The following is a 57,671-nucleotide window of genomic DNA, read 5'->3' on the forward strand; positions in this document are numbered from 1 at the left end:
AGGACTATGTACATTACGGAGTCGGCGGCAGCCTGCACAACTTTTTCTCCAAACAGGTTGACGGAATAACACTAGGAGACATTAAGCTCAACAAAACCAAGTTAGATTTTGGCGTCGTCGGTCCTCAAGGTCAAATCAACGGACTTCTCGGTCTAGACATTCTTATGAGGTTGAAAGCTGTGATTGATCTAAAGGAATTGGAGATATCACTGGAGGTGTAATATTCCTTGAGACTTGTATTACTCTCTCTCATTTCCTTCAAGCTCTTTATATGTACAAAAATCATCATTAATTTTTATAATTGCAATAATAAACAACCTTAAAAATATCAAGTAATTTTGATTGTGGATCCTTTCATCATCCCCACTATTTGGTTGAGTATGACTGTATTTATTTCTTAAGTCTAGTCCATTATTGAAATGTGACTTGTTAAGTGTATAGTTTATGTAATCTTGTTCCGGTCTCGAAAAAAGAGAACTTTCAATTTCAACCACATTTCTTTTTTCTAAATCATCAATAATTGTTCTACTAAATTCCGAACATTTCCAGTAGCTTATCACATCGTTCATATATAGATTCTTAAGTATAAAAATCAGTTGCTTGTTGTTAAAAACAATGTATTCTTCTTTATCAACTGCCAGATACTTAAGATCTATTAGCCAGTTAACGTTCGAAATATTATAGTTTGCGATTTCATTTAATTTTATTTTTTCATTAGACAGTAATTCAAAAAAATTGTTATATTTTTCTTCAAATTCTTCATGATATCCCAAACCGCTTTGATCTGAAAAAAGTAAAAAGGTTACTGAGTTAAACTCACTACCTGAACCATAGACATATTTTTTGTCAACAATTGATGGAATGTTCTTGTATATTAGATGTTCAGATCTTATCTCAAGGAGTTCGAAGTCAATATGCCCCTCCTCAACATATAAAGTAAATTGTTTCAATACTGATTCCAATGCTGGCATAATATTGGTACACTTTTCGAGAAAAGTTGAGTTAGCTGAAGGCATAGTTACTTTGAAGTCATGTTCATCAAATTCATTAGCAAGGTAATTTTCAAAAAACCATTCAATAACTTCCTCCAACCTTATACCAATACTAAAGAGATGGCTATAATAACCTGCCATTTGTAGTAATGAGAACGCATCCTTTTGTTCAAATGCAAATCCTTTATTATAAGCATTTTGGGAAGACATAAATAATTGTTCAAATATCCCCATCTCACTCGATTTATTAGTAAGGGTACACCTCATTTGTGTATCTACAAATTCAAACAGAAATATAAAATTATTTAGTAATGTAGCATAATCGGTATTCCTCTCAATCCACTTGGTGCTGTAGCTAGCAGATATTGATCGACCTTCAAAGTTTAGTAAAACTTCTTCATCTTGTGATTTGGAAAAAATGACAGTGGTTTCAAATTTCATACCAGAGTTATCTTTAAAAAATTGTTTTTCTAGCTCTTCAACTTTTCTTTTTGACTTCAATATAGTTTTCGGCGAAATTTCGAGCTTATCTTTACTACTTTGAATATTGGTAATTAGTCTTAGATAATTCAAATTAGGGTCTTCACTGTCAATATAATTACAGATAATAGTTTCTTTGTCTGAATTATTTAATTCTCTCGGAATAAATATTGGATCCTTTTCTCGATTATGCTTTAGTTCATATTTATCCAGAAGTATTTGGGCAGATGAGGGATTATTAAGCATATATTCTCTAATTATTTTACCAAAATGATCTGTTATATTCTTACATCTCATTATTTCGTATAGCGATCTTTTCGTTATATTTAATAGTTCTCGAAATTTTTCGTGTGAAATATTTTCATAGACCTTTAATTTTTCAAAGAGCTCCCAAAAATCATTTTTGTAGTAAATATCAACGACATTATAGATGCTAATGATAGTATCATCATTAATTGATGATTTAAAATTTCTAGCTGCAATACCAAAACACTTTTTAACTATTATCTTGAATCGTTCAATAAAATCAGGAGTCCATTCTTCAAAATAAACTTCATTATCAAAATACTTTTTAACATTATATATTTCAATTATGTCGTTAATATCTTCTACTACTTTTTTACCGGTATCATAATCATTTATTAGATCCTGACATTTTTTTAGATTATATCCATAAGTCAAATCGTTTATTGAGTAAAATTTTACTCTTTTCATTTCTTCTCCTCATTTTTTAGAATTTTAGGGGCTTTCTCATAAATCTTGTGGCTTTACTCCCTCCAAAATCTACAGATCTTCTGGAGTTATAAATGCCGTAGGAAAAAGGAAAGCTTCACCGTCAATACTAATAGTGTCAAAAGGAACCTTTAATTTCTGTGAAGTAATATATCTGTCACCTGGATAATATCTATTCATACGATCCCTCCTAAAATAAATTCACAAAGATTATATAAAGGTTTTCTAAATCATTGAATAGATCATTAATTACAGTTTGATATATCGGCTTTTTTTCGTGGAGTATATCACATAATGTTCCTGTATTAACGATGTCCCACCGATTTAAGGTTGTGCCAGCAGCCGGCCGCGATGCGGTTAGTCGCGGATGCGCTTCCCTGCTGCTGGAATTGCCTCCCCGAATTCACTTCTAACCCCGACCGGACTGAGGGACGAATGGCCCGAGTTTAATATGTTGTTATACGCTATTACTGCCATCTTTGAAATACTTACTTTATTCTATTATGTTTTACTCGAGGTACAGCCGAAACACCACTCTGAAGACTTTCTCCACCCATAATAAAATTGTTTTCCCCATATTCAGGCCAGTTTTCGTCAAATATTTTTGTAAAATCTATTGGGATCTCAACAAAGTCCTCTATTGACCTAGAGCAGTATTTCGACATTTCATTTAAACCAGAATATTCCTCAGCATCCGTAATTAAAAATGCAATTGGAAAATATCTTAGGGTACTGAACATTGAAAACTTAGATTTAAAATCACCTCTTATTGAAGGCATTCCTATATCACGTATTATTTTGATACTGTTATATGGATACACCCAATAAAAAACTTTATAATACGCGGGAACAACCTTGCTATCATCTAAAAAGTAATCTCTAAAATGATGATCAATTAAATTATTTTCTAAGTCCCCTTTAGCTGCTAATAAATGACCAATTATACATTTAATAATCATTGCTGGTTGAGTCTTAAATTTTACCACTTGAGGTATTTGTAATGAAGTCTTCAAGAATAAACTCAGTTCATTTGCGAAAGCATTTAACACCACATCATACTTTGCCCCTAAAAGACCGTTGTTACATGTGCTGCAAATAGTTCTATACTTTACTCCGTTCTGAGACAACACGTAATTGTTATTTTTAGAATCAGTTAAATGTTGCAGGATATTTTTTTGTTCTACTTCAGATAGTTTAATGCCACCTTTTGGTGGAATGTGGTCCCATGTGAGTTTCGATTGAGCAAGACAAATATTGCATGTCCCCGTTTTCTCTCTTTTATACTTGAAATAATGAGTCATCAAATTCCCAACCTTTGCTCTGCAATAATTGCACATAAGGTTCCCATATTCACGAAGTCCCACCGACTTAAGGCTTCGTCTGGAGCCGGCCACGATGGGTTATTCGGTGCGGATGTGTCCGCTGAATCTGCTTCCTGCCAATTGTCTCTCGCAGACGGAGGAGCCACAACGCTCCGAAGCATGAATATAAATGTTATAAGAAGTTCCCTCCTTCTGATTCCACTATAATTTATCCGGTTATATGAATTTTAAAGTTCTGAAGCTTTTCTCCAATCTCTATTACTTCATTCCACTTTGCTGTACCAGGCGGCTGTATTGGAAGAAACATTAAATATGAACTATAACCCAATTCAAATAATGGTTTATCTGAATCTAAGAAATACGGAAATGATATGCTAGCAATGATTCCAAGTATTTGATCTGTTCTTCTTCCAAAATAGCCCTCCAAAAAGTCTTCTCTTATTATGTTTTGAATAATTTCATTTGCCCTTCGTATTGAAGACTCAGGATTAGTTAAACGAACTATTGGGTTGGCTTCTTTAAAAATTTTATCAAGTGATAAAGCAATGAACCCATAATTATCAAATTGTTTGATCTGCTTTTCTGCTTTCTCTATATTGGCCTGTATGTTATTTTTGCTATTCAATCTCTTCGCCGCAACAGAGTATTCTCTGCCTCTGTATTCAAATACATAATCAGGTTCTTGCAATTTCACTTTTAAACCAGATTGTTCAAATAATGAACTCAAATGATATTGGAATTGATAATCCCAAGGTCTCGAATCTTTACCCTCTAAAACACCTCCACTAAAAATATTCTTTATTTCATCTTTAATGCCTTTGTCAGTTACAAAGAGGATATTTGTAGATTGAGAAATAGTTAGCATTTCCCAATAATCTTTATAACCATAAAGAAGTTCATGTTTAATCGAATCTTCAACTGAATACTGCTTATTTAATATTGACTTTATATAATGACTATCAAATTTATTTTTGAATAATTCAAATCTGGAGAATTTATCAATTTTATAACCATACATTCTCAATAGATTTAAAGAAATATTTATATTGATTGGTACATCAAACACACTCTGGCTTTTACCATAAATTCTCAAAATTAAGCTCCCCCTCTTTTTCGATCTTGCGGGGATTTCGACTAACGTTCTTGTATCTACGAACTCTCACTGTCTTAAAGTAGGCGGACAACCCATATGTCTTCAAGTTCTCCTGCACTGTCCGCGAGCTAAGCCCGTTTCCGTTTAGTGTTATGAACAGGATCGATTCCTCCGAATAGTTTCCTCTGGCCTTCATGTACTTCGTAAGCACTTTCCGAACCCCTTCGCAAAATGGGATATCGCGGGGCTAAGCCTACTAAGAGTATCAGTCCTATGGCCCTAATAGCCGGATTATTCCGCTTCAAAATTGCCTTCGGAGGCCCGGTCGAGCAACGCGTATGCCAGTTGTGCGCCGTCTTTTAATCCTTGTATGTACAGAACCTACTGCTTTTACCGCCAATGCTAAAGTTTGCTTCTCCTCCCAGTCCAAAAAGTTCGATTTCTGCCGTTCGTTCATATCAAGCTCTAGCTTACGAAAAGCAGCTTGCTTCTCGTCCCGTAGCTTTTGAATGTTGGGATGCCGCTCAATCTTCGCTAAAATGTAGTCCAATCGCCCCTGGATTGCATCTTGAAACCATGCCGGAAATTCCATCGACTTTTGCTCACCTTCCTTTCGACTCATCTCACGCGTGTGCTCTAGCTTAACTCTGTCGGAAGGAGGTGGCAAGAACGGTTACTATGCTCATTACGAAGTATCGTTTCAGCAAAATGTTCTTACAAACATAAATTCATTACAAATGATCTAACATTCACCCCTTTCTTTGATAAATTTGTAGCCTGATCTTTCAATGTATCCTGGGTAACCTGTAGTCCACATGATGGAATTGCAGATTTACGATTATCAGTTGAATCCCACCTAGAACTCTCAAACCAACCAATCAAGTATAGGCCGTACTTACATTTGCCCTCTTTTAAATATCTGTTGACTAATTGAGTTTCCATGGCTTGAAAAAGCTCGCGATGCCAATTTCCTTTAACCTCGATAATAACTGTAATGACTTCAAAGGTTCCCTTTGATCTTCCTGGTAATAGTGCATTAACATGAATATCTGTACGCTCACCAGGTAATGACCCAGTGCTTCTCCGTATTTCCACCTCTCGGTTAACAACGATTCCATTCCCTAAAAGATCTTCTTCCAAATGTTGCTTTACATAATCGGAGAATTCATTTTCAGATCTTGGTCGGTATTCCTTCTGATCGATTTCATTCCATAGCCACACTACTGCTGGTGTAATTCCATGTAGTTTCTGCTCCAGCCTGTTAAGTGATTCAATTAACACTTCCAATAACTGATTTTCACTTTGAACCAACCTACGGTGCCTATTTCCCAATAGCTGGACGACTTCTATAGGAGTTGGTGGGGACCAGGTACTACGGCGTGTGACACTTTGTGCTTCAAGTAGTGTCCACTTTAACCACGAAAGTTCTGGCAACTCCGAGACTATCCGTGCAATCTGATTACAAGATTCTAATGTCCCTTTGTTTGACAAGTAGCGTAAAATTCCGTCCCTGAAATCAGCTATCTCTTCACGAGGCCCTACCCAATGTGCCATTTCGTCATCATCATGATTCGGATCTTCTTTATGTGGAAATCTTTTTACCAACCAGATATAAAAATCAGCAAGTGCTGTCTCTGATAAAGATTGAAGTAATTTGTGTCCTTCAAATCTACTTGAAAAAGAAAGAAAAACATCTTGAACAAAATCGGGATAGGTATCTTTAAGTAACCATACTGTATCCCAACCGACATTCCGAGAGTTGTTTAATAATACGACAGCAGCAATTATTGCTAGCTTACGAGAGTCTTCAGCAACTAATAATTCGGGCTTGATTAAAGACTTAGCATACTCCTCTGCTCCATCTATTTGACGTCGTAACAACTCATCAAGTAAGCACTTTATAGATTCGGGCATTAAACTCTGCGTCTTTAACTTATTTAAAACCCCTTCACCTAATCGAGCATCCCAACATTCCTTCATTGATCTAATAATAAACACATTAGAATGCTGTTGATTCTCTTTATCTATAAGTTGCATTAAATCTGAAATTACCCTATCAGGAGCATTAAGGTAAGCTAACTTGACTAACTGATCATGTATCATCCTTTCGTCACGTTCTGGCGTTACCCACTGCGTAAAGATAACTGGAGACCAGTTTTCCCAATGAGACGACGTCAATGATAGTAAAAATTCATAATCTTGCTCATAAACCAACCTTAAAGCCTTATATCCTGCCATGGCTGGCCTATACCAAGTATCCGTTCCAAACCAATTGGCGGCTTCCGAATTTTTCTCAAGCAAATACTTCCTTGCAGCGGACACGATACGCTCTTCATCATAAGCGTTGACCTTATTCCAGCTTGGTAATGCTTTTATATTAGGCTCATATTCCTCCACACGCCTATTCTCTTCTTTAATTCCTAAATCCCAATTTAATCGCCACCAAGCATCTAAATGCCCTGCTTCGAACTCGTCTAAACGTAAGCTGACTCTTTCATCAACAGATGGATGAAGTGGTGGATAATTATCTCTCGACTTCTGCCATTTTGCTATCCTCATGTAACTTTCTTTTAACTCATGAGCTTGTTCAGAATCTAATGGGATACTTTGAAAAAAAACTTGGCAGTGTTCAGCTAACATTTTGTTGTTTTGAATAGCACGATTAAGCAACTCCACTTGCTCGGGACTAGACGTATTAAATGTCCTTTTTATCAAGATAACCCATTTTTGTTGTAACTCCGGGACGATATCATTCTGCAGCTGTTCAAGCATCCACGGGAAATCCTCTGACTTACTGAGCCAAGAAAATGCAGATGAAAGAATAACTTCCTGTTCAGATTCTTTGTTCAACAATGAAAGAATGAGTGTTCGGCGTATATTCGGATTTTGTAATAAATCTTTAATATAACTTAAATTATCGAAATGTACCAATCGTGCACGTACGACATCAGTAAAAGCTATACGAACATCATGCAAATCCAAATACTGACCTGCTTTGTTCAGGATCCCATACACTAAATCATCAATTTGAGAATCAAATCGATCATCAACAGCATACTTTAGAACCCATCTTAATGCAGCAGGTAAATCCTTAACTTGAAGCTTCTCAAGAATTTCATAGTTCAAAAATATTCTGTATATTCCTGTAAAATTTCTGCGTTTAGGAATAGAAAGTAAAGAAAATAATTCTTCCCCGGATAAATGCTGGGGCCACAGTGCGCGAAGTGCCGCACCTTTCAACTCATCGCCAGAATCCTCCCCTGCCTCAGATTTGGCCAATGGGAGAAGCTTCCTTTTAGTCTCTTCATCTGCAAACTCAGATAGTGCATAACCTGCTTGAGTTCGAATTTGATAATCCTCATCCTGATTTAACGCAACTTTCAGTAAATCATCCTGTAATATGCTTAGTTGACACGCTCTTGCTATTCGAATGGCAGCGCGCCGTACCACATAACTACACTGTTGGTCTAGCACATACGGTTTAATTTGTTGTTCAAGAGCAGGGTTATTCAATTTATAGAAATAGTTATCAAAATCCCAATCTCTAATTTTTTCTGCATCATATAGTTCTAGAAGACCATCGACCAAAGATTTTTTATCTTCCGTGTCCGCACTTGTCACATCACTTCGAAGAAGAACCTGTGGATCACGTTTTATGATTTGACGAAACACGTCTACATTCATAGTTGCTATCCAAGCTGAGACCTCATGGAGTTGCGGAATTAGCTTTCGTTCTGAATCAAGAGGATGTTCAATCAAACTCATAATTTGTACAGGCGACAGTTCACTTTGAGAGACGTATAAAGCTGCCAAAAACTCCGCATACGTTTGATGAGCCCAACCAAAACGATTCAACCCTCTTGAAGAAAATAAACCTGTAGAGAGAGTTTCCTCAATTTCTGATTCAGGAATTATTAATGAAGCATCTCTTTGCTGCGGATGCTCGCCCGAAATATCACTTATGGTGATATCTTCCTCAGGAACATCGCCCAAATTAATGCCACGCCACACAGCATATTTATTAGAGAACATCATCAAGGCTGCAATCCGCGAGGCTACTTTCAAACGATCCTTAGCTCTCATACTCCCTGTATTCCGAGATGCAACTCTGCTTTCATTTGTTTCTTCACAGAGAAGCTCACAGCCTTGCAAATACAATTCTTTTTGTGTGGATGGAAAGTTACCATGCCTTATATAAAGATTTAAAAGAAACTTTAGCGTGATCGGTTTAATTGCAAGTGGAATTACTTCTTTCTCCCATATTTCATTCATGAACCTATCAGCATCTATACCTAAGTCAACTGCTGCATTATAAACGTCCACTCTTCGTAATGGTGCCAACTCCATGATCTGGATGTTATCATTTCCCCATAAGTCCGCTAACTCTCTTTCAAGTAGACTCGGCCAGTCGGCTGTTCGACAGGCGATTCTTAGAAAAAGATTCTTTAGGTTTGGGTTGGTTTTATATTTTTTAAACTCTTCTGCCAACAAAACCGCTACATAGTCTATCCGCAGTAAGCATTCATCCAAACTATCCAAAAAAAGATGTAGATGATGCTCTCCTTTCAGGCATGCCTCAAACAAAGGGTTCTCAAAGATATTCGGGACTAAGCGGTCTTCCGTTCCATACGAACGAAGATCAATTTTGAGAGTATGATTTTCTTCCGAATTCTCAATATTTCTTAATGCCTCTGTTTTACCGATGCCTGGTTCCCCTAATAAAATTAAGCATGGAACCTCTGATAATTTATCGAAAGGAACAACATGCTCATTAAATATATGCCCATACTCAGATTCAGGATTGTAGAGGTAACCGCCATCAGATAAATTGATTGTATCTGTTCGAGGATACCAGAATCTTTTCCAAGAAAAGATTTTATTGTTCAAGAGAACACCTCCGTTATTCAATACCAGTCCATACTCTACAAAATTAAATACCTAAATAATCATGAAAAACCATGTAGTTATCTAAATCTAGATAGTCGTTGGCAAAACTCCGAAATCCAGGTCCTAAATGTGTAGTTACTCCTCCTATACGCTGGTTAAACAATTCACGATATCTAATGTAATTTCCAAAATGACTGAGTTCATCACCTGATACTGAAAAAACTGAACCAAATAACTCCAGTCGATTATCAAGGAACTCAATAAAAAATTCAATATTAAAATTGTGCTTGCATTTAAGGAGTATTTGCTCCAAAGAAAATATATCAATTGACCAAGGTTCCTTTAGTACACCTTCTTTTTTTAGCATCAAATGAATATCCGTACCGAGATTTAGATAAGGAGTAAGAGTGACAGCTATGCTTCTAACGGCAGTAATATTGATTGTTGCTAAATCTAATATTTGTTTTCTTTTTTCCTTATTTTTTGAATTGAAGAATTTCGCCGTACCTTTTTTCATATGTATAGCAATTCTTTCAGACTGTGAATAAGCTTTTTGTAATGAAGGCTTAAAGTTTCTCTGTAATCTTGTTTTCGATTTTTCATTATTGATTAAAATTTCTTTTAATTTAGTTGCTTTGCATTCAATGGATAGAAGATAACCATTATATAAGACAATTATATCTTGGTCATCTCCATTCTCATCATATAAATTTTTATAAACATTCTCTTTCCCAAAAAAATTGCAAATAATCTCGTAAGCTCTATTTTCTAGGTAATCTCCTTTTCTTTTATCAATATACAACTCACTGTCCTCAATAATATTAAACAAGCGATCCAAAATATAATGATTTCTTGGTAGCAAGATAGATTCGTTATGTTTTATTCCGATATAGCTTCTATATTTCTTGTAAATATTGGTAGGATACTCAAAGGAAATTACATCTTGTTGCTGCACTTTAAAAAACATAGCATTGATAAATAGGTCTGCCGGAATATTGAATTTGTTTAGTAACATTCGAATGCAATCTGTAGAAAAATATGTTCGGACCTTTTGGTTAATTGCAGAATCAAATCGTACAGCAACAAAACAATCTCTGTCACTTATTTCTTGCCACTTTTTTTGCATCCTCAGTATTAAAAACTTTTTACATGCCCGTTCGTAATTTAGCACTAATAGGAGACCCCTGATAATCTGATCCCCGGATAACTCAACCACCCTAAAATGGTGTTCTAGTATATCACTGTGTTTGTAGAAAAAATCCAAGTATTGTCTTATAGATATGTCAGGGAAGTTAAAATGAAAATTCATATACATATTTGAAGCTATGTCTTCATGCAAATAATTTGTATCTGCTCCTGTTATTGCATCATTGTAGTGACAGTAATAAAGGTCTTCTAGCAGATCTACTATATGGTTAAAGGAAGAGTCATAATCACAAATCCTTTTAACTCCATTGTATGCGTTTTCGGCATACATGAAAGGTAAGTTGATCATTAATTTAGGTGGAATCTTATATCCAGTAGAAGTAGTTGCTTCATGGTTTAATCGTATATAGGAATAACCAATTAGTCTGAATACATCCTCTACTTTAAACTGCCTAAGATAGTGAAGTAGGTCAACACTGCATTTTTCGATAGTATAATTTTCTGGATGCAATAATGGTTCCATTGACAAGATAAATTCCCTCCCTGAGCATTGCTCGGAATAATGTATTTCAATCATGAAATCCCCTTTTCGCTCGACGAAACAACGTTCTTTAATAAACTTAGCGATTTATTGTATTTTCTATTAAATCAAATATTTAGAAAAAATTATCGACAAATAGCATCCATGTAGCCTTTTTAGTTTAACAATCCGAGCCTTTACACCTCATATCCCCTTACTTTTCCAAAATCAATGACTTTAAACACTTCACACCACTTGACTCCTCCCATACTTCGAGCTATCCACAACTCAACAGCCGCACATAACTCTGCTGCATCATAACAAAAAGATGCACTGAGCAAATCGGCTAGAATCAAAAGAGTTAGGCGAAGCAAGTCCGAGAAAAGCGAAGTGGTAGTGTCGCAAAAAGCCTTATAGGACGCGGGTTCAAAGCCCCATAGTTCGTATAACTTTGACCTCGTCTAATACTGTGTTATAGGAAGTTAGCGACACCATGTAAACACATACAAACATTAAACTCATTTACTTCATCCGATATTTTGATTTATTACTTGTTCTTTGAGAAATATTCTTCGAACTTTCTTTGCACACTTTTATTATCAGGAAACCATAAATTATCAATCAAAATTCTCCCCCTTTTTTGATCTTCTTTTGACCAATTTTTATTCCATTCTTCCTGCGTTTCAGATACACTTCTTCCACCTAATATCATTCTAATGTGCTCGTCTGCTTCAATCATTGCCTTTTTGCTTTGAATTACTCCTGGTTGCAAACAACTAATACTATCGGTAACTCTTCGCAGAACAACATTAATTTGATTAGGTCTAAATAATGTATACGGATATAAGGTTTCAAATTCAGTGTTGAATTGCTCAATTTTGTACGAAAGTATACTTTTCTTCCATAAAATAACTAAAAACATAGCAGACCCAAATCGTATTGTTACTACTTGGTCCGCTCGGTGGAATTTCATCTTATCCCGATCAATCGATATTTTACGTTTTCTAGTAAACAGAACTCCGTTGATTAGTATTGCAGGGGAATGGTAAATATAGAGTGGTTGATAAGAACTCAGCGGACTAAGTAGTAAAGCCTTATCTTCCCCAAAAGCCGTCATATCGACATGAATACCCCCAAAAATCGAAACTGGTGGTAAATTCTCTTGGATATCATGTGTAATATATTGAAGTTGATCATTGAACCAGTTACTTTCAAGTTCAGAACTCCGAATTGAATTATAGATTATCTTTAATAACCATCGTTGAAGTAGGTGGTAGTCGTAGTTGATTCTTATGCTTGAGTCTTCCGTATATTTAGTAGAAAAGTATTCCCGAATTAAATCTACTCCATAAGTATCCAATTTCCCTAGTAAATTGTTATTGCAATTAGCGCAAACATCTTTGATAGAGTGCCCTTGATTGTCTTTATAGATACGATTTTTTAAACTTGTTGAATTAAAAGTAACATCTTGATCCGGATACATTTCTAATAAGCCAAAGGGAATAATATGCTCCTTAGTAAGACTCTCAAGTTGTGTACCGCAATAAGCACATTTTTTCATAAGAAAAATTCTCCATTCAATTAATGTATTCACTTGTCTTTTGTTTACAAGAAATAAATTTCGGGTAATTGGCATTTATTTTTATTTCCGCTAATTTCCTATAACTTAGCTCGTTGAATGTATCGTATAAAAATCCTCGTAGCGATCCAGGCAAATATTGCAGTAGGAATCCGGTGTTATCTGCTGTTCCTCACATCTTTCTCTAAAACGTCAAAATATCCTTCATTAACCAATCATTATAATTCCCATCTTTTGAAACAAACCAAACATTCTTGTAAATACTTGGTCGATATATCCTTTCTTTATCTCTTAATAGGTCACTCATACCAAAAATTGGGGAACCATTTCTAATCACTAGTGATGTTGGATATGTACTTTCATACTTTAATACTTTTGTTTCTTTTTGTTTTAGTAAACTATTTAAAACATTTAGAAGATCGCTAAATTCTTCTATTCCGTGCATCTTATTATTAGATCTACCTAGTAACATTTTGGCTTCTTCAGGATCGCAAAATAAGTGCGCAACTTCAATTCCAAGTAATTCACCATTCTGGCTTTTCAAAACGAAATCTGGACTTTCCCGTCTTTCAACTAATTCATACTGATCTTGGTGATGAATATTGAGAAGGTTCAAAAATATGTCTATAGCAGCATTCTCCAAAGCAAATTTCTCATCGTTATGGTTTTTCATCTTGCTTCCTTCTTTTTTAGTGTTTTTGAGGAATTGCAGTTAACATTCCTGTGTTCACGACGTCCCACCGACATAAGCGACCAACGTGAGCAGTCGTGTCACCTGAATCTACTACCCAGACTAATCTACTGGCGACCGAGGCGGCTTATCCGCCGATGCGTGAACACTTTGTTATAAGATACCCCGCCTTCGGAGCGTTCCTATAACTACTATGTTTTCAATAAAACCCTCGTTTGATAAGATAAAGGATGTCCGGAGCCATTAAAGATGCTCGCTCCGGCAATATCTTAACTCATACATCGCCGATTATAGTCGAATACACGAACTCTTTTAGATTAGTCTAAATTGCCTCTAGTCATATTTTACTATAAGATGGAATAATATGACGATTAAATGATTATTTGCTCGAAAACAAAAAACTCCCGCTAATAGAGTAGCGAAAGCCCTTTCGAAAATCGATTTACACCAAAATTAATTACCTTATTCCAGTCTACCAACCAACGTTCACTTCCCAAGCCCCCCAATCCCCTCCCCCCAAAACACCTTCAACATCACCAAAGCCCCCATCCTAAACCCCTGGACAAAAGCCTCACTCGCAACCATAGAACTAGATTCCCCATTCAAATCCAAAATCTCCTCAAGGGTTTTGAAGTCGTCCTCCGAGAATCTTTGTTTGGCTTCTTCCATCAATGCAGAGATCTTTCTAGTCAACGGACGATACTCGGGATTCGAGGGGACTATATGCTCTTCGGGATGCAGATTACCGTAATATAATTCTTCTATAATATTCTTCATTAGCTCGCCCTCTTAATGAACTTATCAAAGTAAGGAGTTAAAAAACTTGGCGCAGCTCCCCCGAAACAAGTTTACCGTATACGATCGGAGCGATTTGAATTTTATGCAATATTCGCATAATACTCTCTAAGTAAACAAAATCGGATAGGCGATCCGGCGATATCCTGCCCCCGCATCCCCTCAAGCACACTCCTTAATCGTGGCCATTTACAACAAAAGAACGTGCACGGGCCGTTCAAGGCTTCCCATGCACGTCTCCTATTTGTCATTACAGCACGATTAACAAGGATTACTTTTTATTTACTCTATTGTAGTCCTCCAAAGCTTTGTTGGAGGCGGCGGCCATATCTTTAATGGCTTGGTCGATATCTTTTTTGCCTGTAACATAGGCCAGGGTTTCATCCTTTGTCGCGCGGTTGAATTCACCGGAGACCGGGTTCATGGGTTCCTGAGTTTCCGGAGACGACGCGTGCAGTTGCTCGATTGCGGTTTTAAATAAAGGATTTTCCTCCAGATGCTGCTTCATTTCAGGCAAATCATAGGTTTTTTTGTTGACCGGAAAATAACCGGTGCCTGTATGCCATGTAAATTGTGTTTTGGGAGAAGTGCTGTATTTCATATATTCCCATGCGGCATCGATGTTCGATGGTTCGCCTCTGTCCACCAGGTACAGCGCCGAACCGCCGACTGCTACTCCGCCTTTGTCACTTTCATGGACCTTAGGCAAGAACGCGGTGCCTACTTCAAATTTATCGCCCACCGCGGTTAACGTTCCTTTTACTCCTGCTGTAGAATTAAGGAACATGCCCAGCTTTCCTGCAGCAAAAACCTCGTTCGTTTTTACTTCCGGGCCCGTTTGAATGCCGCCGTATTCCACAGCCTTTTTCCAAGTGGTCAGGAATTCTTTCATCGTCCCTGTCGAATCAAATTCTACTTGGGTCATGGTGTCTTCACGACCGTTTTTGTTATTGCCGATATAGCCTCCCTGCATCCCGATCCAGCTCGATAAGTGGTATTGGTCCGGCGTTACGGAAAGCCCCCATTGCGTCACTTGATCTCCGTTCCTCTTCGTCATCTTGGAGGCGTATTGGCCCATTTCATCAATGGTTTGAGGAGGTTTATTCGGGTCCAACCCCGCTTCTTTAAACATGTTTTTATTGTAGTACAACAAAACTGTAGAGTTGGCAAACGGAACGCCCGCCAATTTACCTTTGAAGCTGAAGGAAGAAACGGTATTGGGCTCTAAATCCGCTATATTGAAAGAAGGGTCTTTATCGATCATCGATTGCGCCCAGATAATACTAGGCACGTCCTTGATATATGCCGTGTCCGATGCGGGAACTTGTACGATATCCGGCAAGTTTTTGGTATCCTTCGCCTGGACGGCCGCTTTTACTTTTTTCAGCAAGTCCTGGTAACTGCCTTGAAATACCGGCGTAACTTCAATCCCCTTTTCCTTGCCTATCGTATCGTTGAAATTTTGGACGACTTCTTTAACCACACCTTCATTCGTGCCCCCCATGGCATGCCAAAATGTTAAATTAACAGATCCGGAATGGCTGACTTCAGCCACCGCGCTGCTGCTGGCGTCCTTGGTAGATGTGGCTGTGTCGGTTTTCGTCCCGCACCCGGTAAGTAGTATGATCGATGCGGCTAGTACTGCAATGGTTTTCCTCATTCCCAAATCCTCCTAATGGTTATGTGTGTTTTTTATATTAACTACCTATCAGTGCGCTGGGTCTGCGACTGAATGGGCAGGTTAATCTGCTTGCATTTCCATATGGGCCACGATCGGATAATGATCCGACGTGTACCCCTCTTCAACCTTGTCTCTCACAATCGCACTGGATTTAAAGTCAATCCCTTGACTGCTCATAATGTAATCGATAGGGCTGCCTTCCGTGCCCCCCTGATAGCCATGAAACGTTCTGCTATGTTTCTTCTCCTCCTCGGACATAAGGTCGAAGCAGCTTGTCATAGGCTCGAATTCATGGATCACATCGAGCAATCCGCTCTCCGGAGTATCATTGAAATCGCCGGTTAGTATGACCGGTAAGGGGATGTCCAGATTCTGTTCCCGCATGTTTTTCAAAATCAGTCTCAACCCTTCTGTTCTAGCCACCTTGCCTATATGATCCAAATGAGTATTAAAAAACCTTATCGCGGGCTTGGTCTCGCCATGAATAGCAAGCTCTACCCATGAACAAATTCTTTCGCATTGGGCATCCCAGCCAAAACTGCCGATCACATCCGGAGTTTCCGACAACATAAACGAACCGCTTCGCAAGATGGAAAAGCTGTCCTTTTTAACAAAAATAGCGCTGAATTCCCCCGCCTCTTCCGCACGGGTTCGGTTAACCCCATATACGTCATAGGTTCCGTGGAATCGGTCTTTTAGCCAATCCAGCATAGGAACAGTCGCTTCTTGCGTACCGATCAAATCCGGCTTGCGGTCCTCGATGATTTTGGCTACCCAATGCTTTCTTTTTTCCCATACATAAGGGTCTGTAGCTACTGCTGTACGCAAATTGAATGTCATCACTGTAAACGCTCTGCTCACTTCAACACCTCCTATCCTTTAATTGCGGAAAATGTAACCCCTTGTACTAACTGCCTCTGGAATACGAGGAAAATAAATACCGATGGAATCAGAATGACCGTAACCCCCGCCATTACCGGGCCGTACACCATACTTTCTTCAAATTGGAGCATAGTAATTCCAACCTGCACGGTTCTCATATGCTCGGTGTTGGTAACCAATAAAGGCCATAAGTATGCATTCCACAGCCCGATAAAAGAAGCGATAAATATGGACGACAATACGGATTTAGACATCGGCAGCAGGATATTCAGAAAAAAACGCAGATCCCCGCAGCCATCGACAAACGCAGCATCCCTGAAATCCCTCGGCATCGTTTTGAAATGCTGCCGCAGCATAAACATAAACGTGGCCGAGGCGATCATGACAATCATAACGCCTGCGTAGGTGTTGATTAATTTCATATTCGCTACGGTGATGTAATTGGTAATAATGAGCATATCGCCCGGAATCATCATCGTCCCAAGAATAATCAAAAACCAAAAATGTTTGCCCTTAAAATCGAAGAAAGCAAAGGAATATGCCGCTAAGCTGCTTGTAATCAATCTTCCGATCGTTCCGATCGACGCGATCAAAAAGGAGTTCCACATAAATAGGAGAATAGGCGTGGACGTAAACACCGTCTTGTAATTCTCCCAATATAAGGTGCTTGGAAATAACTTGGGAGGATAGGAGCTTAGGTCAGACGCGCTCATCAAGCTTACTCCCACGCAATAAATAACCGGAAAGGAGACAATCAATCCAACAAGAAGACAAAGAATGCTCATGAACAGCTTGTGTACATACCTGGATCTCATCATGTGTAATGAACTCCTTTTTTCTCATAGACAAAGCTCAGCAAAGTAACCAGCATAACAATGACGAAGATTAAGACCGCTACGGCGGATCCGTATCCGTATTTCGCATTCTCAAACGCCTCGATATACATCCAGTACATCAACGTTTCCGTAGATCCCATAGGGCCCCCTTTCGTGATAATCCATACGGGACCGAACACCATCAATGAACCGATCAAATCCGTACAAATCAAGAAAAAAATCGTCGGAGAGATTAAGGGCATTTTTATGCTTACCAGCTTCTGAAAATAGTTGCAGCCTTCCATATCCGCCGCTTCCAGCAACTCTGACGGGACATTGCGGAGCGCCGCAAGCAAAAACAAAAAGCTGAATCCGAGTCCCATCCACACGCTAAGAATCGAAATGCCCACCATCGCATATTTTTCATCGCCAAACCAGTCGATGCCTAAGCCTGTCAAATAGTTAAACATACCGATTGTCGGATTCATAAGCAGTTGGAATATCATGACTGCCGAAGACATGGATACCGCCATGGGCAGTGCGAACATAATTTGATAGATGTGATTTCCTTTTCTCTTCTTTTCCGCCAAAAGCGCCAAAGCCAAACTGATAAAAAATGTAGCGGGAATCGTTATCGCCGTATATTCCAACGTATTTAACAAGGTATTGATTAACATCTTATCTTTGAAAAGATTAATAAAGTTTTCGAACCCAACAAACTCAACCGGGTTTCCATTCAGATCAACCAAAGTAAATCCCAAGTAGACCGTCTTGGCGAACGGATAATAGGTGAACAAAATAACAAACAGCAAACATGGCAACATAAACAAATAAGGTTTGATTATTTTTTTTATCCAGCCCATACAGGACTCCCTTCCCATTTTTCAAGAGGTATAGACATCTTTGCCAATATCGTAACGTAGAAGTATTCGCCGACTGTCAAATCGATTTATATATTTTGTAAAAGCAAAAGAGCCCGCTCTGTAGAAACAGAACGGGCTCCTCGCGGTCAAATCGGCTAGATCGTGCGTCTTATACGGAACGTAAAGACATCATTGCGCAAATAATCCAGCGAGTACAGGACAGGCTGATTGACTTCGTCATAATGAGTCTGCTTCAGCAGCAGCACGGTCGTTTGCGGGTGCAGCAGAAGCCGCTGGCAATTGCGGTCGATATGCAGCGGTACGCTGATTTCCGAATCGGCCGTCACGATCTTGCGGCCAAGCTGCTTCTCGAAAAATTTCAGCAGCGAGCCTTCGAACTGGCCGTTATCGAAGCGATCCCCCGCGATTTGCCGGGGGATGACGTTGATCGAATAAGCAACCGGCTCTCCGTTGGCCGAACGAAACCGCTCCAGCATAATGACTGGATCATCCGGCTGAATGCCCAGCGCTTGGGCAGCTTCCGGCGCGCATCGCTCCGTCTTGAGCCGAATGCGTTCCTCACCCTCATCCAACCGGGCGGCCTGAATCATCGAGCCGATGCTCGACAGCTTCTCAAGCGAACTTGAGATGAGCGGCAGCGGCTGGATCACGAACGTTCCCACCCCGTGCTTGATGAGAAGTCTTCCTTCCTGCTCCAGCGCGCGAACAGCCGAACGAAAAGTTTCGCGGCTGACGCCGAACTCCTTGGCCATCACCAGCTCCGATGGCATCCGTTCGCCGATTCGCAGTTCCCCGTTGTCAATCATTTCCACTAACCGCTGCTTGACTTGATAGTGTTTAGCTTGCATAACTACGTCTACTCCTCTAGACAACTTTATTCAATTCTGCTGGATATCCGTATCCGTTGTCAAGTAGGACATGACAGTCACCAATCTTGACAGCGTCAAGATTTAAAGTTATCTTTACGTTGTAAAGTTAAGGGAAGGAGCGATTATTTTTGAAGCCTAAACCCTATCATCATGGAGATTTACGTAACACCTTAATTGAAACTGGCATTGAGCTAATTAGCAAGGAGGGGTTAGGAGGTTTCTCCTTGCGTAAGGTTGCAGCCAAATGCGGTGTCAGTCATGCTGCTCCTTACAGTCATTTCAAGGATATGCAGGAGCTGTTGGCGGCCATGGCAGATCATGTCACCGAGCAGTTTACGGCTTCTCTACAAGAGTCCATTGAAGGGCAAAGCGCCCCCATGTCGGCCATGGAAAAGCTTGGAACCGCCTATATTGCTTTTTTCGAGCAGCATCCTACCTACCTGCCGTTCTTATTTTTTCAGTCGGGCATTATCATTCAGGTAGACGAAGGAGCGGAAGATGTTCCCCCTTACCCGCCGTTTGCGGTATTCCGGGCAACCGGCTACCGGCTGTTCCGCAGTTTGGGTCTTCCACCTGAGCTGGACGGCACAATGCTGATGGCTTACTGGTCGCTTGTCCACGGCGTGGCATCCCTACTATCCAGCAGCGGCATTCGATATTCAGGCGATTGGCAAAAGGTATGGCAAACCATTCTTCAATCGGGAGGAACAGCAAATGAGACTGATTGTCCATGATCTAGCGAATCATGACTATGATGCTTGGCTAAGCGGCTTCAGCAGGGATACGGATGAAGTGATTGGAGAGTCCGGTACCATTCGTCACTGTGTAGGCTGCTTTGGTTGTTGGGTCCGTACTCCGGGAACCTGCGTGCTTAAAGATCCCTATAAGCACATGGGCGAACGGCTCGCCGCCTGCGATGAATTTGTGCTGATCAGCCGCAACGTGTATGGAGGATACAGCCCGTTCGTCAGCAATGTGTTGAACAGGTCATTACCCTATGTTCTGCCCTATTTTGTAATCCAAGACGGTGAGACACATCACCAGCAACGCTACAAGCAGCGATTCAAGTTCTCGGTCCATTTCTATGGAGAAGGAATAACGGAGGCAGAGCGCCACACGGCACAAGCATTGACCCGGGCCAATGCAAAAAATTTGGATGCGTCCCATTATAGTGTTTCTTTTCACAACACGCTTCACGAGTTGACGGAGGTGCAACCATGAAAATGGCTCTGATTAACGGCAGTCCCAAGGGTGGACCCAGCAACTCCGGATTTCTGCTGGAAAAGCTCAAGCCACTCATCACCGAAGGCAACGAGCTCCACTCGTACCGAGTCAATGCAAAGCAGTTGAAGCCTGAGCAATATCGGGAGCTTAACGAAGCCGATGTCATCGTGCTGGCATTTCCGCTCTATTTTGATGCCATCCCTTCACATCTACTGCGGATGATGGTCGAATTGGAGAATTACCGGCAGAGTGAGCCAGGGAACCCGAACCTCATCGTTTATGTGCTAATTAATAATGGATTTTTCGAAGGGCGTCAGTGCACCATTGCAGCAGATATGGTAAGCAACTGGTGCGTACGCTGCGGCTTCCGTTTTGGAATGGCCGTCGGTCACGGAGCAGGAGAGATGTTCAACGACATAAAGATGGTGCCGCTGGGTAAAGGCCCACTGAAGAATCTCGGCAAGGCGATGACCCGGCTCTCCACGGCTATCCTCACCCGCAGCAGTGCAGAATCGCTGTTTATTCAGCCAAACTTCCCGCGTATTCTGTGGCGTTTGTCCGCTACCCATTTCTTCTGGCACCGCAAAGCAAAACAGAATGGACTCCGGCCGAAGGATCTGAGGAAGCAGCCGTTTCAGGAGAGCCGGTAACGAAGATAGATCATGCGTCTCAATGATATGGAGATGCTACTGGAGGGTATGGACAATATCAAACCCCGAGGGAATTTCCCGGGAACACCCATGATTTCCGGCACCCCGTACTTTCTCCAGCGCAGCATTGTATCGCGCGTTCAGATCACTCAAATACCTTGTCCAAATCCTGCCCGTCAAAAATGAATTTGTTGAAGACATCGACTTTCTTCGTGCCTTCGACGCGGATTCGGTGGCGACCAGCGGGGTGGCGGGGTAGATGCCGTCCATCGCGGTCAGCAGGAAGTTCTCGATGCCGACGATGTCCGGGGCTTTGGCTTTGGCCGCCACGGACGGGATGACGGTGACGCCATAGCCGCCTTCCTGGTAAGCGACCTGCACGTCGTCACTGTACATCCACTCAATGAACTTCTAGGCTTCTTCTTTATGCTCGGAATTTTTGCTCATGGCCAGATAGCTGCCCGCGATGACTTGGTCGGCCCCGTTTTGTTTGCCGTCGATCGTCGGCTGCATGGCCTCGGCCCAGCGAATGTCCGTCGGGAATTGCGTCTTGTACACGCTCGGCTTGACCGAGTGGTTGAAGTACATGCCGCTCTTCACTTGCGCGAACTGGGCGCGGAGCGGATCGATGTCGAGCGATTCCGAGCCGGGCAGCATGCTGCCGTCCGCACGGATTTGATGCAACGCCTGAGCACTTCTACATGCTCCACTTTGCTCTGTTCCACTATTCTACTGCACGCCTCTTCGCAACTAAATTTATAAAAAAGCCCCCTACAATTTAGCTTGTACGGGTCATTTATAAACATCGCCTCGCGAACCTATTGTTACGACATATACAACTAAAAGATCTTCTTTGATAGTTCCGCTTGTTCAATTACCTTTAGGTCATCAGATAACCCCGTATTCACGCATCGGGTCTAACTCACTTCGGCGAAAAAAAATCACCCTAACCTCAAAGCTTCCGCTCAGGTTAGAGTGATTTGCTCACTTTTTATATTAACTATTCTTCCTGCGATTTACCCTGCATGATGCTTTCCGCAACCGCTGTGAGATCTTCTTTCGTCAGCGGACTTTTCTTGTAGGTAGCAATCTCGTATTCCAACTGGTGTTCCGCATCCTCCCATTTCAGCTTGTTAGAGTAAAGGCCGTCCGAATTCGTGGAATATACGGCCTCGATCTCGCCGATGCTCAGCTTTTCCAGCTTCTCGCCTTTCCCCGGCACCCGCGTGATTTCGGTAATTAGAGGATGCATTTTTTTGACGCTGACCCGGATGATGTCCGAATCTTTGGCGAAGGTAAACACCGCTTCCCCGGCTTCGTTCCATTTCAGTTTTTTGGCGTAATATGTTTTACCCTTCGCCTCCGCTTTGAGCTCTTTTAACATATCTTGATACGGTTCGCTAAGAAAATGGTAATAGGGAGGCACAATTTCTCCAGACTGAAAAGTATATCCTTCCGGGAGCCATTCCGGCTGCTTTAACTCCGGCGCTTTGTATTTGGACAACAGCTTCGTATACTCTTCGTAATCCGAACTGGTTATGGCGCGAAAGTTGAAAGACAACGAGCTGTCGGTCCCATTATACAGCACGGTTAAATCGCCGGGCTTTTTCTCTTTGGAATGGACGATGTCCATCGCCGCTTTTTTCTGCTGTTCGAGACTTTTCTTGGTAGAGGCTGCTTGTGTCTTTGCCGATTTCTGCGCTGCTGCGTCAGCATCCGCAAGGAAGCCGCTTGTTGAACTGAACACCAGCAGTATGCTTGCAGCGGCGATGATCGTCTTTTTCGTAAAATTCATGGATAAATCTCCTTTCGGCCAGTCAGGCACATGATTTTGTTTACTTGTATAACACCGGAACCACCCGAAAAGGGACACTCCAAAAAAAAGAGCCTGCCATAAGCAGACTCTCGGATCCAGCTATTGCATGAAATCATTTCATTTCACCATGCTTCCGGCGATGCGGATCAAATCGGACTTGGACAAGGCGCTGTCCGGATTATCGTAGACGGAATAAAAGACCTCCGCCTGCTCATCAAGCCACTCCAACTTGTGTTTGTAGAAAACTGCCTCCGTTGCCTCCGCCGAAGCCTCCATATAAATCATCTCCTGCCCGCTGGCCGTCAACTTCTCGACCGTCACGCCCTGGGGATGCATTGTTTTTACCGAGGAGGGATGTTTTTTTCGTTCGAAGGCGTTGATATTAATCGTATTCGACCCGTTGGTATAGCTCACGTTCGCGCTGTCCGCTTTATTCCATGACAACGGTTTGATGAACAGTTTGGCCCCGGTGGAAGAGGATTCCGCCATCCGGATAAATTCCGGCTCCAGCTTCTTCAAATGCTCCAGGCTAGCCTCCCCTTTCGTCACACTGGGAAATACTTTCCCTGCTGCAAACGAGAACCCTTTAGGCAGATATTGGGGTTCGGGAAGCCGCGGACCGGTGGTGATCTCAAGCTGCTTCTCCAATTCTGCATAACTGCTGTACACCGTCGGTTTATATTCGGTTTTGACCTTATTAAACTGATTATAAGCATTCAGCGTCTCGTCATGGACGTAGTAAGCCACCAGCTCTCCCGGCTTCAGCCGGGTTTGGATATGCTCTTTGTATGCGGACAGCAGCTTCTCAAATGTCTCGGCATGCGGGGTATACGCATCTTCTTTCATTTCCTTCGTTTCAACAAGGACTTCCCCTTTGGAGTTCAAAATTTGCACATACCGGGATGCCGCGTAGCCTGTTAAGGAGGTCAACACCAGAATGAGGCAGGTGATCATGGCAATGGCTCCAGTCCGGTGCCGAAACGTCTTTTTGCCGCCGCGCTGTTCATGAATTTCCCGAACCCGGTCCATCACACTCTGGCGCACATCGATGGTATCCTGCTTCCCTTGGGTGAGAAGCGCCTTTATCGTTTCATCTTGAAGTGTGGCTTTGACTTTTCGCATACCCCACGTCCCCTTTCTGCTCCATCAGCTTCTGCAGCTTCAGCTTCAAGCGGCCGAACTTTTTCTTAACCGCTTCCGCGCTTTTCCCGGAAATTTCTCCAATTTCGGCAAAAGACTTCTCTTCAAGCACCCGCAAGATCAGCAAACTGCGCTCCTCTGCGCTCAAAGCGGTGATGGCGGACGAAAGCGGCTCCCCGAATAATCGGCCGGTGATCGTTTGCTCCGCGCTTTCGGTTATCGCATCCTGCCGGAACCAGCTCTGAAATTTACGTTGAACGCCGCGTTTGCGAAGCAGGTTCAGACAATGGTGGTGCGCGATTCTGTAGAGCCAGGGTGAAAAGCCAACGCTCGGTTTGTACATGTGTAATTTTTCGAAGGCTTTGACCAAAATGTCCTGCACCGCATCTTCCGCCTCCTGCCGGTTTCCAAGCATTCGAATGCAATACCGGTACATCGGAGCCTGGAAAGCTTCAACGATATGCACATATTTATTAATTTCGCCCGCTTTAACTTCCAGCACGCATTTTTCCACAAACTCCATGAAGCTGCCCCCCTCTATCTAATGTATAACACTTAAACAGCCGGAAAAGGGACAATGGGATAAAATGGGATAAACTAACTTGAACAATTGAATTTACCGCAAGAAACCCGCGCCTCATTCCAAGACGCGGGCTCCTCTTTTTATATAATCATTTACTACGCTCCCACGTCCCTACTGCAACTGCCACAAAGCAGGCACATTGGCCGGCTCCCATCCCGGAAGGGAAGTATGGGCTTGGATGCAGGTATAGACGCTACCGTTGTAGGTCACCTGGTCGTTGACACTATAGGAAACCCATGCCTGCCAGGGTTGAGCCTCGCCTGGGTTGTCCTGCGCCGCCGTTTTGCCTTGGACGGAGACGGCAGCGGAAGCATTGCCGGCGGCGTCTTTGGCGGTGACGGTAAACGTGTACGTCGTATCCGGAGACAAGCCGCTGATGGTCGCGGTGGTGGTGTTGACGTTCACGCTGCTTGTGCCGTAGACGACAGTGTAACCGGCGACGCCCACGTTGTCCGTGGAGGCGTTCCACGCCAAGGTGACGCTACTCGGCGTAGTCGCGGTCACGCGAAGCTCGCTCGGAGCGGTTGGCGGCGTTGTGTCAGGATCGGGGTTAGGTCCTGGTCCCGGGCCGGTCCCGAGACCGTCCAGATAAGCCCGGTGGGAGCGGGAAAATTCATAGTTGGCTACTTTGTCCCAGTTGATCGACCAGGTCATCAGACCCTTGAAGCCGGGATAGCCTTGCGGATTGCGCAAGGTGTAGCTGCCGCCGAACGATTGTCCTTTGATGAGATAATCGAGCGCCTTGTGCACGTTGTCCGGGATCGTATAACCGCCGCCCGCCGCCGCTTGCGTGGCCGGAAGGCCGATGAGTAGTTGCTCCGGGCGAAGCGCCGGGAATTTATAATTTGCATTGCCGCCCACGTCAAATCCCTGCAGCAGCATTTCGGCCATGGCCACTTGAAAATCTGCTGTTCCTTGTGCATAGGATTTGCCGTCAAGTCCGGTCATCGGGCCGGAGTTGTAATGCTGAACATGCAGATAGTCCAATTGCTCGCACAATGCGTAGATCACCGGCAAATAAGCTCCCCAAGGACCGCCGTACGCCACATAGCCGCCTTGCACATATGCCGTTTCCGGAGCCATGGTCAGCATGAAGTCCGAACTGTAGCTGTTCAGAATGTCCTCCACGGCGGAGATCAGATTCACAATTTTGGGCGTCGTCGGGCTTCTGAAATCCGTGTCACCGCCGTTCAAGGACAACGAGCTTCCTTCCAGATCAATATCCAGACCGTTAAAGCCGTAAGTGTCGATAATATCCTTCATCGTTCTGACAAAATTTTGCCGAGCCTCCTCGGAAGACAGTTCTATGGTTCCGTTGGCTCCTCCGATGGAAATCAACACTTTTTTACCTTGCCCTTGGAGTTGACGGATATCGGCCTGAAATTCGCTTACGGAAGCGTTGTAAGGCTGAAAGGCCATGTTCCCGCTCGTCGATCCCCCTGCAGGCTCGGCAAACGCTACCTGAATGACGTCAAAATCCGGGGAAACCTCTCTCAGTCGAATATTGCTGGAACCATTATCAAAATTATGCCAATAGCCAACCAGCTTGCGGTCTCCCGCAGCGCCGGCAGGCTTGCCGTCAACAAATGCGGAAAACGAAAATAACGGAACAATTAGAGTCATAGCGAGCAGCCAAATACTTGCTTTACGGAATGCCTTTGCCTGAGTCAATGCTTATTCCTCCCCGCAATTTAATTTTTCGCTCCCAACCAGGAGCAGAAACTATCAGTCTATCAGTCTATCAGTTGACCTCCTTTCCATAGATCGTCAATCTCTCAAGACAATCTAAAAAAATGATTACATTTGATATATTTTACATATTCCTCCATGATTCCTGCTATATTTTTCTAAAAAAACATAGTTATGAGAAAAAAAGTGGAATTAGGGCTCCTTATCTGTCGGGAATCTCACTCTACGAAAGGCTTGCTGGGAATTATGACAAAAAAAGAAACTATGATTTTGTCATAGTTTCGTGAATTTTCATATTTAAGATGTATTTTTTATCAGTCGCGGGAGGTTGCCGAGGTTCGCTTACGGTATTCCTTTGGCGAAAGCCCGGCTATTTTGTTAAACATATGCGTGAAATAATTGGAATCATTGAAGCCGACGGCTTGGGCAACTTCGAAGACTTTCATGTCCGTGCTTTTAAGCAGGAGCTTCGCTTTCTGCACGCGCAGGTTCTGGATATAGGCGGTGACGCTTTCGCCGGTTTCTTTTTGAACAGGTTGCTGAAGTAGCTGGGGTTGAGATGAACATGGGCCGCCACCTCGGCCAATCCGCACTCTTCCATATACTTTTCTTCGATAAACCGGATGGCCTGCTTGACCGGATGGTCTTTTTTGCCGGCAATCCAGTTGTTGTGGGAATGCAGAAACTCACGGATGTACACCTGCAGCCATTCCGTAATCTCTTCGGGCGACTCGCATTTGTAGACGGAGCCCCACTCGATAGAACGTGAGGCCATCCGCCATTCGGGAAACTGTACCTGCACCAGCCGGAGAAGGGCTGCGGCCAAGAGCAGGGCTTCGATTTTGGCGGTTTGCGGAGGCATATTGCCGATTCGCCCCACTTGATCCAGAAGCTCCTTGTTCAACCGGCCGTTATCTTCCGACATCAGCCAAGACACAATTTCCTTCTCCTTTTCGTAAAGCGCCGTCTGGTTAAGTAAAGCTTCATAGGCCGTGCTGCGCTCAGAGGCCGCCTCCCGGCCCGTTCTGCTGCAATACCGCTCGTAAGCCTGGCGCAGGTCCTCCGCCGTGCGGCATTGTCCTTGTCCGCTGCTGGCAAGCGCCAGCTTCAAATAATGCTGAATCGAATCGGCAAGGGTCTGCAGCCAGGATGAGGGCATTTCCGGCCGGGACTCCGCCCTGTCAGCCAATAAAGCCCATTCCGATGAACTCAAGGAAAAAAGCCGAAAGCCGCCGCCATACCATTTATGCAAATGCTCTCTAATAATGTTGCCAAGAGCAAATTGCAATAGGGGCATATCCTGAGCAGTATAATGTTTTTCTGCGGAAATATAGGCGGGGATGCTAAGAAAGTAAAGCCCGCATTCCTTCATCCGTCCGAGCAAAGCCTGCACTTCTCCATTATTGCAGGGCATGCCCATAACCGCCGAGCGAAGCTGGCCGTCCTCATGCTGACGCCTCCAGCCCTCCACCAACCGCCCGGATTGATTCTCCTCGATCAGCCGTACATAGGTCTTGTCGAGCATGTTTAATATATCCGCTTCTACGCAAGGCTTCGTGATAAAGTCCAGCACTCCGAACTTGAGGGCGGACTGGGCATAAGCGAAATCCTTAAATCCCGTGATGATCACAATCTTGGTTCCCCAGCCGCGAGCCTTGATTTCCTCGGCAAGTTCGAGTCCATCCATATGGGGCATGCGGATATCGGTTAACAGCAAGTCCGGGACGCATTGCTCCATCGAAGACAAAGCGGCCCGGCCATTGGCCGCTTCTCCCGCCACCACCCACTCGGCGGAGCGTTTCCCGGCCAGCTTGAGCAAGCCTTTGCGAAAATTCGGCTGATCCTCGGCGATAAACAGCTTGGCTTTCACTCGGTTTCCCCCTCTAAATATTCTTGCGGCAACGTCTGAACGGGAAGCCTGATGTGAACGGTCGTGCCTTTTCCCTTGACGCTGGAAATCTCTACTCCGTAAGGAGTCCCGTACACCAGCTCAATGCGCCGCAGCACGCTTTTAAAGCCAATTCCCGTCTTATTGTTCTCCGGCAGCGCATCCTCAACCTCCTTTAAGGCCCTTAAAGTGCTGTCATCCATGCCGCAACCGTTGTCAGCCACCTCGATATGGAGCGCTTCATCGTGTATAGCCGCCTTCACTCTAAGCACCCGGTCTTCATCCATATTGCGGAAGGCATGCACAAAAACATTTTCCACCACCGGCAGCAGCAGGCATCTCATCATCCGCAGATTCAGCAACGCCTCTTCGGCCTGAATGATCGTTTCAACCTCGCCGGTAAACAATTCGGTCTGAATTTTAATGTAATTGCGTATCTGCTGCAGTTCTTCTCCCAGCGTCGTATCGGTCTTGACGGATTGAAGCGAATACTTCAGCATCTCCGAGATGGCGTTGATCAGCAGCGCCGCCTCCGCCTGATCGTCGTTATACAGCTTCCAATACAGTTCATTGAACAGGTTGTGCAGATAATGCGGGTTCAGCTGCGCCTGAATCGCTTTTAATTCCGATTCCCGCTGGCTGATCTGGGCCAGGTACACTTTGTTGATCAGAGTGCTTACTTGCTCTGCCATGCTGTTGAAGCTCTCGCCGATAAACCCGAGCTCATCGCCGGAACGGACGCTGATCCGTGCCGAGAAATCCCCTGAGCGCAATTTTCGCAGCCCCCGCATCAGATCGGCCAGAGGCATCAGCAGGGTTCGGGTAGATAGCGTAATTAGCAGGGCGCTGAGAAGCACGACGCCAATGCCGGCAATCACGAAAATATGAATGATGTCTTTGTTTTTACGTTGAATCTCCTCCAGGGAGACCCCTCCGTATAGCGTGAAGCCTGCCGGTTCCAGGCGATGGCGGACAAATAAATAAGTGACCCCGTTCATCTTGGCATATCGGGGATCGCTGGCTTCGATCAAATGCATGAGTTGCTCCGTCTCCTCCTGATTCGTATTGGAGTAGAGCAGTCCTCCCAGAGGCTCCAGCAGCAGCACCTTGCCGTTGCCGTTCTCCGTAAGATCCCTCAGCACCTTGGATACCAGGCTTTCCTCCATGACCACCACCATGGTTCCGTATGGAATAAGCTTATCGTTGAGCATCCGTCTGGCGGCGATCAGCACCGTCCGGCGTCCGCCGGGGTCTACGGCACTGGGCAGACTGGCCCGCCCCCAGACCAGGTTCCCCCGATGCGACTCCAGCTTGCCCGTCACCATGGCCATCTCTTCAGGCCCGGGTTTTCCTGACGCCCCATTTTGGGAGAGAACCGCCAAATCCCCGTTTTCATTGAACAGAAAGATGGATCGAATCGACGGCGTATCCACTTGCAGCGTGATCAACTGCTCCTCCACGTACTTCCGGTTCTTGAATTGAGTATAGAGATCCCCTCCGGGATCAAGGCTTTCTGTGACGAACATTTCTATAGAAGGATTCAGTATAATGGATTGGGATACCCGGCTTACCTCTTGAAAGGTGAGCTCCAATCTGGCCAAAGCCTGTTCATTGGCAATCGAGAACTGCTTGCTGATCTCGTCCTCCATCAATTGGACGTTTAAGCGGGAGACCAGCCACCCCGCTAATGCAAAGGCTATTGTGACCATACACGAGAGCAGTACAATCAGCTTCAGCTTGAAGCTGCCCTTCATTTTTCCGGCAATTCTCCCCGGCCAGCTTATCGGATTCAGTCTGTCTCCCTCCCCGAAAAAGATGATGCAATCCGATTGTAAACCCTTTCATCTTAATTTTAAAACAAAACTTGGCCCGGCTGCTACCGGACCAAGTTCTTATTTACTTTTTTTGCGGTGTCCCTTCCAAGCTTACTTCAGCTGAGAGCGAACCATCTCTAGTACATCATCGCCAAGGAAGGCAGTATCTTTATTTTCTTGATACCACGTGTTCATGTATTCCTCGATCTGCTTGCCGCCGCCTTTTTCCCAGGCTGCTTTGGCATCTTCGATCGCTTGCTCGGCCGTATATTTGGACCCGCCGATGATTCCTTTGACAATAATGTCTTTTACTTCTTTGTCCACGTTGGTATTGATAACGACCAGGTCGCTTGGCAGAACCGGCATATGCTCGTAGTGACTCAGAGCAGGGTATTTGGCGTCCGGATTGAGCAAGAATTGATCCGCTTGCTGCATTATTTCTAGCCCTGCCTTCTGTTCCGGATCCTCCACATTAAATGCCGATACGGAGGTCAAAAATGGATTCTGCGGGAGGGAATAGAACATGGTGTAGTCCGCAGCCCAATCCACTTCCTTCGTGTTCTTTTCGAGATCAATCACGACGGGCGCGCCGTCCGCTCCCTTATTCCAATGCTCTCCCTCCAGTCCCTTTCTCAGCGTCAACGCCGTATCCGGCTGGAGCATAAAGTTGATATATTCCATCACAGCCTTAGGATCCTTGGCCGCGGCATTAACCACGGTCGTCATCTGAATCGGGTTGGTCACATGATGGGTGAACTGTCCCATCGGCGACTTAGGCTGCATCATCGGGGCAATTTCCGCTTCCGGGACCACTCTTCTGATCGTCTTGAGATCGGTGACCGTGCTCTCAAACCAGTTATTGATTTGCGGAGGCAGGAAAATGCCCACCTTGCCGTTCAAATAATCCTGCTTTGCTTTGGAGCCGTTCGTGTCAGCCAGGTAATCCGGGTCGATCAGCCCTTCCTCGAACAGTCTCTTCTTGAATTTCGTTGCCTCCAGCGTATTTTCCCAACTGCGGATGATTTTGTCATCAGCCGAGATGGCCCAGCCGCCTGCGCCGAACATGGAATCTATCATACCGCCGGAGGTATAGCTGATATTCGTTCCGTACGTGTCCTTCTTGCCGTTGCCGTCCGGATCTTGCTCTACAAAAGCCTTCAGGACGATAATCAGCTCATCGGTCGTCTTCGGCACCTCCAGGTTGAGCTTTTTCAACCAATCCACCCGGATGAGCGCCACGCTTTGCAGATGGGGCTCGTTAATTTTGCCGATTTCATATAGCTTGCCGTCCGGCTTGGTGCCCACCTCGCGCAGTTGAGGATACTTCTCCAGCAATTTTTCATATTCGGGGGCATACTGCAAGTAATCATCCAGAGGCAGCAGCTGCTTCTGCTGATAGAGCGAATCCCGGAACCCCGTATCATAATCATTGACCATATCCGGTGCACTGCCTGAAGCGAACATCACATTCAGCTTCTGGACTGCCTCCGACCGAAGCACAGGCACAAACTTGGCCTCGACTGGAGAATGTTCATTGATCCATTTAGTCCAGCGGTTCTCCTCCACGCTTCCCTCCGCTGCCGGGATATTGCCTCTGTCATAGTTGGAGACAGTAATGACGGGCTTTTTTTCTGCGCCCCCTGTCTCTGCTTTAGGTTGGCTGCAGCCAACAACCCCCGCTGTCAACACGATTGCCAGTACTGCGGATGACCAGACCTTTTTGTTCCACTTGGATGTTTGTTCAAACATTTGCAAGCTCCTCTCGATCTATGATCTATAATAAATGGATGTGTTGCCGCTAGCCTTTAATCGAACCGAGCATAATCCCTTGAACGAAATATTTTTGCAAAAACGGATATACGACCAGCATCGGCACCACCATGACCATGACGCCTACCGCCTTCAGCTTCTCGGAGATCAGCTCCTGCTGCTGCATGATATCCATCGCCATCATGTTGTCCATGCTCTGAATCTGCAGCATGCTCTGCACGACGACCGTGAGATTCTGCAGTTCCGTTCGGTTGATGTACAGAATGACGTTCATGAACATGTTCCAGTAACCAACACCGTAGAATAGCGTCAATGTTGCCAGCATCGGCAGGGATAAAGGCAATATGACACGTAAAAGCAGTTGCATCTCTCCGCAGCCGTCAATCTGGGCCGCTTCCGTCACTTCGCCCGGAATGTTTTCAAAGAAGCTTTTCATAATCAACATATTATAAGTGCTGATCAGCCCCACAAACCATAAGGACCAGTACGTGTTCGTCAAGTTCAGATTGTTCATCACCAGATAAGTGGGAATCATGCCGCCGCTGAATAACATCGTAAACAGTGCGGCTGTTGTTAGCGGCTTGCGGGCATACAGATAGCGGCGGGACAAAGGGTACGCTGTCAGTACCGTCGTCAGCATGCTAAGCGCCGTTCCGCCCACGGTGATGATGACGCTGTTGGTAAATGCCCGCAAGGCCGGGGTGTTCTGAAAAAAGTACTCATAGGCTGTAAAATCAAGGCCCACCGGCCAGAAGAAGACTTGTCCCAGATCCACCGCATGCCCTTCGCTTAAGGACAAGGCGATCAAATGAAGGAAAGGCAGAATGCAGGTGAGTGCGATGATAATTAAAACCGTATGAACGAAGACCGAAAAAATCTTTCCGCTAGTCGACTCTCTCAATGTAGTTCCCCCCTAGAATAATCCCTGGTCGAATTTCCGGGCCAGCGCGTTAGCCGACAGCAGCAGCACCAGACCGACAAAGGACTCGAAGAGACCCATGGCCGTGGTCAGGCTGAATTGGGCCTTCTGCAGCCCCACTTTATATACATAGGTGCTGATAACCTCGGCTTTTTCCAGGACGGTGGGATTCTGCAGGTTGTAAACCTGATCGAAGCCTACCTCCATCAAGCGGCCCATGCCCAGGATCAGGAGAAGAATAATCGTAGTACGCAGGCCCGGCAGCGTAATATGCCAGATCTGTCTCAGTTTGCCCGCGCCGTCCAGGGCGGCGGATTCGTATAAGCTGGGATCAATGGACGAAAGGGCGGCGAGATAGATAATAGCACCGAACCCCATTTCCTTCCACATCCCGGAGCCGATAAAGATTGCAACCCAGGATTGGATGCGGTACAGAAAAGGCACCGGCTCCATTCCCCACTGCTCCAGCAGCTTATTGACCGTGCCGCCATCGATTGAAAACAAGGTGAGCACCAGCCCTGCTATGATGACCCAGGACAGGAAATGAGGCAGATAGATGATGGTTTGAATCCAGCGTTTCAGCCATCTTTTCCGAACCTCGTTCAGTGCGATGGCGATAATGATCGGTGCAGGGAATCCGAAGATCAGATTCAGAATACTCAGTTCGAGGGTATTCCAGATGATCTGCAGTGTAGCGCTTGACTGAAATAATATCTTGAAATACTTAAGCCCCACCCACGGACTCGACAATATGCCATCGTGGAAGTTGTAATCTTTGAAAGCGATCACAAGTCCGCCCATAGGAAGATAACGGAATATCACGTAGTACAGGATCCCCGGTACGAGCATAAGGAGCAGCGGGATATTCTGCCGAAATCTCTTGGTTTCGTAAAAGGCTTGTTTGGCCTTCGGTACACTCTCCGTTCCGGCGGTCACGGGTGTAATTGGCATGTTCTAACCTTCTTTCTTGGTTGATTGCTTTACGATGATGTTTATACTGTACCGCAGTCCCTTCGGCGCATACCTTAAGAATCTCTAGGTTTTTCTATAGATTTTTTGTTTTTCGCCACAGAAAAAAAGGGGGGCCGAAGCCATGGTTGATGATTGGGGACACCTTTTTTGTGAGGTTACGCCGTGCGTTGTGAAACAAGTGTCGATAAGCACTAAAATTATAGGCGGACGGCTCGGGCGGGCGAAATAAATGCCAAAAGGCATTAAAATTGCTGGATTGGGGCTTCATGCGACGAAATAAATGCCAAAAAGCATTATAATTGCTGACGTGGTGCTCATGCCGGGCGAAATAAGTGCCAAAAGGCATTAGAATTCCTGGCATGGTGCTTCATGCGGCGAAATAAATGCCAAAAAGCATTATAATTGCTGACGTGGTGCTCATGCCGGGCGAAATAAGTGCCAAAAGGCATTAGAATTCCTGGCATGGTGCTTCATGCGGCGAAATAAATGCCAAAAAGCATTAAAATTGCTGGCGTGGTGCTTCATGCGGCGAAATAAATGCCAAAAGGCATTATAATTGCTGAGCGGGTGCTCGTGAGGCCATTTTAATTCATACAGCGCCTAGAATAATGTCACTAAAGCTTCGAGGCTTGCCAAAACCAGCTAATACTTGTCAAGGTTTTTGTAAGTTTGGAGGTCGGATGGGTTTCCCTCGCTCCTCATTTAATCAAGAAAGCCGCAGTGGACGCAAGAAACCAAGGAATCAAGCGAGAGAAGCCCGCTTAGCTCCTTGGTTTCTATATGAATCTCACTCTATATTGTTATTAAGGCTGTACAGAATTTTACTTTCGTACTATTAGGTCAGCCAGAGATTACTGGTTGGCCTTTTTTGGTACGCCTCTTTTTGGGACGCCCTTTTTTGCGCAATCCTTTCCCGTTTCCGTTAGTTATCAGTAACCAGGACTTTGAAATCATCGAAATCAATGGAGGCATTGGCGTAGCCGTCGATGCCGAACAGCTGGCCAGTCAGCTTGTCGCCGCCGGTGTGACGGAAGCTATAGTCTGTGGCTGCCAGAACATCATTGATATAGACGGTATAGGTCTTGGCGTTCCAGTTGGATACCATTTTAATGCTGTACCATGTATTCAAAGAGAAGTTCTGGACGGCTTTCTTAGTCCCTCCGTCCTGTACAATGATCTTATCCCTATCGAAAGCCGTGACCATAGAATAGTTGCCTGTGCCGCTATCATTTCTCACCATAGCGCCATTGGCATACTGGAAGCTGCTGTTTAATCTGGCGCGGTATTCAATGACGATGCGCTGATCCGCCTCAGCCTTGACCTCGCCTACAAACGGCAGGAACAAGTTTGCCTTGCCCGATGTTGCGGTTGTGGTCAGCCGCAGGAACTTATTCCCGCCCTCTTCTTGCACAGCAGCGGCAGCGCCATTGGTCAGAGCCTCGATGGTAATGCCGTATGGGTACTTTCCAGTCTCATCGCTGGAGAAATCCCGGTAGGCATTATAGGTCACGCCATTCTCGGTCAGGTTGAGCGAGCCTAACAGGGCTGCTTCCGCATCGGCAAGGCGATCTAGCGCCTCTTCAAACTGCTCTTTGCTTAGATCAGCATCTGCGGACAACTCTTCCGCATGATCCAGCTCTGCCAGGAGAGCATTATACGCATCTTGACTATAGGTCCCCAAGCCTTCTCCCAAAGGATATGAGAAACTTACTATCCTGTTGCGCATAATATCTACGATCTCATCAAGCCCCCATCCCGGGATGACTTCTACGGAAACGGCAGCAGGAATCTTCTCGCCATTTATGGTTAGCAGGACAGGCACCTGAACCATGCCAAGTGAGTTAAAGTTGATTCCTTCCAGCTTCCAGGTAACCTCGGCAGTGCTTATCTCCCCCTCGTAGTTGACCTCAACAACATCGGGCAGCTTGGGTGTCACTCCGGAGGGAGTCTTTACTTGAGAAAGAAGCTGAGGAAGCTGAGACGGATCCGGAATTACCGTCAAGTTGAACAGCGCTTCCTTGCCGCCGTATGCGGCTTTGATCACCGTATCCCCTGGCCCGGCGCCGTATACCTGACCGGTTACCGTAACTGTGGCCACGTCGGGGTTGCTGCTGAAGTACATGGCGTCAGCCGTCACATCCTGAACCTCATAGGTGTTGTAGCGTGCTGCTGCCTGCAGTTGCCCTGTGTGTCCGACGGTCAGGATGTTGTTCATTCCGCTGAGGGCAATAGACTGCACAGTCTTAGGTTCAGCGGCGACGGTAACCGAGGCTGTGGCCGTTTTCCCGTTATATGTCGCGGTGATCGTAGTGCTGCCTGCCTTGAGCCCCTTGACCCCAATCCCGTCAATATCGGCGACCTCTTTGTTGGAGGAACTGAAGGAAACTCCGCTGCCGATAGGCGAATAAGTAGTGCCTGTTACCGTATATACGGGCAAGCTGTGACTTTCACCCAATCCTAGTGTGTACCCCGGAGAATCGAAAAGAATTTCCGATACAACATCAAGCTTGAATAGATCCATGCTGTCAATTTCGGCAAGGTTGGCACCCGTCGAGAAACGGATGGTATTATTGCCTTGCTTGAGATAGACCTTCGCCGTGGAGGCTCCCCAACGATTCCAGCCGGAATAGACGATGTTCAATCTGGCGCCGGAACCGCCGTTGACCGATAGGATATGGGAAGCATCCGCCCCGTTCGATGAACCGTTGGCATTGCGCACGGACAGCACATAAAATCCCTCCTCCGGCACATTGACCGTAAACTGGGCATAATCATTGGCGTTCTTGATATTGCCGATCTTCTTATCGTCGGAAGCTGTACTTTCCCGCCAGACTCCGGGACCCGTTCCGCCGTTGGGATCTTTCATCAACAGGGCCGCTTCCGCCTCATAGCGCTGACGCACCGGCTCCCCTGAAGGCACGGCAATCGGTTGGTTCGGATCGACAGGCTCTCCCAGGTTTGGCGTTCCGTCCGCGTTCCAGATGAACTTTTGTGCGCGGACATTGCGGGTCCACCCTGATCCCGGCCAGCGGGCGGAATGGTAGATAATCCAGTCCTCACTGCCGTCAGGCGAGGTGGTGAGGCTGTGGTGGCCCGGGCCGTAAACGCCGTTGGCGCTTGAGAAAATTGGTTCATCCTGTTTTACCCAGGAGCCGGGGTTCATCAAATCGTCGCCAATCGTGGCCGTGATCAGTCCCAGGCAGTAACTGTCCGTCCAGCTTCCGTTTGCGGAATAGACCAGGTTGATGGTGTTGCCGCGTATATTGACTTGGGGACCTTCATTGATCCTGCCCGGGGACGTTTCCCAATCATGCTCAGGCGTTGAAAGCAATACGCGTTGCGAGCTGATGGTCCGTGGATCGCTCATCTCCGCAATATATAGATTTTGGAAGCTTCCATCCGTGTCCTCCCAGCCGGACCAGATGAAATAGTGTTTCTCGTTTACCGTCAGCACCGTGCCGTCGATCGCCCAGCGGTCAGTAGAATCGGTGATTTTCCCTTTGAACTCCCAGGTTCCGGTCATCGGATTCTCACTGGCGTTCTCCAGCACGTACATGCGGTGGTTGGCGTTGGTTCCGTTGTCAGCCGCAAAGTAAATATACCATTTGAAGCTGCCATCGGTATCCTTGAGATAGTGCATTTCCGGCGCCCAAACGTTGGAGCTGTACATGGTGCCCTTAACCGGTGTCCAGGCCAGGCTCCTCTCGCCCGGATCAATGCCGGTGATGGTCTTCGCTCTGCGGATCATGATGCCGCTGGCGTTGACAAAGACATTGTAGTAATAGCCGTCCGTGTGCTTGTAAACATAAGGATCTGCGCCTACCTGCATGATAATATTATAGAAATCTGACACCTCCGACACCCCCGTTGTCGACGCCATCGAATCTGTCGCATCCGGCGTCCGTTCTTCCGCCGCAGCCGCTCCGCTCCATTGCGGCAACATCAACAGCACCGCGAGACAAAGCAGCAGATACCTGAATCTTTTCCTGAGCATTTGCAGTCCTCCTTGGAATCAGTTAGTTCTCTGCCTTCGCCGAGGCAGATGGGACAAGGATTTCTCCGCACTCCATACTATCCAGACTACTTTTCTCCTGCTTATTTGCTTTATTGCCGACGCTCCGTTCGACCTTACTTCTTCGGCACCTCCAGATTCAGATTTTCAACCTACCCATCCGGATGAACAGATTGTAAGCGATTACAATACTGCCCGCAGGAAAATGCCGGTATATCACGCAGTGCAAGGATCCCCGCCCCCCGGCACGCTGTCCGTTCCGGCGGTCGCTGATGTTGTTGGCATGTTCTAACCTTCCGTCCTGGTTGAATGTGTATACTGTACCGCAGTCCTTCCGGTTCAAACCTTAAGATTCTCTAGGTTTTTCTATAGAATTTTTGTTTTTCGCTATCGAAAAGGGATGCGTTTCTTCATCTCTTCCTCATTTCCCAATAAATCCAATCCTTCCTGTCATTTGCAAAAAAATGATGATATCCCCTGTGAATCATAGTATGATGATGGCGTTATCTTATCATTTGCGCATTGATGAAAGGGGTTTCATATGCGAAAAATCTGGATCGTCTATTTGCTGCTGATCGCCTGCTTTGCCTTCTATGTACTGAATTACCGCGCGCAAAGTCAAATCAGTGATCAACGGAATGCAGGTGGCTTGCGGGGCAGCATGGACGAAAAATACGTCATGGTCACCTTTCAAATGGGCATCGACTATTGGAAGAGCGGCTTGAAGGGCTTTGAGGATGCGGCTCAAGCGTTGAACGTATCCGTTGAATATCGCGGTGCAACTCAGCGCGATGTCCATGAGCAGCGGACCGTTCTTGAGCAGGTCATTGCTAAGAAGCCGGCCGGCATTGCTGTCTCCGCCATGCATGCAGCCGAACTGACAGCCACGATTAATAAGGCTGTAGAGGTTGGGATTCCGGTCGTTCTCTTCGACTCCGATGCCCCCGGAAGCCGGGCTTACTCCTTCCTCGGCACCAATAACTACGCGGCCGGAGCCCGGGCCGCTGACAAGATGGCCGAGCTTACCGGCGGAAGAGGCAAGCTCGCCATCATCACCGTCCCGGATCAACAGAACCATTTAGATCGCACACAGGGCTTCGCCGACACCATAGCAGCCGAATTCCCTGAGCTAAGCGTGGTCGTTATCAAGAATGGCAAAGGAGACCCTCTTTTCTCCCGCCAGGCGGCGGAGGAAATCTTGCTGTCCTTTCCTAATGTAGCAGGAATCTTCACCACTGAGGCCAACGGGGGCATCGGTGTGGCGGAGGCCGTACGTGAATACAGCCCCTCTGCAGCAGGACCGAGAATTGTCAGCTTTGATACAGATAAGGGGACACTGGACCTTGTCAAGAGCGGCGACATTGACGCCACCATGGCTCAAGGCACCTGGAATATGGGATACTGGGCCATGCAATTTCTGTTCTCGCTTAATCATGGCATGAACGACACCCGGAATCCGGGTTCTTTGCAGGTCCCGCAGCAGGTAGATACCGGCATTACCGTCGTCACCCGGCAGAATGTGAATGATTATTATGCGAAATAGGCGCAGTGAACGGCCCTGGGAGCTCCGCCGCTTTCTGCTAAATAACTTGCCGATTCGCTATAAGCTGATCGTGCACTTTCTGCTGATCAGCATCCTTCCTTCCATCGGGCTGGGCCTGCTGACGAACTGGACGGTGGACCGCATTATCGAGCGGCAAATTACGGATACCACCCTGCAGCTGATCAGCAAGGTGAACCATTCCCTGGAGGCGTATGTGGAAAATTTGCAGAACATAACCTATTTTATCTCGTTTAATCCCGAGGTACAGCGGTTTCTCGAAGTCCGGCCGGGGACCGTTGACGACAACGTGCCGACAACGGCCGCAGAGGATCGGGCTAGCGTGGCTGCAAGCCTGCCCTCCCCTCTGGCAGTCAGCGATACAAATACTCCTGAACAGTTACTGGAGGCGGGCAACGAATATTATGAAATCCGCAAATTTCTGCAAGGCTTCACGACCCTGCATTCCGAGGTGGCCGGCATTCTGGTCGTGAACAGTCAGGGCCAGTATATCAGCAATGAAATGTATGCCCGCACGGAAGAAAGCTTGACCCGGGAAAGCTGGTATGCGGAGGCGATCCGGAACAAGGGGATTTTTAAAATTATTGGTCATCCCCATCACCGCAATGTCACCACACACGTTAATTATCAGGATAGCGAGGTCGTATCCGCTGTACGGGCCATTCTTGATCCCGACACCCAGCAAGTCAAAGGCGTCATTCTCATCGACCTTAAGCTACGTGTCATTGCGGAGACCGCTCAGGATGTGCGATTGGGCAAAACGGGCTATTTAACCGTGGTCGATGGCGAAGGCGAATTAATCTATGCTCCGCCCGACCCTTATATTGAGCAAATCCCGCTGGAGCATCTTGATCCTTCGGGATCGGGAACTTATTCAGAGCGAATCGGCGGCCGGGACTTCCAATTCGTCTATCGGCACGCCACATTCCCTGACTGGACTACGGTGGGCATCTTTCCCATGTCGGAATCGGCAGCCGAGATGCGGGAAATCCGCTTCTACGTCGTCAGCTTCGTCTTTATCGTATGCTTGCTGGGGATGACGGCTTCCTTCTACCTGGCACACTCGATCTCAAGGCCCATCGGGCAGTTGGCCTCCTTCATGCAGAAGGCTCAGTCCGGTGATCTGACAATCCGCCATTGGAGCGACCGTACGGACGAGATCGGCTTGCTGGGCCGCCAGTTCAATGCTATGCTGCTGCAAATTCACCGCCTGCTCTCGTTGACGGAATTGCAGGAGCGGCAGAAGCGGGAAGCAGAGCTGCGCAGCCTGCAAGCTCATATTAAGCCGCATTTTCTCTATAATACGCTCGATACCATTCATTGGATGGCTCGCCGCCGGGGAGCCGAGGATATCGCCGAAATGGCGGAATCGCTGTCCAGGCTGTTCCGGATCGGACTAAGCAAAGGGCACGATATGATCCCGTTAAACGATGAGAACGAGCATGTCCGCAGCTATCTGCAAATACAGCATGTTCGCTATCAGAATAAGCTGGATTATACGCTGAGCATCGACCCGAAAATTCAGGATGTTCACGTCCTCAAGCTGATCCTTCAGCCGATCGTGGAGAACGCCATTTATCATGGAATCAAGGAACGACGCGGCCCCGGACATATCACCGTGGAAGCCGCTGAGGAGGACGGCATACTGGTGTTGACCGTTCGGGATGACGGCAAAGGGATTCCCCCGGAGAAGCTCGCCGTCCTGCAAAGAAAGCTGCAAGCAGCCGCTGCCGTCAGCGCGGAAGGACCGGAGAAGACAGCGACCGCTCCAGATAGTTCGGGAGAAGATCAGCAAGGCTACGGCATGATGAATGTCCAGGCGCGCATTGCCTTGACCTTTGGCAGCAGATACGGAGTAACGATTCAGAGCGAAGAGGGACATGGAACGACCGTTACTGTGCTGCACCCGATTGTCCGGGAGAATCCGGCATGGATGGGAGGGAATAGAACATGAATGATTTTTGCTGGAAGGTGTTGATTGCCGATGATGAGCTGATTATCCGTGAAGGTATTCGGGAAAGCGTCAACTGGGAGCAGTTGCGAATGAAGGTGGTCGCGGAAGCCGAGGATGGCGAGGAGGCGCTCGATTTAGCTCTGCGCCACAGCGTACACATTCTGTTGGTCGATCTGAACATGCCGATCATGAACGGCATTGAACTGATGAAGCAGGTGCGCGAGAAGCTGCCGGAAGCCAAGCTCATTATTATTACCGGTCATGATGAGTTCACCTATGCCCAGAAGGCCATCCGCTTGCAGGTGAAGGACTACATCCTGAAGCCGGCCAATCCGGCTCAATTAGAGAAGGTGCTGCGGCAGGTTCGCGGCGAACTGGAGGAAGAAGCCGCCAAGCAGCAGCACTGGAAGACCGCATCCCGCCAAATCTCGCGAAGCTATCCACTGCTGCGGGAACGCTTCTGTCAGGAATGGATGGAAGGAGGTCTGACGGAAGCGGAAATTTTAGAGCAGTTGCAGTTCCTGAAGCTGCCGGAGGCCAGCCCCGATTGGCTGGGAGTCATTCGCCTGCCCGAAGCGGGCGGCTCTCCCGCCGCTCTGAAGAAGGATGAGCGCCAGCTTTACTGGTTTGCAGTAGAGAATATCGCTAACGAGTGGCTCGCTCCCTATCCCAAGGTCATGTTCCGCGATCCGTTCGGGTTGCTGGTCATCCTGCTCTGGGACTTGCAGGCGGAGAAGGACTTCCACCGCATCGAAGCCTCGGTACGGACGCATCTGAAGATTGCCGCCGAGGTTCACCTTACGGAAGGCACCCGCAGCGTACTGGAGCTCCCGTCGGTCTATCGGGCCAGCAAGGCCGTCGTGATGAAGGAGGTTGTAATCTCCCCTCTAGTACGAAGAGCCAAGCAATATATACTGGAGCATTATGCCGATAGTCAGCTTACCTTGGAGGGCATGGCCCTGGATTTGCAGGCCTCTCCCGCTTATTTGAGCCGGATGATCAAGCAAGAGCTCGGCACAACCTTCGGCAGCTATCTCACGCAAATCCGGCTTCGCCGGGCCAGTCGGCTGCTCACATCCACCCCGCTGAGCATTGCCCAAATCTCCGAGCAGGCCGGATATGAAACCCAGCATTATTTCAGCACCGCATTCAAGCGCGCCACCGGCATCTCCCCGATGCAATATCGCAAGGGCGCCTTCGAGAATGAGTCTGAGGAAGAAGAATGAGGCGCGGGGAACGGGAGCTTTTTCCCGTTCCTCTCTCCCCCTTATCCCCCTAACCCACTATCACTATTTATCCTCCACTCCCCGGGTCCTCTTTTTAAACAATCCCCGTCCCTTCCATTTCCAGAGAAAGTAATAAAATTATAAAAAGAGTAGTTTCTATGTAAATACGACCTCCCCCTTCCCTTGCTATACTCTCTCACGAAAGCGTATTCATAAAATGTGTAGGGGGAATGAGTTTTGAAGAGATCATTAGTAATGATGCTGGCACTGGTGCTTATGCTGGGCCTCACGGCTTGCGCCGGCGGAAGCAGCAAGGGCGCAAGCGGTAAGGGTACGGTAGGTATCGCGATGCCGACCAAATCTTCAGAGCGCTGGGTTGGCGACGGTAACAACATGGTCAAGGAGTTTGAGGCGCGGGGTTATGACACCGATCTCCAGTATGGAGAAGACGTCATTGAGAATCAGGTATCGCAAATCGAGAACATGATTACCAAAGGCGTTAAAATTCTCGTCATTGCCTCCATCGACGGCGGCGCATTGACCGAGGTCCTGCAAAAGGCGCATGACCAGGGCATTCAAGTCATTGCCTATGACCGCCTGATCATGAATAGCGAGTATGTCGACTATTACGCTACCTTCGATAACTTCCAGGTCGGCGTGCAGCAGGCTTCCTACATTGAAGAGAAGCTTGGACTTAAGGATGGCAAGGGACCATTCAACATCGAGTTGTTCGGCGGATCACCGGATGACAACAATGCTTATTTCTTTTTCGAAGGCGCCATGTCTGTTCTACAGCCGTATATAGACTCCGGCAAGCTGGTCGTTCGCAGCGGCCAAACCAAGATGGAGCAAATTGCTACACTTCGCTGGGATGGAGCCACGGCTCAAGCACGGATGGACAATTTGCTGAGTGCACACTACTCCTCGGAGAATGTGGATGCTGTCCTCTCCCCTTATGACGGCATCAGCATCGGCATCCTCTCCTCGCTTAAAGGCGTAGGCTATGGCTCCGGCAGCAAGGCGCTTCCGATCGTGACCGGACAGGATGCGGAGCTCGCTTCCGTAAAGTCTATTCTTGCCGGAGAACAGACGCAAACGGTGTTTAAGGATACGCGGGAGCTGGCTAAGAAGGCAGTCTCCATGGCTCTGAGCATCCTGGAAGGCTCGGAGGCCGAGGTCAATGATACCGAAACCTATGACAACGGCGTAAAGGTTGTTCCATCCTATCTGCTGGAGCCTCAATCGGTAGATAAGGACAATGTGGAAAGCCTGCTGGTAGAAAGCAAATATTACTCGAAGGAAGAACTGGGCCTCTAAGTGAGTCCCCGAGCATGCCCTAGCGGCGGACGGTTTATTATCACTGCCGCCGCTATTCATAACTATCAAGGAAAGGCCGGGTGACGGCACTTGAGCGGGACGATTTTGGAAATGAAGGACATTACCAAGACGTTTCCGGGCGTTAAAGCGCTCAGCAACGTCAACCTCAAGGTAACAGAAGGAGAGATTCACGCTCTGTGCGGAGAGAATGGGGCCGGCAAATCCACGCTGATGAAGGTGCTCAGCGGAGTATATCCGCACGGCTCTTACGAGGGCGAGATTTTCTTTGACGGGCAGCCCTGCGAATTCAAGGATATCAAGCAAAGCGAACAGGTCGGCATCGTCATTATCCATCAGGAATTGGCCTTGATTCCCTATCTGTCGATTGCAGAGAATATTTTCCTGGGCAACGAGCAAAGCAAACGGGGACTGGTCGACTGGAACGAGACTACGATGAAGACAAAAGGACTGCTGCATACGGTGGGGCTGGACGAATCGCCAGCCACCCGTGTGCTGGAGCTTGGGGTCGGCAAGCAGCAGTTGGTGGAGATTGCCAAGGCTTTGTCCAAACAGGTCAGGCTGTTAATTCTGGACGAGCCGACGGCTGCGTTAAACGAAGACGATAGCGAGAACCTGCTGGCCCTTATTCTGGAGTTGAAGAAACAAGGCATCACATCGATTATCATCTCTCACAAACTGGGCGAGATCAGTCGAGTGGCTGACACGATTACCATTTTGCGTGATGGTCAGACGATTCAAACCTTGGATATGAAGGCCGATCAGGTCACGGAGGACATGATTATTAAGGGGATGGTCGGTCGGGACCTGACGCATCGCTATCCCGAGCGTACTCCCCAAATCGGCGATATTATCTTCGAGGTGCAGGACTGGGAGGCCTATCATCCTCAGCAGGAGGAGCGCAAGGTGCTGGACGACATTAATCTGAACATTCGCCAGGGTGAGATTGTCGGCATCGCCGGACTGATGGGAGCTGGCCGGACAGAGCTGGCGATGAGCATCTTTGGCCGCTCTTACGGTCGGCATATTCAAGGCAAGCTGTTCCTGCACGGCCGGGAGGTTCGCTTTGATCATATCAGCCAGGCGATTGAACATGGAGTAGCTTATGTTACAGAGGACCGCAAGCAATATGGCCTGATCTTAATCGACGATATCAAGCGTAATATTTCGCTAGCCTCATTAGGCAAGCTCTCTCGCCGGGGCGTCATTCATGAACAGGAGGAAGTGCTTGTCGCCGAGGAATACCGCCGCAAGCTTAACATCAAAACCCCGAGCATTTTGCAAAAAGCGGTTAACCTGAGCGGCGGCAACCAGCAGAAGGTCGTATTGAGCAAATGGATCTATTCGCAGCCGGAGATATTGATTCTCGATGAGCCTACTCGCGGGATCGATGTCGGGGCCAAGTACGAAATTTATTCCATCGTGAATCAATTGGCTGACGAGGGTAAGGGCATCTTGTTCATCTCCTCCGAACTGCCGGAAATTCTCGGGATGTGCGACCGGATCTACGTCATGAGCGAAGGCCGGATCACCGGGGAGGTCCGCCGCGAAGACGCCACGCAGGAAGTGTTAATGAAATCCATGACTCGAGGCAGGGGGGAGACAGATGCAAGCAGTCAGCGAGCTCTTTAAGAAAAATATTCGCCAGTACGGTATGATTATTGCTTTAGTCTTCATCACAATTTTATTCCAGATTTTGACCGAGGGTATTTTGCTCAAGCCGCTTAACATTACGAATCTGATCTTGCAAAACAGCTATATTCTGGTGCTCGCCATTGGGATGGTGCTAGTCATTATTACCGGGCATATCGACTTGTCCGTCGGCTCCATCGCTGCGTTCATCGGTGCGCTATCCGCCATCATGATGGTGGATTTGCAGTTACCGGTGTATCTCGCGGTTATATTATCCCTGGCAGCCGGAGCGCTGATCGGGGCCTGGCAGGGCTTCTGGATCGCGTATATCAAAATCCCGGCTTTTATCGTTACCTTGGCCGGCATGCTCCTGTTCCGGGGACTCACCATGATTGTACTGGGAGGCCAGTCGATCGCACCGTTCCCAAAAACCTTTCAGCGCATCAGCTCTGGCTTTATCCCGGACTGGCTTGGCGGCGGAGAAATTCATCTGCTTACGGTGACACTCGGTATATTGCTGTCTGTACTCTACATCTGGCAAGAATACAAAGACCGCCGCACACAGATCAAATACAACTTCGACACGGCACCCATCTGGATGTTCGTAACGAAAATTGTGCTGCTTGTGGCCGTCATTAACATTTTCACATTTGTACTCGCTACCTATAACGGACTTCCGAATATTCTCATCATCCTGTTCTTCTTGATCGTCATCTATTCCTTTGTTATGAATCGGATGGTAGCCGGCCGTCATATTTATGCCATCGGCGGTAATGAGAAGGCCGCCAGCCTGTCGGGAGTCAAGACGAAGCGGGTGACATTCTGGGTATTCGTCAATATGGGGGCTTTGGCCGCCTTATCCGGCCTGATCTTTGCAGCCCGCCTGAATTCGGCAACCCCCAAGGCAGGCATCAACTTCGAGCTCGATGCCATCGCAGCCTGCTTTATCGGCGGCGCTTCCGCTTCCGGCGGCATCGGTACCGTCATCGGTGCGATCATCGGCGGTCTTGTCATGGGCGTGATGAACAACGGTATGTCCTTGATCGGCCTCGGCGTCGATTGGCAGCAAGGCATCAAGGGCCTCGTCCTGCTGTTAGCCGTAGCGTTTGATATCTACAATAAGTCGAAGACGAATTGATGGAGCGGGTTATATACTCAAAAGGAGCCGAGCGAGTTGATCGCCTGGCTCCTTTTAAATTCAAAGCACTGTTTCCACCGTCCAAATCTACATGGTCAGCATCAATCTGAGTACTGTCGTTTTCCTGATCCAATTGTAAAACGCAATATCACAACGTATAGATGATGCAATCTCGATAACGCACTCACGAGTGTTTACAAATTCATCAATTAGAATAGAGGTTGTTATTTATATCCCTCAGTAATTCCCAAACATTATCCCCATAGTTACTGACTAACACGACCATCAACTGTTGTGAAATATCATAAGATGTAATAAAGCTCACGCCTGGATCACTGCCTTGAAAGTATGGTACAAAGTGACTATTTGTTTTTCTCAGCCAGATCCCATAACCATAGCATCCATCTTTTCCGCTATGATTTGAAAGCATATTTTTTGTCATTGATTCTGAAAGTAGTTGGTATGACAACAAGCAATTCCAGAACGATTCGATATCGGCCACAGTTGTAAATGCACCTCCAGCACCAGTCCCCTTGGCATCTACGCTGAATATATTAGTCCTATACGTATTACGTCGTTCATCGTAAATATAGTTTGCAGCACATTTTGCAGGCAGCATGTCGAGCTCATAATACCCCGTACTATACATTTCACACGGTTTGAAGACTTGATCAGTCAAATATTTATCAAATTCCATTCCTGTTAGCTTCTCGATAACAAGAGCCAATACAACAAACCCTGTGTTGTTATACTGAAATCTACTACCACGAGGATACATCATTGGTTTATCAACAAAGAGTGGCAGCAAATCTTGATTAGAGCGTATTTTATAATTTGGAAAGTCGATCCAAAGCTCTTCATATTCACTCATCACAGATTCATCAAAATAGTCTGGAATGCCTGAAGTATGCGTTAACAATTGTTTGATTGTTATATTAATGTCTATTTGTTTAAGATCAATATCAAGTATCTCTCCAATGGTCGTTTCAAAAGCGAGTAAACCTTTTTCAATTAGTTGCAATATTCCAACAGCGACAAACACTTTACCTGCTGAAGCTGTTGCAAACTTTGTATCAAAATCGTTACTTACTTTATTCTGTAAATCGGCATAGCCCGCTGCTTTTTTCAATATCACTTCGTTGTTTTTAGTGATCACAGCACAACCTCTAAAATTGCTGTCAAATAGACTGTCTAAATTCATCTAATAACTCACTCCATTTCCCTCACTCGACCTGTCCAGCATCAGGCCTAATCGTTGCCTCCAGTATACAATCTTTAGTTCAACTTATATAGAAGGAGAAATTAGTAGCTATTAAAGATTATTCTAACGCAAAATCCAGCTGTTTTTGGATGTTTAATCCCCTTTTAAAATAAAGAGTATATTCGCCAGGTTCCCAGTCCAAATTTTTCAATCTCATCTCGTCCTATCCTCCAATAAAAGGGTTGACATGGAAAAAGATGCTGGCGTAAGATAGATTACATTATGAATGAAGGGAGGTTGAAGGCAATGATGGCAGTTTATGGCGCTCGGTCGTTTAGTTTTTTTGGTGTAAATGCAATTTCATATTCTGCTCATCGTTTCTTCAGCCTCATACGGGAGACATAGGAGATATGTGACTTATCAAGGGTACGGTTTTGATGTTCTCTGGTATGTCACTTTACAGCTATGGTTAAAGAAGGAGCGGCTGTCAGTTAGCTGACAGCGAATTCTTTTGTAAAGATTCACACAAAGAAGTCATGGGCAACAGGCCTATGGCTTCTTTTCTTGTGGCCTATGAGCGAAGTGCGACTTCGAGCAAGATATGTACACTTTATGAAATGAATTTAGAAAGGATTAATAAACAATTTATGAATACTCAAATTTATGGAACAGCAATAGATGAACAAGGCGCCTTTCGTCACGAAGTGAAGCTGCCTTCTGGCGATCTGACGGTTTACGCGACACAGCAGCTTTTCTCATCACTCGATTACAAGGTATTTGAAATGGCAAACAACAATTTGCAAATCCCGGACATTCGTTATATGAGCTATACTCCGGACGTACATGTGGGTGTTGGTACTTGTATCGGTACAACGGCGGTATGGGATGCGCGGAGCGGATATGTATCTCCCAGTATTGTAGGCAGTGATATCGGCTGCGGCATGCGGGTGCACATGACCAACCTGCACAAGGATGATCTTAAAGATGTGAAGCTGCGGCGTAAATTGGTCAAGGCCATCGAAAAAGTGTTGCCGATGGAGGCCAATCAGCGAGGACATTATTCCGATATTCGGCTGGAGCATATTGTACGCAAAGGACTGCATGGACTGCCTAAGAAATATATTCCGGACAGCTATACTCCCAAAAAGTCTACTTCATTAACTCATGTGGAGAGCAGCAAATTCGCCTTCGATGAAAGTGTACTGGAGCTTGTGCCGGACATGACCTGGCATCGGGCGCATAGACAGCTTGGTACGCTGGGGGGCGGCAACCACTTTGCCGAGATCCAGGCGATCGAAATTGCCGAGGAGAACCGGAGCATCGCGGAAGCTTGGGGCTTGTCCGACGGACAAATCGTCGTCATGATCCACTCCGGGTCGCGGGCCTGGGGGGGATATGTTAGCCAAATGAGCTCATCAGCTATCCTTAAGGTGATGCAGCGCCACGGATGGGGAACCTCTGATCCCAAGCTGATCTTCGCTCCCTTGGAGCATGCAGAGGGCAGACATTATGTGAATATGATGTACTCTGCACTTAACTATGCGGTAACGAACCGCCACCTCATCGCTTATGCCATGCGCGAAGCGTTCCGCGAGGTGTTTGGGTCAAAATGCGAATTCAGCACATTGTACGACTTGATGCATAATTACGCCTGGGAAGAGCATCATCCCGAGCTGGGCAGGGTATTCGTGCATCGCAAGGGGGCAACCCGGGCGTTGCCGGCTGGCCATACTGATAATCCGAAGCCATATTTGACAACCGGACACCCTGCGCTTATTCCCGGTTCGATGGGGACAGCTTCCTATATCATGGTGGGACAACCGGGAGGGGCTGACAATTATTATTCCATTTGCCATGGAGCAGGCCGCATCCGCTCACGTACAGCGACAAAACGCTTGGTGAAGGTCGAGGACTTCGAAGCTGCGCTCCGTGTAGGAACCGAAGATGAAATTGTTGTTAACCAGCGTTCGCTGGAATCCATCCTGGATGAGTCGCCGCAAGCGTACAAAAATGTGGATGAAATTATTGAAAGTGTCACGGGAGCAGGATTGGCTCAGGTTGTCGCCAAATGCAAGCCGCTTGCTGCCGTTAAGGGGGCTAAGTCATGACATTACAGAATTCAAACAGACCACAAAGCATCTCCTCTATTTACGCGCTGAAGCCTCATTCCGTGGAAGCGATTGAAGGCTATGCCACCTATGCTCATTTGATTAGCGGTATTATTGATGCGCTCTATTCTCGCTACGCAATACGCTATGAGCTGTTTGCTAGCGATGATCCAAACAATGAATACTGGAGTCTTCTGGAGGAGGATCTTCGCTCTGAGAGCGAAGATGTGGAACTGGTGGCCCGGGTGTTTGAGGACCTGGAGCTTCGCACCTTCCACTACGATGATGAGGGCGATGTACCTGCGTACGGAATGCAGTATTCATTGCGAAACAACGTATTTGCATACCCCAAATTGGGGGTAGCTCTGGCGAGAATTCCATTCTTCCGCTTAAATGGCGTCTATACAGAGGATTTTGTGTTTGCCGCCAGCGAAGAGCAGATGAAGCGATTCCTAAGCACGGTGCGCGAGCGTGAACGGCAGCAAAATATGAAGCGGGTGACGGTCTTTACGGATACCCGCAACGGCATCGAGCGCCAAGGCGAAGCCATCACCCGAACGGTTACCCGGGACCAGGTAGTGCTCTCAGAAGAAATCAAGCAGGATATCTTCCATGCATTGGATCAGTTCTTTGAGGAGGATCGCACGTTTTACCGCCAGTTTGATATTCCCTACAAGCGGGGAATTCTGCTGTATGGACACCCTGGTAACGGTAAGACTACCTTGGTGAAATCCATCGCGGGGAGTATACCAGGTCCGGCAGCCTACTGGCAAATTACCGAGTATACGACGAGTGAATCGGTGCGGGAGGTATTCGATGCTGCGAAACGGCTGGCTCCAATGGTTCTTATTATTGAAGATATTGACTCCATGCCGGAAGGCGTTCGCTCCTTCTTCCTGAACACACTGGATGGGGCTACCTCCAAGGAAGGCATCTTCTTGATCGGTACGACAAATTATCCTGAGAAAATTGATCCGGGACTCATGAACCGGGCAGGGCGGTTTGATCGTGCTTATGAAATCAGCATGCCCAATGAAGCTCTGCGTGAGCAATATCTCAAGCAACGGGGATTTGACCTGTTTGCTGGGGCAGAAGGAACACTGGAAGCGGCGCGGCATACAGAGTCCTTCTCACTGGCCCAGATGGGCGAAGTATATGTGAGTGCTGCGCTGGAGTGGCATCGGCAAGGACATGTGGATATAGCTAAGCTGATTCAGTCACTGCGCGAGGAACTGGACAAGGGCCATAAGCGCCAGTGGCTGCAGCAACCGGGGCAGGGACGGGTTGGTTTCTTTTGAGTTGTTGGAACAGGACAAATTTGGAATTAACGAAAATGACCACTTCTACATTACACAAGAAGTGGTCATTATTTGAGAATCGGAAAAATCGGAGTAGCGGGATTCGAACCCACGGCCTCACCCACCCCAAGGGTGCGCGCTACCTGACTGCGCCATACCCCGATACTGTAACTCATTCCGAATCTCTATCCTATTCATTATAACGTATAGGCCAGCAACCCTACAATATGTGGGAGCATTCCAGATGCCCCTTCATCTTCAGGCTAAAGCTAAATGCCGCAGCTTCAAAAACACCTGATAGCTTCGCTCTGCCAAGGAAGAGATTGAAACAGGGTCAAAACCAATTAAGTCCGCATAGAGCGTATCATTTAATGGCTCGGTCCAGCTTGAAGGCAATTGGTCTGCGCCTAGCTTGGCTCCCATAATAGAGCCGACGGTTGCCCCATTACAATCGGTGTCCATCCCGCCATATACCGAGGTTACGACTGCCTTTTCAAAATCGTTCCCTCCATAGATAAGCGAGGCCGCCACCAAAGCCGCATTATTGTTACTGTGAACCGGATCATAATGACTAAATTCATCCCAAATTCGGCTCACCAGCTCACGCTCGCTTTTGGCCTGATGCGCGATCTCAATTCCCTTGATGACATCCGCCGCCAGACGGCTGGTCTTTGGAATTTCACTAAGTCCAATCTCAAGCAGCTTCTCATTATCCTGCTCTGCAAATGCCGCAGCAATCATGGCTGCGTTAAACATGGCTGCATAGATGCCATTCTTTACATGTGAGAAGGAAGCATCCCGGTAGGCCAGCTCCGCCGCCAATTCCGGCTGTCCCGCTACTCCATAGGCCAGACCGTCTACGCGAATCGCCGCCCCGATCCACTCCCGATATGGATTCAGGTACATTCGCACGCGTTCTTGCCGAAGCTCCCAGTCCTCCGGCTTGTCCCCATGCAAATGAGACGTCTCCTGCGCAAAGTTCATGTAAGCTTGTGTCTCGGCAGTGCATACCTGGCTATAGGTCAATCTGCTGTGCCACAGCTTGCCGACATCCCATGAATCAAAGTCCAGGCCCTTTTCCTCCAGCAGCAGCAGGCCGAGAATCGTGTAGCGCAGATCATCATCACTTTCCATATAGTTAATTTTGTCCGAGGTGCTTACATGGGACCATTCGCTTAATCCAAGCCCATATTGCTCTGCTGCCCGGGAATATCCCGGTGTATAGCCTTTAATCGGCCAGGCATCTGCACCGCGGAACCACAGCTCCACATTTTCCCAACCCGGACGCCCGTCCTTACCATACAAGTAGTCCCAATATTCAAGCGGCTTGCCCAGCGCACAGCCTACAGATCTCCCGAGCCAGGCGCCGTAGAACTTATTGCGCCACTCCGCTTCACTCCAGACGGCCTTCAGCTTGCGCGGCCCTTCCGGACGCAGACTTCTGATCTCATCCCATGCGGATGGTTCATGATAGGGAAAATCTGCTGCAACAGGAAGCTGCATAATCTCATGATAGAATTGCATCAGCTTAGTCTCATCCTTGCCGGCCAAAGCAAGCTTTTCCTGAAATCCTGCTACATTGCAGCCCTCTTCCCTACGCTGCATCAGCTCGAAGGCCATCATTTCCTGCAATCTTTCCCAGCCTGCCACAGCCTACACTCCTCTCGCAGCAAGAAGCTGCTGATCCAAACGTGCCAGGGAATCAAATAGCAAATTTATAAATGCTGTCCGGTCTACATCAACCAGCACCTCAACATTAGGCGCATGTTCTGTTTTTTTGCGTTGGTCGGCTACGGTCATTCCTCTCGTCAGCTTGCCTTCCGTCTCCACCGTAACATGCAGGTGTCTGGACTGAAATAACTCAGGGTGCAAAAGCCAGGCGACGGCACACGGATCATGCAGCGCATTGCCGACGTACCCCATCTTCTTCCCATAGATCGAGTAAAAATCAAGCAGTTCTCCCACGAGGACAGATACCGGACCGCGTCTTTTCAGTTCTTCAATTTCATCCTCAAAAATAGCTGCCTTGTCGGTTACATCCAGACCGCTCATGGTAATCGGAATCCCTGATTCATAGACAATCCTCGCCGCCTCCGGATCAACATAAATGTTGAACTCAGCCGTAGAGGTCACGTTGCCATAGCTAATCCCGCCGCCCATTAGCGAAATTCGTTCAATTTTTTCCTTCACCTCTGGATATGCAGTAAGCAGCAAGGCAATATTGGTCAGCGGAGCAAGCGGAACAAGCGTAATCTTATCATCACTGGACCTAATAAGCTCAAGCATAAACTCTACTGCGCCCTGGTCCGTCGGCCGGACGAGACTAGGGGGAAGCGCCGGGCCATCCATTCCTGATTCACCATGCGCTTCTTCCCCCGTAACCAGCTTGCCCAGCAAGGGACCTGCCGCCCCTTTGGCTACAGGAATATCGGCTTCAATAAAGCTAAGAATTCGCAGTGCATTGTCTGTAATCTTCTCTAAAACCTGATTACCGCCTACCGTCGTGATCCCTCTTATGTCCAGTAAATCCCGGTGTGCATAAGCGAGTAAAATCGCAATAGCATCATCATGGCCTGGGTCGCAGTCAATAATAATCGGTGTTGCCATATATCATCACGCTCCTCGCTAATTCTTTACAGACGACTCCGCTAACACTTTAGGAGTTGAACGGATGAAGGTACACTAGTGGCAACGTATAAAGTGTTCTTACGATCGCTGTTGTTCGCGAATTTCTTTGATTGAACTAAGCCATGTGAAGGAAGAACTCCGCTCTCAAAGGCGAACGCTGATGCTTCTTCAGAACTCTTTATACTCCTGCCTTTTTGTATAGCTTCTTAAGTTCAACTTACATAGTTATTTAGCAGATATCTTCCGATTCTTTTTACGCGTCTCGGAAACCGCGTAGATGACTAATCCCACGACCGTTGCTACATAAGGCAGCGTAGCGATTAGCTCCGCAGGAATCTTCAACACCTGGAAGGCGTTGGATAGCGCATCCGCTGCGCCAAACAACAATGACGTTAATGCGGTCCCTGCCGTTGTGCTTCGTCCCATCGATTCAGCCGCAATCGCAATCCAGCCGCGTCCGGCAATCATATCTCTTGTGAACAGGGATAAGTAGCCCATGGACATATAAGCTCCGCCAAGTCCGGCAAAGAAGCCGCTGAGCAGTAAGGCTGTATATTGAATCTTAATCACACTGACCCCTACAGATTGTGCCGCATGCGAGTTCTCACCGACAGACCGGATACGCAAGCCCAGGGAGGTGCGGTTGAGCAGATAGTAAACAACGAATACCGAGATAATGGATATATAGGTCAGCACATGATGTCCTGATAGAATTTGACCCACTACAGGGATATCCTTGATCAAGGGAAGCTCAAGGCTGGGCAATACCTTGCTCGGCAAGGAGGTGGACGATCCCTTGTCCCCGCTAAGCAGGTACAGGATGAACACGGTGCCGCCGGAAGCAAACATATTAATGGCAATACCGCCTAAAATAATGTGCGTTTTGAATTTCAATGTGAAAAAGGCTAGCAAGCCTGCAATAAGTGTGCCAGCGAGCACGGCGCCCAGCAGGCCTACCCAGGCATTCTGAGAATAGGAACTGACGATTACGCCTGTCAAGGCGGATACAAGCATAATCCCCTCCATCCCGATATTGATAATACCGGCACGGTTAGAGATTAATGCGCCTAATGCTGCAAATAAAATAGGGGTTGTTACCCGCAAGACGGAGAAAGCAAAATCTGTTGTCAAGATCACATTGAACAAGCTGTCCAGACCATTCATGCTTCACGCGCCTCCTTCAGCAGCATCCGATTCTTCCAGAATTTCAGGAATTGCTCGGCCGAGATCAGTAAGATAATGACGGCTTGGATAATGGAGATCATTTCAGCAGGAACATCAGACAGGCGGGCCATCAGATCAGCTCCAATCCGAATATAGGCCAGGAACAAGGCCGAACCGATCACCGACAAGGGGTTGTTCTTGGCCAGCATAGCGACCAGAGCGCCATCCAGACCATAGCCAGGCAAGGCTGTCCATTGGAAGCGGGTATACATCCCGAGCACTTCCACAGACCCGCCCATGCCTGCAATAAAGCCTGCAAGCAGGTGAACGAGAATAATCACCTTGGCCGTCTTCATCCCGGAGTAGCGGGCAAAGCTGCGATTGGCTCCCGTCATGCGAAGCTCATAGCCCCATTTTGTTTTATACAGAAAGAAATGAGCAAGCACGATAAGCGCCAATACGAAGATTAAGCCCGTATGAATCCGTGTGCCCGGAATGATTTTATCGAGCAAGGCCGTTTTCTCAAATTTAAATGAGACGTTGGCAAACGCCTTTGCATCCCGTAATTGATAATTTAATAGATACAGGCCAATTCCAAATAAAATATTGTTGAACATTAAGGAGGTCACTAGCTCATTCGCATTCCATTTTGCCTTCAATATACCCGGGATGGCAGATAAAATGGCGCCTACGATCGAACCGGCAAGGATAGCAACAACCGGATGCAGGAAGCCGCCCAGCGACCAGTGAATGGCAATCGCTGACGCCACGACGCCAGAGAAATAGAAAACCCCCTCTGCGCCCAGATTGAACATATTCGCACGAAATAGCAATGAGACTGCAAGTCCAGTAAACATCAACGGAATTGCCATCTCAATCACATTTCCGATATGCCCCTTCGAGTTGAGCGGCTCAAACAGAAAAATGCCGATCGTTTTTACGGGATTGTCGCTAACAAGCGCAATAATAAGAAAAGCAATCACAAGCGCAATCAAAATGACTGCTGTTGTTCGAAACGTCTCGAAATATTTGGATTTAAACATGACTCAGAGCCCTCCTGATCTGCTGCGCATCCTGTCGCTTGATTCCCAGCATGTAGAGCCCAAGCTCCTCTTCACTCATGCCGGAAGGGTTCTCGATATAGGCAACGATTTGTCCTTCATACATGACTAGCAGGCAATCACTAATTTCCAGCACTTCATTCAAATCGGCAGATACGAGCACAATGGCACTCTGCTTCTCTCGCAGCTCCAGCAGCTTCTGGTGAATTAACTGTGCCGCCCCGACATCAACCCCGCGTGTAGGCTGCTCCGCGATTAACAGCTGCGGATTGGCTGAGCATTCGCGAGCCACCACAACCTTTTGCATATTTCCCCCCGAGAGCATTCCGATCGGCTGCTTGGGACCTGAACAACGTATTTTGAAATCCTCAATCAAGCGCGTGGCCATTTCCATGACACTTGAACCCCTCAGAAAGAAACCTTTATTCATGGCCTTGGAACGATAGCGTGTAGAGATCAGATTGTCGGAGATACTGGCCTCTGCGGCTGACCCTTGGGACATCCGGTCCTCAGGAATATAAGCTACGCCAAGATTTCGAATGGTCAGAATGTCCGCTTCCCGTATCTCCGTTCCTTTGACCTGCACAGCGCCGTTGCTGGATACCCCCTGAAGTCCGCCCGTCAGCGCCTCAATCAGCTCACGCTGCCCGTTGCCCTCAACCCCGGCAATCCCGACAATTTGTCCTCCGTGTACTGTAAAGTTCACATCCCGCAAGAGGGAGTTGCCTTGCCGATCGCTCACATTCAGCTCCTGCACGGTCAGCACAGGCTCTTGAAGCGCTACGTTGGGCTTGTCGTATTTCAACACAACATCCCGCCCAACCATCAGACGGGAAATCTCCTGTTCGCTCATATCCGCAGTCTGGAATACACCTTCACTGCTTCCGCCCCGCAAAATCGTAATTCGATCACAAATCGCCTTTACTTCCTTGAGCTTGTGCGAGATAAACACGATGGTATGACCATGCTCCTTAAGCTGCTGCAGCTCACGAAACAATTCCTCCGTCTCCTGAGGAGTCAATACGGCAGTTGGCTCATCCAGGATCAGAATCTTGGCGCCGCGAAGCAAAGCCTTCAAAATCTCCACCTTTTGCTTCATCCCTACCGTCAAATCCTCAACCTTGGCTTTCGGATTTACCGCCAGATTATACTTGCGGGCCGTCTCCTCCGTCATCCGGATCGCCTCCGCATAATGAATGCCCAAGCCCTTGCGGGGCTCCATGCCCAGCACCATATTTTCAGCAACCGTAAAGGAAGGCACCAGCATAAAGTGCTGATGGACCATCCCGATCCCCCGATCAATGGCATCCTGAGGGGATTGCAGTCTTACTTTTTCTCCCCGGATATAAATTTCGCCTTCGCTCGGCTCCTCCATTCCGAAGATCATTTTCATCAAGGTCGATTTTCCTGCGCCATTTTCACCTGCCAGAGCATGAATTTCCCCTTCGCGCAGTGAGAAATTCACATCCCGGTTAGCCACGACCCCATTGGGGTACACCTTTGTAATCCCGCGCATTTCC

General features: G+C 46.9%; 45 protein-coding genes and 1 tRNA gene (1 of these 46 running past the window's edge). 11 read left to right on the forward strand and 35 right to left on the reverse strand.

What is annotated here, in order from left to right:
* Nucleotides 1-239: 239 nt before the first annotated feature.
* From TX85_RS13030 to TX85_RS13105, 15 genes are all read right to left on the reverse strand, one after another.
* Nucleotides 240-2,186: a hypothetical protein gene (locus TX85_RS13030; protein WP_233500704.1), complete on the reverse strand. Its 1,947-nt coding sequence runs from the start codon at nucleotides 2,184-2,186 to the stop codon at nucleotides 240-242.
* A gap of 69 nt (nucleotides 2,187-2,255) precedes the next feature.
* Complete coding sequence (locus TX85_RS27975; protein ID WP_262362637.1) at nucleotides 2,256-2,384, reverse strand: hypothetical protein; 129 nt, start codon at nucleotides 2,382-2,384, stop codon at nucleotides 2,256-2,258.
* Nucleotides 2,385-2,692: 308 nt separating this feature from the next.
* The gene (locus TX85_RS13035; protein ID WP_044479529.1) at nucleotides 2,693-3,505 is read right to left on the reverse strand and encodes a hypothetical protein; all 813 of its coding nucleotides are present in this window, start codon (nucleotides 3,503-3,505) and stop codon (nucleotides 2,693-2,695) included.
* A gap of 229 nt (nucleotides 3,506-3,734) precedes the next feature.
* Complete coding sequence (locus TX85_RS13045; RefSeq protein ID WP_044479532.1) at nucleotides 3,735-4,619, reverse strand: hypothetical protein; 885 nt, start codon at nucleotides 4,617-4,619, stop codon at nucleotides 3,735-3,737.
* Between the two features lie 301 nt (nucleotides 4,620-4,920).
* Nucleotides 4,921-5,241, reverse strand: coding sequence for a hypothetical protein (locus tag TX85_RS13055; RefSeq protein WP_044479536.1), 321 nt, complete (start codon nucleotides 5,239-5,241; stop codon nucleotides 4,921-4,923).
* A gap of 92 nt (nucleotides 5,242-5,333) precedes the next feature.
* Nucleotides 5,334-9,506, reverse strand: coding sequence for an NACHT domain-containing protein (locus TX85_RS13060; RefSeq protein WP_044479537.1), 4,173 nt, complete (start codon nucleotides 9,504-9,506; stop codon nucleotides 5,334-5,336).
* Nucleotides 9,507-9,549: 43 nt separating this feature from the next.
* Entirely contained in the window at nucleotides 9,550-11,181 is a 1,632-nt protein-coding gene (locus tag TX85_RS13065) for a hypothetical protein (protein ID WP_044479539.1), read from the reverse strand.
* Nucleotides 11,182-11,719: 538 nt separating this feature from the next.
* The gene (locus tag TX85_RS13070) at nucleotides 11,720-12,733 is read right to left on the reverse strand and encodes a hypothetical protein (protein WP_044479541.1); all 1,014 of its coding nucleotides are present in this window, start codon (nucleotides 12,731-12,733) and stop codon (nucleotides 11,720-11,722) included.
* A gap of 202 nt (nucleotides 12,734-12,935) precedes the next feature.
* Nucleotides 12,936-13,424: a hypothetical protein gene (locus TX85_RS13075; protein ID WP_044479542.1), complete on the reverse strand. Its 489-nt coding sequence runs from the start codon at nucleotides 13,422-13,424 to the stop codon at nucleotides 12,936-12,938.
* 504 nt (nucleotides 13,425-13,928) lie between these two features.
* Nucleotides 13,929-14,219 carry a DUF6809 family protein gene (locus TX85_RS13080; RefSeq protein ID WP_044479543.1) on the reverse strand — a complete coding sequence of 97 codons (291 nt, stop codon included), beginning with the start codon at nucleotides 14,217-14,219 and terminating at the stop codon, nucleotides 13,929-13,931.
* 289 nt (nucleotides 14,220-14,508) lie between these two features.
* Nucleotides 14,509-15,897 (reverse strand): ABC transporter substrate-binding protein, encoded by a 1,389-nt coding sequence (locus tag TX85_RS13085; protein WP_044479544.1) that lies wholly within the window; start codon nucleotides 15,895-15,897, stop codon nucleotides 14,509-14,511.
* Between the two features lie 81 nt (nucleotides 15,898-15,978).
* Nucleotides 15,979-16,779 carry an endonuclease/exonuclease/phosphatase family protein gene (locus tag TX85_RS13090; RefSeq protein ID WP_049894923.1) on the reverse strand — a complete coding sequence of 267 codons (801 nt, stop codon included), beginning with the start codon at nucleotides 16,777-16,779 and terminating at the stop codon, nucleotides 15,979-15,981.
* 11 nt (nucleotides 16,780-16,790) lie between these two features.
* Nucleotides 16,791-17,618, reverse strand: a complete 828-nt coding sequence (locus TX85_RS13095; protein ID WP_049894924.1) for a carbohydrate ABC transporter permease — start codon at nucleotides 17,616-17,618, stop codon at nucleotides 16,791-16,793.
* The gene (locus TX85_RS13100; protein ID WP_233500705.1) at nucleotides 17,615-18,439 is read right to left on the reverse strand and encodes a carbohydrate ABC transporter permease; all 825 of its coding nucleotides are present in this window, start codon (nucleotides 18,437-18,439) and stop codon (nucleotides 17,615-17,617) included. Before TX85_RS13100 ends, TX85_RS13095 begins: the two co-directional genes overlap by 4 nt.
* Nucleotides 18,440-18,633: 194 nt before the next feature.
* Nucleotides 18,634-19,347 carry a GntR family transcriptional regulator gene (locus TX85_RS13105; RefSeq protein ID WP_044479547.1) on the reverse strand — a complete coding sequence of 238 codons (714 nt, stop codon included), beginning with the start codon at nucleotides 19,345-19,347 and terminating at the stop codon, nucleotides 18,634-18,636.
* Nucleotides 19,348-19,496: 149 nt separating this feature from the next.
* Here TX85_RS13105 and TX85_RS13110 point away from each other — a divergent pair, with 149 nt between their 5' ends.
* Genes TX85_RS13110 through TX85_RS13120 form a run of 3 tightly spaced genes read left to right on the forward strand, consistent with a single transcriptional unit; the run spans nucleotide 19,497 to nucleotide 21,242 of the window.
* The gene (locus TX85_RS13110; protein WP_044479548.1) at nucleotides 19,497-20,102 is read left to right on the forward strand and encodes a TetR/AcrR family transcriptional regulator; all 606 of its coding nucleotides are present in this window, start codon (nucleotides 19,497-19,499) and stop codon (nucleotides 20,100-20,102) included.
* The gene (locus tag TX85_RS13115; RefSeq protein WP_044479549.1) at nucleotides 20,083-20,589 is read left to right on the forward strand and encodes a flavoprotein; all 507 of its coding nucleotides are present in this window, start codon (nucleotides 20,083-20,085) and stop codon (nucleotides 20,587-20,589) included. Before TX85_RS13110 ends, TX85_RS13115 begins: the two co-directional genes overlap by 20 nt.
* Nucleotides 20,586-21,242 carry a hypothetical protein gene (locus tag TX85_RS13120; RefSeq protein ID WP_044479550.1) on the forward strand — a complete coding sequence of 219 codons (657 nt, stop codon included), beginning with the start codon at nucleotides 20,586-20,588 and terminating at the stop codon, nucleotides 21,240-21,242. Before TX85_RS13115 ends, TX85_RS13120 begins: the two co-directional genes overlap by 4 nt.
* 36 nt (nucleotides 21,243-21,278) lie before the next feature.
* Here the strand turns inward: TX85_RS13120 and TX85_RS25385 are convergent, their stop codons facing one another.
* From TX85_RS25385 to TX85_RS25395, 13 genes are all read right to left on the reverse strand, one after another.
* Entirely contained in the window at nucleotides 21,279-21,638 is a 360-nt protein-coding gene (locus tag TX85_RS25385; protein ID WP_049894927.1) for a hypothetical protein, read from the reverse strand.
* 15 nt (nucleotides 21,639-21,653) lie between these two features.
* Nucleotides 21,654-21,926 (reverse strand): type 2 periplasmic-binding domain-containing protein, encoded by a 273-nt coding sequence (locus TX85_RS25390; protein WP_049894928.1) that lies wholly within the window; start codon nucleotides 21,924-21,926, stop codon nucleotides 21,654-21,656.
* A 316-nt stretch (nucleotides 21,927-22,242) separates the two neighbouring features.
* Nucleotides 22,243-23,037 (reverse strand): DUF4367 domain-containing protein, encoded by a 795-nt coding sequence (locus TX85_RS13130; protein WP_044479551.1) that lies wholly within the window; start codon nucleotides 23,035-23,037, stop codon nucleotides 22,243-22,245.
* A gap of 138 nt (nucleotides 23,038-23,175) precedes the next feature.
* Nucleotides 23,176-24,180 (reverse strand): hypothetical protein, encoded by a 1,005-nt coding sequence (locus TX85_RS13135; protein ID WP_044479552.1) that lies wholly within the window; start codon nucleotides 24,178-24,180, stop codon nucleotides 23,176-23,178.
* Entirely contained in the window at nucleotides 24,149-24,721 is a 573-nt protein-coding gene (locus TX85_RS13140; RefSeq protein ID WP_044479553.1) for an RNA polymerase sigma factor, read from the reverse strand. Before TX85_RS13140 ends, TX85_RS13135 begins: the two co-directional genes overlap by 32 nt.
* Before the next feature lie 171 nt (nucleotides 24,722-24,892).
* Nucleotides 24,893-26,404, reverse strand: coding sequence for a carbohydrate-binding protein (locus TX85_RS13145; RefSeq protein WP_101781170.1), 1,512 nt, complete (start codon nucleotides 26,402-26,404; stop codon nucleotides 24,893-24,895).
* A gap of 380 nt (nucleotides 26,405-26,784) precedes the next feature.
* Nucleotides 26,785-26,967 (reverse strand): helix-turn-helix domain-containing protein, encoded by a 183-nt coding sequence (locus TX85_RS27595; protein WP_233500748.1) that lies wholly within the window; start codon nucleotides 26,965-26,967, stop codon nucleotides 26,785-26,787.
* Nucleotides 26,913-28,340, reverse strand: coding sequence for a response regulator transcription factor (locus tag TX85_RS13150; RefSeq protein ID WP_233500706.1), 1,428 nt, complete (start codon nucleotides 28,338-28,340; stop codon nucleotides 26,913-26,915). Before TX85_RS13150 ends, TX85_RS27595 begins: the two co-directional genes overlap by 55 nt.
* The gene (locus TX85_RS13155; RefSeq protein ID WP_233500707.1) at nucleotides 28,337-30,112 is read right to left on the reverse strand and encodes a sensor histidine kinase; all 1,776 of its coding nucleotides are present in this window, start codon (nucleotides 30,110-30,112) and stop codon (nucleotides 28,337-28,339) included. The genes TX85_RS13150 and TX85_RS13155 overlap by 4 nt, the downstream gene beginning before the upstream one ends.
* Nucleotides 30,113-30,283: 171 nt before the next feature.
* Nucleotides 30,284-31,921 (reverse strand): extracellular solute-binding protein, encoded by a 1,638-nt coding sequence (locus tag TX85_RS13160; RefSeq protein WP_044479556.1) that lies wholly within the window; start codon nucleotides 31,919-31,921, stop codon nucleotides 30,284-30,286.
* Nucleotides 31,922-31,970: 49 nt separating this feature from the next.
* Nucleotides 31,971-32,843: a carbohydrate ABC transporter permease gene (locus TX85_RS13165; protein ID WP_044479557.1), complete on the reverse strand. Its 873-nt coding sequence runs from the start codon at nucleotides 32,841-32,843 to the stop codon at nucleotides 31,971-31,973.
* A 12-nt stretch (nucleotides 32,844-32,855) separates the two neighbouring features.
* Entirely contained in the window at nucleotides 32,856-33,812 is a 957-nt protein-coding gene (locus TX85_RS13170; RefSeq protein ID WP_044479558.1) for an ABC transporter permease, read from the reverse strand.
* Between the two features lie 943 nt (nucleotides 33,813-34,755).
* Nucleotides 34,756-37,827, reverse strand: a complete 3,072-nt coding sequence (locus TX85_RS25395) for a family 43 glycosylhydrolase (protein ID WP_233500708.1) — start codon at nucleotides 37,825-37,827, stop codon at nucleotides 34,756-34,758.
* 559 nt (nucleotides 37,828-38,386) lie between these two features.
* On the opposite strand from TX85_RS25395, the gene TX85_RS13185 reads away from it, so the two are divergent.
* From TX85_RS13185 to mmsB, 6 genes are all read left to right on the forward strand, one after another.
* Nucleotides 38,387-39,388, forward strand: coding sequence for a substrate-binding domain-containing protein (locus tag TX85_RS13185; RefSeq protein ID WP_044479561.1), 1,002 nt, complete (start codon nucleotides 38,387-38,389; stop codon nucleotides 39,386-39,388).
* Complete coding sequence (locus tag TX85_RS13190; RefSeq protein ID WP_044480061.1) at nucleotides 39,378-41,360, forward strand: cache domain-containing sensor histidine kinase; 1,983 nt, start codon at nucleotides 39,378-39,380, stop codon at nucleotides 41,358-41,360. The genes TX85_RS13185 and TX85_RS13190 overlap by 11 nt, the downstream gene beginning before the upstream one ends.
* Entirely contained in the window at nucleotides 41,357-42,586 is a 1,230-nt protein-coding gene (locus TX85_RS13195) for a response regulator (protein WP_044479562.1), read from the forward strand. Before TX85_RS13190 ends, TX85_RS13195 begins: the two co-directional genes overlap by 4 nt.
* 255 nt (nucleotides 42,587-42,841) lie before the next feature.
* A complete protein-coding gene (gene chvE / locus TX85_RS13200; protein ID WP_392391841.1) occupies nucleotides 42,842-43,903 on the forward strand; it encodes a multiple monosaccharide ABC transporter substrate-binding protein in 1,062 nt (353 codons plus the stop codon).
* A gap of 90 nt (nucleotides 43,904-43,993) precedes the next feature.
* Nucleotides 43,994-45,553 (forward strand): multiple monosaccharide ABC transporter ATP-binding protein, encoded by a 1,560-nt coding sequence (gene mmsA / locus TX85_RS13205; RefSeq protein WP_044479565.1) that lies wholly within the window; start codon nucleotides 43,994-43,996, stop codon nucleotides 45,551-45,553.
* Entirely contained in the window at nucleotides 45,528-46,691 is a 1,164-nt protein-coding gene (gene mmsB, locus TX85_RS13210) for a multiple monosaccharide ABC transporter permease (RefSeq protein WP_044479567.1), read from the forward strand. Before mmsA ends, mmsB begins: the two co-directional genes overlap by 26 nt.
* Before the next feature lie 205 nt (nucleotides 46,692-46,896).
* On the opposite strand, the gene TX85_RS13215 is transcribed toward mmsB, so the two are convergent.
* Nucleotides 46,897-47,892, reverse strand: a complete 996-nt coding sequence (locus TX85_RS13215; protein WP_044479568.1) for a serine hydrolase domain-containing protein — start codon at nucleotides 47,890-47,892, stop codon at nucleotides 46,897-46,899.
* A 647-nt stretch (nucleotides 47,893-48,539) separates the two neighbouring features.
* Between TX85_RS13215 and TX85_RS13220 the strand changes: the two genes are divergently transcribed.
* Both TX85_RS13220 and TX85_RS13225 read left to right on the forward strand, forming a co-directional pair.
* Nucleotides 48,540-50,000 carry an RtcB family protein gene (locus tag TX85_RS13220; protein WP_044480062.1) on the forward strand — a complete coding sequence of 487 codons (1,461 nt, stop codon included), beginning with the start codon at nucleotides 48,540-48,542 and terminating at the stop codon, nucleotides 49,998-50,000.
* Nucleotides 49,997-51,298 carry an AAA family ATPase gene (locus TX85_RS13225; protein ID WP_233500709.1) on the forward strand — a complete coding sequence of 434 codons (1,302 nt, stop codon included), beginning with the start codon at nucleotides 49,997-49,999 and terminating at the stop codon, nucleotides 51,296-51,298. Before TX85_RS13220 ends, TX85_RS13225 begins: the two co-directional genes overlap by 4 nt.
* Before the next feature lie 88 nt (nucleotides 51,299-51,386).
* Here the strand turns inward: TX85_RS13225 and TX85_RS13230 are convergent.
* The 6 genes from TX85_RS13230 to TX85_RS13255 form a co-directional block, all read right to left on the reverse strand.
* Nucleotides 51,387-51,460 (reverse strand) — tRNA-Pro (locus tag TX85_RS13230).
* Between the two features lie 96 nt (nucleotides 51,461-51,556).
* Nucleotides 51,557-52,948, reverse strand: coding sequence for an ADP-ribosylglycohydrolase family protein (locus TX85_RS13235; protein WP_044479569.1), 1,392 nt, complete (start codon nucleotides 52,946-52,948; stop codon nucleotides 51,557-51,559).
* 3 nt (nucleotides 52,949-52,951) lie between these two features.
* Complete coding sequence (locus TX85_RS13240) at nucleotides 52,952-53,905, reverse strand: nucleoside hydrolase (protein WP_044479570.1); 954 nt, start codon at nucleotides 53,903-53,905, stop codon at nucleotides 52,952-52,954.
* Nucleotides 53,906-54,151: 246 nt separating this feature from the next.
* A complete protein-coding gene (locus tag TX85_RS13245) occupies nucleotides 54,152-55,090 on the reverse strand; it encodes an ABC transporter permease (RefSeq protein ID WP_044479571.1) in 939 nt (312 codons plus the stop codon).
* On the reverse strand, nucleotides 55,087-56,133 hold the full coding sequence (locus TX85_RS13250) for an ABC transporter permease (protein WP_044479572.1): 1,047 nt from the start codon (nucleotides 56,131-56,133) through the stop codon (nucleotides 55,087-55,089). Before TX85_RS13250 ends, TX85_RS13245 begins: the two co-directional genes overlap by 4 nt.
* On the reverse strand, nucleotides 56,126-57,671 hold the 3' portion of the coding sequence (locus TX85_RS13255; RefSeq protein WP_044479573.1) for an ABC transporter ATP-binding protein. The gene runs 17 nt beyond the window's last position; only the last 1,546 of its 1,563 coding nucleotides appear in the window; its start codon lies beyond the right edge, outside the window; its stop codon occupies nucleotides 56,126-56,128. The genes TX85_RS13250 and TX85_RS13255 overlap by 8 nt, the downstream gene beginning before the upstream one ends.

The organism is Paenibacillus antibioticophila (assembly GCF_000455265.1).
In the GTDB taxonomy this organism is placed as follows: domain Bacteria; phylum Bacillota; class Bacilli; order Paenibacillales; family Paenibacillaceae; genus Fontibacillus; species Fontibacillus antibioticophila.

Coding starts and splice junctions, on each gene's coding strand:
- TX85_RS13030 (WP_233500704.1), bottom strand. CDS start 2,186: ATGAAAAGAGTAAAATTTTACTCAATAAACGATTTGACTTATGGATAT.
- TX85_RS27975 (WP_262362637.1), bottom strand. CDS start 2,384: ATGAATAGATATTATCCAGGTGACAGATATATTACTTCACAGAAATTA.
- TX85_RS13035 (WP_044479529.1), bottom strand. CDS start 3,505: ATGACTCATTATTTCAAGTATAAAAGAGAGAAAACGGGGACATGCAAT.
- TX85_RS13055 (WP_044479536.1), bottom strand. CDS start 5,241: ATGAGTCGAAAGGAAGGTGAGCAAAAGTCGATGGAATTTCCGGCATGG.
- TX85_RS13070 (WP_044479541.1), bottom strand. CDS start 12,733: ATGAAAAAATGTGCTTATTGCGGTACACAACTTGAGAGTCTTACTAAG.
- TX85_RS13075 (WP_044479542.1), bottom strand. CDS start 13,424: ATGAAAAACCATAACGATGAGAAATTTGCTTTGGAGAATGCTGCTATA.
- TX85_RS13080 (WP_044479543.1), bottom strand. CDS start 14,219: ATGAAGAATATTATAGAAGAATTATATTACGGTAATCTGCATCCCGAA.
- TX85_RS13085 (WP_044479544.1), bottom strand. CDS start 15,897: ATGAGGAAAACCATTGCAGTACTAGCCGCATCGATCATACTACTTACC.
- TX85_RS13095 (WP_049894924.1), bottom strand. CDS start 17,618: ATGATGAGATCCAGGTATGTACACAAGCTGTTCATGAGCATTCTTTGT.
- TX85_RS13100 (WP_233500705.1), bottom strand. CDS start 18,439: ATGTTGCCATGTTTGCTGTTTGTTATTTTGTTCACCTATTATCCGTTC.
- TX85_RS13105 (WP_044479547.1), bottom strand. CDS start 19,347: ATGCAAGCTAAACACTATCAAGTCAAGCAGCGGTTAGTGGAAATGATT.
- TX85_RS13115 (WP_044479549.1), top strand. CDS start 20,083: ATGAGACTGATTGTCCATGATCTAGCGAATCATGACTATGATGCTTGG.
- TX85_RS13120 (WP_044479550.1), top strand. CDS start 20,586: ATGAAAATGGCTCTGATTAACGGCAGTCCCAAGGGTGGACCCAGCAAC.
- TX85_RS25385 (WP_049894927.1), bottom strand. CDS start 21,638: ATGTACAGTGACGACGTGCAGGTCGCTTACCAGGAAGGCGGCTATGGC.
- TX85_RS13130 (WP_044479551.1), bottom strand. CDS start 23,037: ATGAATTTTACGAAAAAGACGATCATCGCCGCTGCAAGCATACTGCTG.
- TX85_RS13135 (WP_044479552.1), bottom strand. CDS start 24,180: ATGCGAAAAGTCAAAGCCACACTTCAAGATGAAACGATAAAGGCGCTT.
- TX85_RS13140 (WP_044479553.1), bottom strand. CDS start 24,721: ATGGAGTTTGTGGAAAAATGCGTGCTGGAAGTTAAAGCGGGCGAAATT.
- TX85_RS13145 (WP_101781170.1), bottom strand. CDS start 26,404: ATGACTCTAATTGTTCCGTTATTTTCGTTTTCCGCATTTGTTGACGGC.
- TX85_RS13155 (WP_233500707.1), bottom strand. CDS start 30,112: ATGAAGGGCAGCTTCAAGCTGAAGCTGATTGTACTGCTCTCGTGTATG.
- TX85_RS13160 (WP_044479556.1), bottom strand. CDS start 31,921: ATGTTTGAACAAACATCCAAGTGGAACAAAAAGGTCTGGTCATCCGCA.
- TX85_RS13170 (WP_044479558.1), bottom strand. CDS start 33,812: ATGCCAATTACACCCGTGACCGCCGGAACGGAGAGTGTACCGAAGGCC.
- TX85_RS25395 (WP_233500708.1), bottom strand. CDS start 37,827: ATGCTCAGGAAAAGATTCAGGTATCTGCTGCTTTGTCTCGCGGTGCTG.
- TX85_RS13185 (WP_044479561.1), top strand. CDS start 38,387: ATGCGAAAAATCTGGATCGTCTATTTGCTGCTGATCGCCTGCTTTGCC.
- TX85_RS13190 (WP_044480061.1), top strand. CDS start 39,378: ATGCGAAATAGGCGCAGTGAACGGCCCTGGGAGCTCCGCCGCTTTCTG.
- TX85_RS13195 (WP_044479562.1), top strand. CDS start 41,357: ATGAATGATTTTTGCTGGAAGGTGTTGATTGCCGATGATGAGCTGATT.
- chvE (WP_392391841.1), top strand. CDS start 42,842: ATGATGCTGGCACTGGTGCTTATGCTGGGCCTCACGGCTTGCGCCGGC.
- mmsB (WP_044479567.1), top strand. CDS start 45,528: ATGCAAGCAGTCAGCGAGCTCTTTAAGAAAAATATTCGCCAGTACGGT.
- TX85_RS13215 (WP_044479568.1), bottom strand. CDS start 47,892: ATGAATTTAGACAGTCTATTTGACAGCAATTTTAGAGGTTGTGCTGTG.
- TX85_RS13220 (WP_044480062.1), top strand. CDS start 48,540: ATGAATACTCAAATTTATGGAACAGCAATAGATGAACAAGGCGCCTTT.
- TX85_RS13225 (WP_233500709.1), top strand. CDS start 49,997: ATGACATTACAGAATTCAAACAGACCACAAAGCATCTCCTCTATTTAC.
- TX85_RS13240 (WP_044479570.1), bottom strand. CDS start 53,905: ATGGCAACACCGATTATTATTGACTGCGACCCAGGCCATGATGATGCT.
- TX85_RS13245 (WP_044479571.1), bottom strand. CDS start 55,090: ATGAATGGTCTGGACAGCTTGTTCAATGTGATCTTGACAACAGATTTT.
- TX85_RS13250 (WP_044479572.1), bottom strand. CDS start 56,133: ATGTTTAAATCCAAATATTTCGAGACGTTTCGAACAACAGCAGTCATT.